The organism is Variovorax sp. 3319, assembly GCF_031456585.1.
GTDB classification, from domain to species: Bacteria; Pseudomonadota; Gammaproteobacteria; order Burkholderiales; family Burkholderiaceae_C; genus Variovorax; species Variovorax paradoxus_P.
Map to the genome: position 1 here is coordinate 164,913 of NZ_JAVDUZ010000012.1, position 50,281 is coordinate 215,193.

Below are 50,281 nucleotides of genomic sequence, written 5' to 3' on the forward strand. Positions count from 1 at the left end.
GCTCGACGAAAGCGGCTGGTCCGTGCAGGTCGAGTCGGTCGAACTGCTGGGCGCCGAGCGGCTGGTGTATGGCCGCATCGGCGACGAGCAGATCATCATGCGCACCGATGAAGGCGATCACCCGCCGGTCGCGGGCGACACGGTGAAGATTGCGGCCCGCGAAGACAAGCTGCACTGGTTCGACGCCGGCTCCGGCAAGCGGGCAGACTGAACGATGCCGGCATTGAAACCCTGGCCCTATCCCCGCTGGGTTGCGCACCGCGGCGCCGGCAAGCTGGCACCCGAGAACACGCTGGCCGCGTTCCGCCTTGGCGCGGCGCACGGCTACCGCATGTTCGAGTGCGACGCCAAGCTCAGCGCCGACGGCGTGGCCTTTCTCATGCACGACGCCAAGCTCGACCGCACCACCAGCGGACACGGCATTGGCGGCGAACAGCCCTGGAGCGTGCTCTCGCAGCTGGATGCGGGCGGCTGGCATTCGCGCGCATTTGCGGGCGAACCGCTCGCCACGCTCGAAAACCTGGCCCGCTTTTGCCTGGCCAGCAACCACCTGCTCAACATTGAGATCAAGCCCACCCCCGGTACCGAGCGAGAAACCGGCGAAGCCGTGGCGCGGCAAGCCGCCCGGCTGTGGAAGGGTGCAGCCGTTGCACCACTGCTCACGTCCTTCCAGGTCGAATCGCTCAAGGGCGCACAGGCGGTCGCGCCCGAACTGCCGCGCGGGCTCCTGCTCGACGAACTCTGGAGCGGCTGGCTGGCGGCGGCAACCGGGCTGGAATGCACTGCCGTCGTGTGCAACCACAAGCTCTGGGACGCCGCCACGGTGGCACAGGTGCACGATGCCGGCATGCGCGCGCTGAGCTACACCGTCAATGACGAACAGGCCGCGCAACGGCTGATCGACCTGGGCACCGACGGCATCATCACCGACCGCGTCGACCTGTTCAGCCCGGCGAGCTGACCGGCCCGCCCGCCCGCCGGGGCGGCTCGACACACGCTGTCACGAGCCGCGCCGCGGCCCCCAAATGGCGCCTTCTATGATGGCAGCCATGAGTTTTATCCCACGCCTGATGGCCTTTTGGCTGGCGGCCCTGCTGTCTTGCAGTGCCGCGGTGGCGCAGCCAGACGCCGGCACCGGCGCCAACAGCGCCGCCGCAGCCGCGGCGCTTGCGCCCGAACCCACCGTGGCCGAACTGCGCGAGCAGCTCTCCAGGATCACCGCCTCGGCCAATTCCGGCACCGACTCCGACGCCGACGTGCGCAAGCTCGTCGCGCAAATCAGCGAGATCGGCACCCAGGCCGACAAGTTCGTTACCGCGCGTACCGGCGAGTTGGCCGACCTGAACGCGCGGCTCGGCGAGCTTGGCAACCCGCCGGCCGCGGGCGCGACGGAAGACCCCGACATCACGCGGCAGCGTGCCCGCCTCACCAAGGAACGCAACGCGCTCGATGCGGACATCAGGCTCGCACGCCTGCTGGCCATCGACGTGCGGCAGCGCGGCGCCGAGCTGCTCACCCAGCGACGCGCGCTTTTCGAGGCGCAGATCACCGAGCGCGCGCCCTCGCCGCTTGGAGGCGAGTTCTGGCGCGACCTTCAGGAGGCATGGCCCAGCGATCTCGAACGCCTGAGCGCGCTTGCGGACGGCCTTCAAGACGGACTTGCGCAGGCCCTGCAGCAGGGCTCCCGAACGGCGGTGCTCGGGGCCCTGGTAATGGCGGTGCTGCTCGCCATACTCGGCAACTGGGTGGCCGAGCACCTGCTCACACGCATCGCCGCGCGGCTGCTGCCGGCGGGACGGCTCCGGCGCTCGCTGCTCGTCATTGCCATCGTGGCAAGCCATGTGGTGCTTGTTGCCGTGGCGGCGCACGGCTTTGTGTGGGTGCTTGAGCAATACGCCACCTGGCAGCCGCAGGCACGCAAGGCCATGCGGTCGATGGCGCAGGCGCTGGTGTTCATGGCCTTCGTGATCGGGCTGGGCCGTGCGCTGCTGGCCACCGCGCGCCCCAGCTGGCGGCTGCCGCCCATCCCCGACGCGATGGCAACGCGCCTGGCTGCGCTGCCGTGGCTGGTTGCCCTGGTGGCGGCCCTGGCCTGGACACCCGCAGAAATCAACCAGCTGGTGAATGCGAGCTTTGCGGCCGTGGTGGCCACGCATGTGCTCACTGCACTGGTCCTTACGGCGCTGGTCGGCGCGGTGCTCTATCGATTGAAGGCGCTGCGCGCCGACGCGCCCGAGGCCGGGCTGCCCGAGCGGCCCATGTGGGTGGGGCTGCTCGTGGCATGCATCGGCGTGCTCATCGTCGCCATCTGGGTGCTGGTGGCCGTGGGCTACGTGGCACTTGCGAGCTTCCTGGCTTCGCAGCTCACGTGGAGCGGCATCGTCGCAGCCGCGTTTTATGTGCTGTTCAAGTTTGCCGACGATGTTTTCATGGCCGGCGTGTCGTCGCGCAGTACCTTCGGCCAGCGCCTGCAAAAAAGCTTCGGCCTTGCGCCGCAAACGCTCGACCAGGTGGCCACCGTGCTCTCCGGCCTGAGCCGCGTGGCGCTGTTCTTCTACATGCTGATCGCGCTTGCGGCGCCATTGGGCACCGGGCCGGGCGAAGTGTTCCAGCGCAGCGGCAAGTTCGGCACCGGTGTGAAGGTGGGCGAGTTCCAGCTGGTGCCCGGCGCCATCTTCAGCGCCATTGCCGTGGCGCTGGTGGGCTTCATCGTGCTGCGGGTGTTCAAGCGGTGGCTGGCGCGCAGCTACCTGCCCAGCACCCAGTTCGAGCCGGGCATGCAAAGCTCGATCACCACGCTGCTGGGCTACGTCGGCGGCATCCTGGTGATCGCGTTCTCGCTCTCGGCGCTGGGCATTGGCATCGAGCGCATCGCGTGGGTGGCCAGCGCGCTGTCGGTGGGCATTGGCTTCGGCCTGCAGGCCATCGTGCAGAACTTCATCTCGGGCCTCATCCTGCTGGCCGAGCAGCCGGTGAAGGTGGGCGACTGGGTGGTGCTGGGTACCACCGAGGGCGACGTGCGCCGCATCAACGTGCGAGCGACGGAAATCCAGCTTGGCGACCGCTCCACGCTGATCGTGCCCAACTCCGAGTTCATCACCAAGACCGTGCGCAACATGACGCTGGCCAATGCGGAGGGCCGGGTGCTCATTCGCCTGCCGATGCCGATGACCACCGACGCCAACCGCGTTCGAGAACTCATCCTGGAAGCATGCCGCGCCCACGAGGGCGTGCTGGAAACCCCCGCGCCTTCGCTCACGCTCGAAGGCATAGAGGGCGGCCTGCTCATCTTCCAGGCCATTGCCTATGTGCCCAGCCCGCGCCTGGCGGGCAGCGTGCGCAGCGACCTGCTGTTCACCATTCTGGAGCGCCTGCGCACGGAACGGATAGAGCTGGTGCCCTATGCGGCCGTGCCGCCGCCGGTTGCCCCTGCAGGCGGCACCGCGCCAACCGCGGCCTAGCTGCCTGTTACATACCGATCACCCAAGCAGCGGGCAAATGCCCGTCCTGATCGATCAATTGTCCGGAGCCCTGAAAACGAACAATCTACAGCCATGAGCAGGCGATCTCTCGCCAAGGCTCGCCCGGAGCATGAATGGCTGAAGAAAGCGACCTCGAAAAAACGGAACCCGCCTCACCGCAGCGCCTTGAAAAGGCGCGCGAGGAAGGGGACGTTGCCCGATCGCGGGAGCTTGTCACCTTCGTGATGCTGGCCACGGCGGTTGCCGGCCTGTGGCTCACGGCGGGTTCGCTCGGCGGCACCTTGCGCGGCGCGCTGGCGCAGGGCATGCACTTCGACCGCTCTGCCGCATTCGACCCCACCTACATGATGGCGCGCGCCGGGCTCATGGCCTATGAGGCGCTGATCGCGCTGGCGCCGCTGTTCGGAATGATGATTGTTGCCGCGGTGGTCGCCCCCATGATGCTCGGCGGCTGGCTTTTTTCGACGAAGGCGATCGGCCCCAAGTTCAGCAAGCTCGACCCGATTGCCGGCATCGGCCGCATGTTCTCGACCCAGGCGCTGTCGGAGCTGATCAAGGCGCTGGCCAAGTCGCTGCTGATCGGCTGGGTGGCCTGGCTGGTGATCATGGGCAACATCGACGAGGTCAATGCGCTCATGGCGCAGTCGGAGCGCGCCGCGCTGCCGCAGATGATTGCGCTGGTGGCGCGCAACTGCGCGCTGATTGCTTCCGCACTGCTGCTGGTGGCCCTCATCGACGTTCCCTACCAGCTCTGGAGCTACTACCGCAAGCTGCGCATGTCGCGCGAAGACCTGCGCCAGGAGCACAAGGAGAGCGAGGGCGACCCGCACATCAAGGCGCAGATTCGCCGCCAGCAACAACAGATGGCGCGCCGCCGGATGATGGCCGAGGTACCCAAGGCCGACATCGTGGTGACCAACCCCACGCACTTTGCGGTGGCCCTCAAGTACGTGGACCATGACATGCGCGCGCCGCGCGTCGTGGCCAAGGGAAGCGACCTCATTGCCGCGCGCATCCGCGAGATTGCGCGCGAGAACAACGTCGCCATTCTCGAAGCGCCGCCGCTCACGCGCGCGCTGTTCAAGCACACCCGGCTGGGCGACGAAATCCCGGCCGGCCTGTACACGGCGGTGGCCGAGGTGCTGGCCTGGGTCTACCAGCTCAAGCGCTGGAAGAGCGAAGGCGGCGAAGCGCCGCGCACGCCTGTCGACCTGCCCATTCCCGAATCGCTCGAATACTCGCTGGACGCCGCATGAACGCCACGCTGACCCGCCTGCAGGCGCAACTGTTCTCCGGAGCCCAATGGAAGGGCCTTGCCGGCCCGGTGCTGATCGTGCTCATCCTGAGCATGATGGTGCTGCCCTTGCCGGCTTTCCTGCTCGACCTGCTGTTCACCTTCAACATCGCAATGTCGGTGATGGTGCTGCTGGTGAGCATGTACACCATGAAGGCGCTCGACTTTGCGGCCTTTCCCGCCGTGCTGCTGTTCTCCACGCTGCTGCGGCTGTCGCTCAACGTGGCCTCCACCCGCGTGGTGCTGATACACGGTCACACCGGGCCGGATGCGGCGGGCAAGGTGATCGAGGCCTTCGGCCACTTCCTGGTGGGCGGCAACTTTGCAGTCGGCGTGATGGTGTTCATCATCCTGGTGCTCATCAATTTCATGGTCATCACCAAGGGTGCCGGGCGCATTGCCGAGGTGGGCGCGCGCTTCATGCTCGACGCCATGCCCGGCAAGCAGATGGCCATCGACGCCGACCTGAACGCCGGCCTGATCGGCGAAGACGTGGCACGCAAGCGCCGCCAGGAAGTCGCGCAGGAAGCCGACTTCTACGGCTCGATGGACGGTGCCAGCAAGTTCGTGCGCGGCGACGCGGTGGCCGGCCTTCTGATCATGGTGATCAACATCATCGGCGGCCTGGTGGTCGGCATGGTGCAGCACGGGCTCGACTTCAGCAGCGCCGGCAAGACCTACACGCTGCTGGCCATCGGCGACGGCCTCGTGGCGCAGATTCCGGCGCTGGTGATCTCCACCGCAGCCGGTGTCATCGTGTCGCGCGTCACCACCGACGAAGACGTGGGCAGCCAACTCACCGGCCAGCTGTTCTCCAACCCGCAGGTGCTCTTTCTCACGGCCGGCATCATCGGCCTGATGGGCATGATCCCGGGCATGCCCAACCTGGCGTTCCTGCTGATCGCAGGCAGCCTGGTGTGGCTGGGCCGGCGCATTCTCAAGCGCGCTCCGCAAGTTGCGGCCGAGCAAGCCGCCGCTGCGCAGGCCGCAGCCGCACCGGTTGTGGAAGCACCCGAGGCAACCTGGGACGACGTGGCGCTGGTCGATCCGCTCGGCATGGAAGTCGGCTACCGCCTGATCCCGCTGGTCGACCAGACCCAGAACGGCGAACTGCTGGGCCGCATCAAGAGCATCCGCAAGAAGACCGCGCAGGAGATCGGCTTCCTGGCGCCGGTGGTGCACATTCGCGACAACCTCGAGATTGCGCCCAACACCTACGTCATCAGCCTGAAGGGTGTCGAGATCGGCCGCGGCGAAGCCTTCCCCAACCAGTGGATGGCCATCAACCCCGGCCAGGTGACCGGCACCCTGCCCGGCACGCCGACGCAAGACCCGGCCTTTCATTTGCCCGCGGTATGGATCGACGCCAGCCTTCGCCAGGAGGCGCAGGTGCTCGGCTACACGGTGGTCGATGCCTGCACCGTGATGGCCACGCACCTGAACCACCTCATCCAGACCCACGCAGCCGAGCTGCTGGGCCGCCAGGAAGTGCAGCAACTGCTCGACCAGATCGGCAAGACCGCACCCAAGCTCACCGAAGACCTGGTGCCCAAGGTCATCTCTCTGAGCACGCTGCACAAGGTGCTGCAGAACCTGCTCGACGAAGAGGTGCCGATCCGCGACATGCGCACCATTCTCGATGTGATGGCCGAGCACGCGCCCACCGTGAAGGACGCGGCCGAGCTCACCTCGCTCACGCGCCTGGCGCTTGGCCGTGCCATCACGCAACAGCTGTTCCCGGGCGATTCCGAACTGCAGGTCATCGGCCTGGACGGCGCGCTCGACAACGTGCTGCAGCAGGCGCTCGCCAACAACAACGGCATCGAGCCTGGCCTTGCCAACAGCCTGATGCAGCAGACCCGCGCCGCAATTGCGCGCCAGGAGCAGATGGGCCTTGCGCCGGTGCTGGTCGTCCAGCATTCGCTGCGCGTCCTGCTCTCGCGCTTCTTGCGCCGCAGCTTCCGTCAACTCAAGGTTCTCTCGCATGCCGAGATACCTGACACCCGCAACATCAAGATCACCGCCACCATTGGAGGAAGAGTTTGAACACCCAGACCGACGTGCGGACCAGCGCACGCAAGTTCGTCGCCCCCACCAGCCGGGAAGCCCTGCGCCTCGCGCGCGAAGCACTCGGCGCCGAAGCGATGGTGCTGACCAATCGCGTGGTTGCCGAAGGCGTCGAGATCGTCGCCATGGCGCCGGACGAAGTGGAAGAAGTGCGTGCAAGCGCACCTTCGGCGCAGGCCGCTGCGCAACCCATGCCCGCTCCCGCTCTTGCAGCAGCCCCCGCAGCAGCTACTTTTGCTGCACCTGCAGTCGCACCCGCGTCCCCCTTCATGCTCACTCCGGCGCCCGCCCCTGCGCCAGCGCCCGCCCCTCTTGCGGCCGAGAGCGTGCTCGGAGAGCTGCACTCCATGCGCTGCATGATCGAAGAACAGCTCGCCGGCGTGGTCTGGAACGACAAGCAGCGGCGCGACCCGATGCGTGGCCGCCTGCTGCGCACGCTGCTCGGCGCCGGTTTCAGCGCACGCCTTTCCAAGGCCATGCTGGAGCACCTGCCCACCGGCCAGAGCTACGCCCAGGGCATGGCTTTCGTGCGCTCCGAACTCATCCGGACCCTTCCGGTGCATGAAGACGAAGACGCCCTGCTCGCGCAAGGCGGTGTGTATGCGCTGATGGGCCCCACCGGCGTGGGCAAGACCACGACCACGGCCAAGCTTGCAGCACGCTGCGTCATGCGCTTCGGCGCCGAGAAGCTCGCACTGGTTACCACCGACAGCTACCGCATCGGCGCCTACGAGCAACTGCGCATCTACGGCCAGATCCTCAACGTGCCGGTGTACGCGGTAAAGGATGCAGCCGACCTGCACCTGGTGCTGCAAGACCTGCGCGAAAAGCACATGGTGCTCATCGACACGGTCGGCATGAGCCAGCGCGACCGCGCCGTTTCCGACCAGATCGCAATGTTCTGCAACAGCCAGCGGCCAGTGAAGCGGCTGCTGCTGCTCAACGCCGCAAGCCACGGCGACACACTCAACGAAGTGGTGCACGCCTACCGGCACGGCGGCGGCAACGAACTGGCCGGCTGCATCTTCACCAAGGTCGACGAGGCAACGCACCCCGGCGCACTGATCGACACCGTGATTCGCCACCGCCTGCCGGTGCACTACGTGTCCAGCGGACAGAAGGTGCCCGAGAACCTGATGCGCGCCGACCGCGCACAGCTGGTGGACAGCGTGTTCCAGGCCAACAGCCGCAGCGCGCTCTTCGTGCCCGGCGAAAGCGACATGCAGGACGGATCTGCCGCAAACGCCGATGCGTCCGCCGCGCAAGCCGAGGCCGAACGGCAGCGGCTTCGCTACCGCCAGTTGATTCGCGCCATGGCGCACGACGCGCAGGAAGTGGCCGCAGCCGCAGCCGCCCTCGCCAACGCTCCGCTCGGCTTCGAGCAATCGCGCGCGCTCTGGCGCCAGGCCGCCGACGAAAACGTCGGCCACAAGGCGGTGCTGCAGGCGCTGATGATGAACGCCACCAGCGACATCGCCACCGGCTGCGACACCCATCTGCTTGCGCTGTCGAGCCAGGTCGGACTCAAGTCCGACGAAGGCGGCGACGCCTATCAATGCCATGGCAGCCTGCTGCTGTCGGACCGCACCGGCATGCCCCTTGTCGCGCCCAACCAGTGGCTTTCCACGGGCACGGCCCGCAACCCGGCCGATCCGGCGCGCAGGCCCGGCGTGCGGCAGGTGCAGTGGCTGCGCCAGCAGGACTTCGGCAAGACCGTCGTGCACGTGCTGTCGCGGCTGCCCGCGGCCGAGCTCATGCTGCAATGGAAAGTGCAACGCCAGCAATGGCTCGCGCGCGCACCCGGCTCCACCGCGGTGATCGATCCGCGCACCGGCGAATACGCCACCCTTACCGGCCTGGACTTCTCGTTCGGCGAAGAGCGGCCCGTGACTTTCAAGGGCCGCCCCGCACTGCAAGCAGAAGCGCAGGCCAGCATCACGCTGCGTACCGACGGCGGCCCGCCCGGCCTTCGCTGCGTCGTCACCCGCATCGCCGATCCGCGCAGCCGCAAGGTGCTGGCGCAGACCTATGCGCTGTCCAACGTCGGCCACGAGGTTCCGGTGCGGCAGCTCGCGCAATGGCAGGCCTGGGCCGCAGAGGCGGAGCCCTGCTTCCGCCTGCTGCGCCAGGGCCTCTCGGTCATCGGCGGGCTCGGCGAAGCGGGCGATCCGCACATGATGAAGCGCCTGCTCATCGCGGGCCAGGTCACCACCACCGTGTGGCGGCTGCTGCAGGCCGACGGCGACTGGGCCGCTCGCACACGCGCGCTGCTCGGCCAGCTGACCGGCCGGCCGGTGCGCCCCGGACGTCCGCTCTCGGGCAACGTGTTGTATGCAGGCATGGGCAAGCTGTTCTTCCTGCTGGAGGCGCTGGACACGTGAGCAAGCTGGTGCCGGATCAAGCCGACGGACTGCGGCGGCTGCTCGCGCAGTCGTCCGTGCGGCTCATTGCCATCGCGGGCATGGAACGCCGCCAGGGCGCTACCACGGCAGCGATGAACCTGGGCGCGGCCCTGGCCCACATGGGCAAGGACGTGCTGCTGCTGGACGAGCACAAGGCCAGCGCCAATTCAACCCGTGGCGCGTGGGCCGTCGATCCGCTCGGAACGCTGGCCGACGTCGCCACCAGGCGGCTCACCTGCGAAGGCGCCGCCGCTCGCACCGAATGCGGCGTCAATGTGCTGCCGGCGCTCCCGGGCGCCCAGCCCGCCCATGTCGACCCGCGCCTTTTCTGGGACGGCGACGTGGTGCTGATCGACGCCGCACTCGACGGCGCCGGCCACTTGTCGCCACTCGCGCGGCTGGCGGACGACCTGGTGGTGGTGCTGCAGCCCAACCCCGCGTCTATCACCGCCACCTACTCGGGCATCAAGCGGCTGCACTACGCGCACGCGCTGCATCAGCTTCGGCTGCTGGTCAACGGCGTTGCCGATCCCGATGCGGCCCGGCGGCTCATGGCCAACCTGATCGACACCGGCAACCGCTACCTGGCGATCTCGATGCATGCCGCCGGCTGGGTGCGTGCCGATCCGCACCTGAACGATGCGAGGCGCCTGCGCCGGACCGTCGTCGAGGCGTTTCCGGCCAGCCCGGCGGCGGTGGACTTTCGCGTTATTGGCGCCGACGTTGCGCAGTGGCCGTGGCGCCCCGTGGCTCGCGCGCGAAACGCGGAACCGGCGCCGTGGCGGCCCGAGGCACTGGCGCCGCAACTAGCACATGAGGAAGGGGAAGGCTGTGTATACCGCCCAGGGCAACATTGAGAAATCTTCTCTGCTGAAGCAACACCAGCCCATGGTGCGCCGCATGGCGCTCCAGATGCTGGCCAAGCTACCCGCCAGCGTCGAACTCGACGACCTGATACAGGCCGGCATGATCGGGCTGCTGGACGCTTCCACCCGCTACCAGGACAACCGCGGCGCCCAGTTCGAAACCTTTGCAAGCCAGCGCATTCGCGGGGCCATGCTCGACGAACTGCGCGCCAGCGACTGGGGTTCGCGCAACCTTCGCCAGCAGGCCCGCAAGGTCGAGCAGGCAATCCAGACGCTGGAACACCGGCTGGGCCGGCCCGCCACCGAAGGGGAGATTGCCAAGGAGCTGAAGATGGACCTGGACGACTACCAGTCGCTGCTCCAGGAGATCCAGGGTTGCCAGCTGCTCTACGTCGAAGACTTTGCGCAAGAAGGCGAATCGGACAACCCCTGGCTCGACCGACAGGCGCGCGGCGCCCGCCCCGCAGCCGACGACGACCCGCTGGCACAGCTGCTCGAAGCAGGTTTTCGCCATGAGCTGGTCGACGCCATCGCCGCCCTGCCCGAGCGCGACCAGCTGCTGCTGAACCTGTACTACGAAGAAGAACTGAACCTGCGCGAGATCGGCGCCATCCTGGAAGTGACCCAGTCGCGCGTGTGCCAACTGCACAGCCAGGCCATCGCCCGCCTGCGCGCCAAGCTGAAGGATTTGCTCTGACGCCCCTTGACCCTCTCGTGACGGCAGGGTCTACGATGCCCTCAACTTGAGGGGGAAGGCATGTTCTTGAAGATCGGCGAACTCGCCCGGCGCACCGGGCTGACGGTTCGCGCATTGCGCCATTACGATGACATCGCACTGCTGGTGCCATCCGAAAGGTCCAGCGGGGGCTACCGCCTGTACGGCCGCAAGGACGTCGCCCGGCTCTATCGCATCCAGGCGCTAAGGCGTCTCGACCTGCCGCTTGCAGACATACAAGCCCTTCTCGACAACGACGCCGGTGGGCTTTCGGAGGTCGTCGCCCGGCAGGTGGCGCAACTCGATCGCGAAATCGTCCAGGCATCGGCGCTGCGCACCCACCTGCTGGCGGTGCAGGGCCAGTTGCAGGCCGACGAGGAGCCCGCCATCGACGACTGGCTGCTTGCGCTCGAGAGCATGGTGGCGGGCACCAGGTATTTCAGCGACGACGAGCAGCGCACGCTCGAGGCGCATCGCGGCGCCGCCGAGGCAGCAGCCCCCTCTCGCGCAAAACTGTCGGAGTTGCTGCACGGCCTTGTGGCCGCCGGCACGCCGCCCGAGAGCCCGCAAGCTCAGGCACTGGCGCAGCGCTGGATTGCGCTGCTGCTCGAAGAAGCCGGCGGCGACGAGGGCCTGCTGATGAAGCTCTACGCCATGCACTGGAATGAGCCGTCGCTGCATGCGCTCACCGGGGTCGACCGCGCGAGCATCCGGTACATCTCGCATGCCATGGCGTTTGCGCGCCTGCAGCTCTATGCGCCCTACTGCAGCAAGAAAGACATGGCCACGCTGCGCCGGCACTACGTTGCGCAGACCGATGCGTGGCCGCCGCTCATCGCGGAAGTCCGGCAACAGATGATGGCCAACGCCCCGCCCCAGGAGCAGGCCATGCGCGCGCTGGCGTTGCGCTGGCAGGCGCTGTCGCTCGCCAAGGCCGGCGGTGACGCGGCACTGCATGCAAAGCTGCAGCAGGCGTTTCGACAAGACGCGGCGCTGCGAGCCGGCTCGGGCATCGACGAGGCGCTGGCGGCCTACGTCGGGCAAGCCATTGCGCAGCTCGACGGCACACCGCCCCTCATGAACAAACCCGAAGGCACCCAGTGAACGCAGCAGCGCAGAGAGTTGGTCAGCTAGTGCAACCTCAACCGCGGGTCTTGGGAACGCCTGAACTGACTTGGAGCTTGATCGCCAGCTCACTTGCAATGCCCCCCGCAAGCGTTGGCGTCCGTGCAACAAAGTGACTTTAGACACTGGGGCCAATCGTTCCTTCCCCCTAAATTTGCGCGGGGCCTGATCTCGGCCCTTTCGCAACAAACGGGGAGGATCGAATGAAGAAGTCCAGGGGCAAGCCACGCCGGCTCGCGTTTTCAAGATCGGCCATGGCCACGGCGGCGGCGGCGCTCATGGCTCTGGCGGGCTGCCAGAACATGCCCGCTCTCGACATGCAGATGGGCAGCCCATCCGCCAAGACGGTGGCTACCGGCAGCGCCGCCGGTTCGGCAACCGCCGGCGAAAGCAGCCAGCTCGAGCGCTGCGAGTCGCCGCTTGGCACCGTCTCTCTCATCGAGAACGTCAACTCCGGCTGGTACACCATCCTTACCGGTGAATACCGCCTGCCCCCCACGGCCAACCTGCTGCGCCTGCTGGTGCAGCAATCGAACTGCTTCGTGGTGGTCGAGCGCGGCGCGGCCGGCATGAACGCCATGAACCGTGAACGCGCGCTGATGCAGTCGGGCGAAATGCGCGGCGGCAGCAACTTCGGACGCGGCCAGATGGTGGCCTCCGACTATGGCCTTTCGCCCGAGATCGTGTTCAGCAACAACGACGCGGGTGGCCTTGGCGGTGCGCTGGGCGGATTGGTGGGCGGCGGACGAGGCCTCGCCATCGCCAAGCTGGGCGCGAGCTTGCAAACCAAGGAAGCCAGCGCGCTGTTGACCCTTATCGACAACCGCTCGGGCGTGCAGGTGGCGGCGGCCGAAGGCAGCGCTTCCAAGACCGACTTCGCGGGCTTCGCCGGTCTGAGCGGCGTCTCCGCAGCAGGGGGCGTCGGCGGCTACACGCGCACTCCGCAGGGCAAGGTGATTGCCGCTGCGTTCATGGACTCCTTCAACCAGATGGTTCGCTCGCTGCGCAACTACAAGGCGCAGACGGTTCGCGGCCAGGGGCTCGGCGGCGGCGGGCGCCTGGGCGTGGATGGCGCAGCGGCGCCTTCGTCGACTTCGGCGCCATCTGCGTCAAATCGCAGGAGAAAGTAGGCCGCGGCCTTCGAACTGCCCTGGTTTCGGGGTCCGTGGCAAGCCTTTAGAACCCCAGGCTCTCCAGCAGGTCGTCCACCTGGGCTTGGCCGGTCACCGCATCCGGGTTGCCGGCCACCACCTGCGGGCCGTTCTGCAGGCTGTTGGCTTCCGCCTCGTGGCGCTTTTCAAGGTGCTTTTCGATGTGCGAGTTGTCGATCAGCACCTGGAGCAGTTGCGTCTCCACGTCGTTGACCACTTCCATCATCTTCTTGATGACCTGGCCGGTCAGGTCCTGGAAGTCTTGCGCCATCAGGATTTCGATCAGCTGCGTGTTGATGGCGCCGGCCTTCTGCGGCACTTCCTGAAGGTAGCCGCGCGTGTCCATGACCAGCTGGCGCGCGTGGTCCAGTTCGACCGGGTGCGCAAACCATTCGTCCCAGCGCTTGCTCAGCCCCTTGGCATTGCTTGCAAGGTCTTCCTGCAGCGGCTGCGCAAGGTCGATGGCGTTGAGCGCGCGGTGCGCCGCCCGCTCGGTCATCGATGCGATGTAGCCCAGCCGGTCGCGCGCGTCCGGAATGGCTTGCGCGGCCTTGGCCACCTGCTTGTCGAGCCCCAGCTCGCGCAGGCCTTCGCGCAATTGCCGGGTCAGCTGCCCGATGCGCCCGAGCAACTCTTCGGCCGTGTTCCCGTGCTCCGCGGGTTCGAGCGCAGCGTGTGTCATTTCAGGCCGCCTCTTTCTGGAGCTTCTCGAAGATCTTGTTGATCTTCTCTTCGAGCGTGGCCGCCGTGAAGGGCTTGACCACATAGCCGTTGGCACCGGCCTGCGCCGCCGCAATGATGTTTTCCTTCTTGGCCTCGGCCGTGACCATGAGCACCGGCAGCTTGCCGAGCTCGGGGTCGGCGCGGATGGTCTGCAGCATGGTCAGGCCGTCCATGTTGGGCATGTTCCAGTCCGACACCACAAAGCCGAAGTTTCCGCCGCGCAGCTTCTCGATGCCGGCAGCGCCGTCCTCGGCCTCGTCGACGTTCAGGAACTCGAGTTCCTTCAACAGGTTGCGCACGATGCGGCGCATGGTCGGGAAGTCGTCCACAACCAAAATTTTGATGCTCTTATCGATCACGATTTTTCCAACTCCAACAGTTCGTTTTCAAACCCGGTTCGCGCGTTCGCCGAAGGTGCGCAGATGGGCCAGCACGCGGCGCCCCATCTCGCCCAGCGGCGCCACGTCGTCAACGGCACCCAATGCAATGGCCTCGCGCGGCATGCCGAAGACCACGCAGCTGGCCTCGTCCTGCGCGAAGGTGTAGGCGCCCGCCTGCTTCATGCGCAGCAGCCCCTCGGCCCCGTCTTTTCCCATGCCCGTCAAGATCATTCCGATCGCGTTCTTGCCGGCATGCCGCGCGGCCGAATCGAAGAGCACGTCGATGGAAGGACGATGGCGATTGACCGGCGGCTCTTCGTTCAGCTGGGCCACGTAGTTGGCACCGCTGCGGTTGAGCGAAAGGTGAAAGCCGCCGGGCGCAATGTAGGCATAGCCCGGCAGCACGCGCTCGCCATGTTCGGCCTCCTTCACGGTAATGCGGCACAGGCCGTTCAGGCGCTGCGCAAAAGACCGCGTGAAGCCGGCCGGCATGTGCTGCGCAATGAGCACGGCCGGCGCGTCCGGCGGCAGGGGCAGCAGCACCTCGCGAATGGCTTCCGTTCCGCCAGTGGAGGCGCCGATGATGATGAGCTTTTCGGTACTCAGCAGCGGGCTGCGCAGCATCGGCTCCTGCGGGCTCTCGGGCGCGCCCTTTGCCGCGGCGCTGTGCCGGCTCGGCAGCAGCCGAGCCGCGGCAGCCGTGCGGATCTTGCCCGCGATGATTTCGGTGTACTGCATCAGCCCGTCGCGCACGCCCAGCCGCGGCTTGGTCACGAAGTCGATGGCGCCCAGCTCCAGTGCACGCAGCGCAATCTCCGAGCCGCGCTCGGTCAGCGACGACACCATGACCACCGGCATCGGGCGCAGACGCATGAGCTTTTCGAGAAACTCCAGCCCGTCCATGCGCGGCATCTCGACGTCGAGCGTGAGCACGTCGGGGTTGGTTACCTTGATGAGGTCGCGCGCCTGCAGCGGATCGGCCGCGGTGCCGACCACCGTCATGTCGGGCTGGCTGTTGATGATCTCCGTCATCACGCTGCGGATCAGCGCCGAATCGTCGACGCAAACTACCTTGATCTTCTTCATGCGACCCAACTCCCCTTGCCGTACGTGGCAGACCATTTGCGCAGCAGCTCGCCTTCGTCGTGCTGGACCGCCTGAATATCGACTTGGGCGCGCAGCTTGCGCACCACAGCCTTGCCCGTGGGCAAGAGGCACACGCGGCGCGCGTGCAGGCCGCGCAAATCTTGCGCGGCAATGGTGATGCGCTGCTTCTCGAGGTAGCGCAGCACGAAGTCGGCGTTGCGTCCGCCGATGTTCAGCATCGTCATGTTGGCGAGCACCGCGGCGCCGCCGAACACCTTGGCCCGCAGGCGTTCGCGCCTGGCGCCCGCACGCAGCATCTCGGCAATGAGCACGTCCATGGCATACGCGCCATAGCGCATCGACTCGACCTGGTCACGGGCATCGGCCTCGGCATCGTCCGGCAGCATGAAGTGGTTCATGCCCGCAACCCCTGCCTCCATGTCGGTAATGCAGGCCGCCACACAGGAGCCCAGCACCGTCGTCAGCAACAGGCTGGCATCGGTCACGTAGTACTCCGCCGGCAGCAGCTTGACCGCGGTGCAATCGAAGTCGCGGTCGAAGTAGTGGTGCGTGGCCACCGAGCCGGGCACGGCCGGCGGCCTGGAACCCCGCTCCTGAAGCAGGCTGGGGCTCATGCGCGCGCCTTGCCCAGCGTGTACACCGTCTGGCCCACCGTCTTGAAGGTCTGGTTGACCAGCGACGCGTTTTCGGAGTGCCCTGCAAACAGCAAGCCGCTCGGCTTGAGCAACGGCACGAAGCGATCGAGCAGCTTCTTCTGCGTGGGCTTGTCGAAGTAGATCATCACGTTGCGGCAGAAGATCGCATCCACGGGCTCCTTCACGGGCCACGAAGCGTCCAGCAGGTTGAGCCGCGAGAACTTGACCATGGCGGTCACTTCGGGGCGCACCCTCACCTTGCCCGCGTTCGCACCCGTGCCTTTGCTGAAGAAGCGCCGCAGGCGCTCCGGAGAGAGCCGGTTCACCTGCTCCATGGTGAACACGCCCGCCGAGGCCCTGGCCAGCACCGAGGTGTCGATATCGGTGGCAATCACCCGGGCGCTGCTTGCACGCTCGCCGAGTGCCTCCATCAGCGTGATGGCGATCGAATAGGGTTCCTCGCCGGTCGATGCGGCCGCGCACCACACCGTGACGGGCTGGGTTGCCTTGCGCGCCAGGTCCGCAAGCACCGGAAAGTGGTGCGCCTCGCGAAAGAACGACGTCAGGTTGGTCGTGAGCGAATTGATGAACAGCTGCCACTCGTCGCCGTCGCGGCTGTCTTCCAGCATGTTCAGGTAGGTGGCGAACTGGGGCAGCCCCAGGTCCCGCAGGCGGCGCGAAAGCCGGCTGTAAACCATCTGCCGCTTGTGCTCGCCCAGGGCGATGCCGGCGCGGCGATGGATGAGCGTGCGAATCCGTGAGAAGTCGCTGTCGGTAAAAAGAAATTCGGACGTCATGCTCAATGCCATCAATGGCCGTCGATGGGCACCGCGTCCTGCGACCAGGCGAGCGCGGAAAGGTGTGCGGCGTTGACCTGGTCGGCGCTCAGCAGCAGCGCTTCCGAAAGGCGCGCCGCTTCGCCGGTGTTCAGCTCGCAGGCCTCGGCCAGCGAAAGGAAGGGCCCATACACGCCGCCGCGCGTCAGGATGGCCTGCTGCACCGAATCGGAGAGCTGCACCTTGTTGAGCACCTCTTGCATCGGAACGCCGAGCAACTGGTCGATGAGCGAGAACATACCCACCACGAAGAGGTTGTCCGACTCGCCCCGGGGCAGCATGATTTCGCCCATCAGCTCGACGAAACGGCCGCGCATGATGGCCTTCTTCATCATGAAGGGCGGGCTGCCGGTCGGGTTGCTGGTGGCCAGCAGCATCGACAGCCAGCGGAACAGCGGCGAATAGCCCAGCATGGTCACCGCATGGTGCAGCGAGTGAATCTCGACACCCGCTCCCACGGCGGGTGAATTCATGTGGCGCAGCAGCCTGTAGGTGAGCGCCGCATCGCGCTTGAGGGCGGCCTCGATCTCGCGCAGGTCTTCGTTGCGCTGGATCATCTGCAGCAGCCGCATGATCAGGATCGATTCGGGCTCCAACGCGTCGCTGCCGGTTTTTGCCACGGGCGGCGGCAGGCCGCACTTGGGATCGGCGAACACGTCGATGCGGCGCGCGGCGCAAGCCTCGAACTCTTTCCACGAAGCCATGCGCGTTGCAATCGGCTGCACGGGCATGTGGTCGGGCTGCTCGCCGCGGCGCGCGGCCGCAACGAGCAAGGGGTCCCCGTCGCCCACATCGAAGTGGGTCACCATGCCAAGCAGTTCCTGGTCTTCGGGCAGCGCCGTGGCGCCGCGCAGCATGAAGCTGAAGCCCTGCTCGCGCAGGAACAGGAGCACCGGCCGCAACTCCTCATTGGCAAGATCGGCGAGCTCCACGCAAAAAACCGTGTATTCGGGCGGCAGCGATTGCAGCGCTCCGTGCGCGAGCGATTCGGCATTCACATCGAAGAACAGTTCGCTGCGCCCCAGCTGCCAGGGGGTGTCGGGCGGATTGAGGTGCTCGGTCACGCAGGCCACAAGGGCCTTGAACTGCGTGAGCGCGTCCGGCGCTTCTTCGGGCGCGGCCGCCGGGCACCAGCTGAGCTTGTAGCCTGCAACGCGCTTTTGCGCATCGAGCAGCAGGTTGTAGGCCACATAGCCGTCTGCATTGCGCAAGGCCGTCAGGTCTTTCGACTGCCCGGCCGCCGCGGTTTCTTCGGCGTTGGAGCGCCGGAAAAAATCAAAACGCATTGCATCGTCTCCGTATGGTCATCGTTGTCAGGCGGCAACCGGGTCCATCCGGGCCGCATGGGCCAGGGCGGTGGCGCGCGTTGCATGCGCGCGCTGGATGCGGGGCATGGCGTCCACGTCGATGATGAAAGCCACGCTGCCGTCGCCCAGGATCGTTGCGGCCGAAATGCCCGGAACCTTGCGGTAGTTGGTCTCCAGGTTCTTCACCACCACCTGGTGCTGGCCGAGCAGTTCGTCGACCAGGAGCGCAAAGCGCGACTCCCCGGCCTGCACGATCACCAGAATGCCCTGCGTCGGGTCGGTTTGTGCGCCCGACACGTCGAACACGCCGTGCAGCTCGATGAGCGGCAGGTATTCGCCGCGCACCTTGATCACGTGGCCGTCGCTGGTAATGGAGTGCAGGTGCTCGGGGCGCGGCTGCAGCGACTCGATCACATAGCTCAGCGGCAATATGTAGGCCTCTGTACCCACCTTGACGGACATGCCGTTCAGGATGGCCAGCGTGAGCGGAAGCACGATGCGGGTGGTGGTGCCCCAGCCCTCGCGCGAGCTGATCTCGACGTGCCCGCCCATCTCCTGGATGTTGCGCTTGACCACGTCCATGCCCACCCCGCGGCCCGAAATGTCGGTCACCTGCTCGGCCGTGGAGAAGCCCGGCGCAAAGATCAGCTGCCACACCTCGTCGTCGGGCATCGTCTCGGACACGGGCAGCCCTTGCTGCATGGCCTTGGCCAGGATCTTTTCGCGGTTGAGGCCGGCGCCGTCGTCGCTCACCTCGATCACGATGTTGCCGCCGTGGTGCTGCGCCGAAAGCAGCAGCTGCCCTTCGGCTTCCTTGCCCTTGGCAATGCGCTGCGGCGGCGTTTCAATGCCGTGGTCCAGGCTGTTGCGCACCAGGTGGGTGAGCGGATCGATGATGCGTTCGATCAAGCCCTTGTCGAGTTCGGTTTCCTTGCCGAAGGTATCCAGGCGCACCTCCTTGCCGAGCTTGGCGCTCACGTCGCGAATCACGCGCGGGAAGCGGCTGAACACGTAGTCCATCGGCATCATGCGGATCGACATGACCGACTCTTGCAGGTCGCGCGCGTTGCGCTCCAGATGCCCCAGGCCACTCAGGAAGCGCTCGCACTCCACCGGGTCGAGCATGGTGGCGGCTTGGGTCAGCATCGATTGCGTGATGACCAGTTCGCCGACCAGGTTGATGAGCTGGTCGACCTTTTCCACGTCCACCCGGATCGAGCTCGAATCCTTGGCGGCCGTTGCCGCGCCTGCGGCTGAAGGCTTGGCTGCCGCACCCGCGGGTGCCGCGGCGGGCCGGGCCGCTGCAGGGGCTGCAGGTGCGGTTGCCGCTGCGGCTGCGGGCACGGCGGCCGGCGCATCCGTTGTGCTCGCTGCGACATCAGCGCCTGCAGAGCCGGCGGATTCCGCGGTGATCTCGATCTGCGATTCGTCGATGACGAAGCAGCACACGGCAATGATGTCGTCCGGCGCGCAGGTGGTCTCGAGCACCACCGTCAGCTGGTCGTTGCTGCGCGTGCGCGAAAGGAGCTTGCCGAGGTTGCCGAGTTCGTCGGCAAGCAGGTCGCATTCGCTGTCGGAAAGGCGCGAGAACTTGATGCGCAGTGCGCCGTGCCCCGGTGCGGCCGCAGTTGCAGCAACAACGGGTGCGGCAACCACCACCGGCGCGGGGGCCGGGGCGGGCGCCGGAGCCGCGGCGGCGGCTGCACCGCCCTCGGTCTCGAGCGCGAGTTGCCGGAGCACTCCGCAGATGTGGGCGACCATTTCTGGATCGGGTTCGTTCTCGGCCTGATAGGCAATCAGTTGTTCTTGCAAGGCGTCCTTCGTTTCCAGAAATGCATCGATCATCGAGCGGCTCAGGTCCAGTTGGCCGTGGCGCGCGCGGTCGAGCAGGGTTTCAAGCAAATGCGTCGTATCGGTCAGCGCAACAAAGCCGAACGTGGCCGCACCGCCCTTGATGGAGTGCGCCGCACGAAAAATGGCGTTGAGCTGCTCGCTGTCGGGCGCATCGGCGTCCAGCTCGAGAAGCAGTTGCTCCATCTGCGCCAGAAGCTCGACGGCTTCGACAAAAAATGCCTGTGTGAACTGACTGAGATCCATCGTTGCTCCGAACCGGCTTGTTGTAGGTGCCGGCATCAATGTCTATGGGTGCACTGCAGAAGCGCCGCCGCCGGCGCTCCCCCTGGCCGTTACCTTGACGCCCTGGGCGGGAAGCGGCGACGAAGGTGACGGCTGTAACTTGGCGGGCCAGCTCGCGGCCTTGCCGCCTCCGCTGTTCTCGCGCTCTATCTGGTTCTGGGTGCGGTGGTTGAGCAAAATGATGCTGATGCGCCGGTTGATCGGGTTGCGTGGATTGCTCCTGTCCAGGTGCATGCTGTCGGCCAGCCCAACCACGCGCAGCACCTTGTTTTCTGCCATGCCGCCCACCACAAGTTCGCGCCGCGAGGCGTTGGCCCGGTCGGCGGACAGCTCCCAATTGCCGTAGGAGCGGTCTCCGTTGGAATAGACGATGGCGTCCGTGTGGCCCGACAAGGTGATCTTGTTGGGCAGTTCGTTGAGCGTGGGCCCGATCTCGCGCAGGATGGCGCGCATGTGCGGCACCAGCTGCGCACTCGCCAGGTCGAACATCGGGCGGTTCTCGCTGTCGACAATCTGCAGGCGCAGCCCCTCGGTGGTGATGTCGATCAATATCTGCGAGCGGAACTGCTTGAAGACCGGGCTGTTCTCGATGAGCTTGTCCAGCCGGTCCTTCATGCTGGCCAGGCGCTCGGCATCGGCGTCTTCTTCGGCATCGGCGCGCTGCACCTCGCCGTCGAACCGGGTGCTCGGGTCCATGCCGCCGCCCGGCACCACGCTTTCGCTGGTGCTGCTTTTTTCGCCGCCATTGATGGCCACCTTCAGCGGCATGCGAAAGTGCTCGGCAATGCCTTCGCGTTGCTTGGGAGAGGCATTGGACAGGAGCCACATCACAAGAAAGAACGCCATCATTGCCGTCATGAAGTCGGCATAGGCGATCTTCCAGCCGCCGCCGTGCCCGCCGCCTCCGTGCGAGGCAACGCGCTTGACGACGACCCTGTGTTTTTCCGCGCTCATGGCAATGTTCCAGGCCGGGGATCAGCGGGCCTTGACCTCGCGCACGTGGGTGTCCAGTTCGGTGAAGCTGGGCCGCTCGGTAGAGAACAGCACCTTGCGGCCGAATTCCACCGCCAGCTGCGGCGCGTATCCGTTCAGGCTTGCGAGCAGCGTTACCTTGGTGCACTGGTACAGCTTCATGCCCTCGGCCACCTTCTGCTCGATGAGCGAAGCCAGCGGCGATACAAAGCCGTAGGCCATCAGCACGCCCAGGAAGGTGCCCACCATGGCGTGCGCAATGAGCGCGCCCATTTCCGAAGGCGGCAGGTCGGCCGATGCCAGCGCGTGCACAACGCCCATCACGGCCGCCACAATGCCCAGCGCGGGCAGCGCGTCGCCCACGCGCGAAAGGCTGTGCATGGGCACTTCGGCTTCGTGCTTGATGGTCTCGATCTCGTGGTCCATCAGCGCTTCGATCTCGAATGCGTCCGTATTCCCGCTGATCACCAGCCGCAGGTAGTCGCACAAAAATTCCATCACCGGCGCATCGGCCAGGATGTTGGGATAGCGGGCGAAGATTTCGCTCTTGGCCGGGTCCTCCACGTCGGACTCCAGCTTCATCATTCCTTCCTTGCGCGCCTTGGCCAGCAATTCATAGAGCAGCGCAAGCAGGTCCAGGTAAAGCTGCCGGTTGTGCTTGGACGAGCGCAGCAGGAGCGGCAACTCCTTGAGGGTCGACTTGATCGTCTTGCCGTTGTTGCCCGCAATGAAGGCGCCCAGCGCGGAGCCGCCGATCATCAGCAGCTCGACCGGCTGGAACAGCACGCCAAAGTGCCCGCCCATGAGCGCATAGCCGCCGAACACGGCGCCTATCACCACCAGATAACCAACCAAAAGGAGCACGCGCTTCCCCTACTGCCCTTGAGGCGTCGATTCAAAAGCCTTGCCCGCGGGGGCAAGGTCCGCTTTTTTCAATGAAGTCCGCCACCGTCGAGTGCCGATTCCACGGCCATGCCGATGCTTTCCATGCCCGGCACCGCGATTTCGCCGCCAGCCGCGCGCTTCGATCCGCGCGCCTTGCCCGCACGAGAGGGAGGACGGCACAGCACGCAGACGTAGCCGCTCTTGTGGTCGTGCGCATGCGCCACGAACTGGCCCGCGCAGCGGCAGCAGGTGCTCAGTTGCAGCATGTCGCTGTCGAAGAAGCGAACCATCGTGTATGCACGCGTGAAATCGAGAATTGGCTCGCTTTCTTGCGCTTCAATTTGCTGCAAATACAACTTGTAACTCTTAATCAATACCCAAACCTTTTCTTCATCGGAATGGGTTTTCATGAATTGATACATGTTGTAAAACATTGATGAGTGGATATTCGCCAGCCACGTCATATACCAATCGGTCGAAAAAGGGAGCAACCCTTTGGGCGGAGAGACGCCCTTGATTTCCTTGTAGAGCCGGATCAGCCGTTCGCGGCTCAAGCCCACTTCGGACTCCAGGAACTGCAGGCGGGCGCCAAGGTGGATCAGCTGAATGGCCAGCTGCACTTCGCGCACTTCGCCAAGGACGCTCTTGGTGCTCATACCGATGCGGTCTCTTTATTCGACTGCAGGCTTCGTGCCGACATCAGTATGGACATGTGCGCTTGTTGCAGCATCGTGTCCTTACCTTCACCAACTACCGCCGACATCGAGGCGTGCTCGTCCAGGCGGAAACTGCACAGCAGGAAGTTCGAAGCCGCCAGCTTCAGGATCTGCGCGAGCGACATATTGGCCAGCATGTCGGCCAGTTCCCGGCTCACGCCAAGGCGGAACATCGCAGCCACGCGGTCCTGCTTGACCAGCTTCTGCGCCAGCAACATGTAGGCGAGATTGATGTCGCCGATCTCCCGGGAGATCTCGCCGTTGGCCACGTTCATCACAATATCCGTTTCCAAAATGCACTCCGTTCAGTCATGTCTTGAGTGAATTATTCCAACTATTTAACACTTTGTAACTTTCCATCCCAGGCAAACTGTAAAGCGAGCTACAAGTACATGTAAGCTTTTGTTGCAGCCGCACGACTTGGTTTGCACCGATGAAATTAGTTCTCATTTCTTCCTGGAAGTTAATGACAAAGCATTAACTTTTTCGAGCCCTGTAGCGCCCTCGCCGGCCTCGATGCCATGGATCCACGCCATGACCTCCGCCACTGCCAAATAAAGCTGCGGCGGGATCTGCCGGTCGAGGTCTATCTGCATCAACAACCTGATCAGGTCTGCCGAGGCGTGCACATACACGCCGTTCTCCCGCGCCTGCCGCAAGATCGATTCCGCGGTGACGCCGTAACCCTTGGCCACGACCACCGGCGCCCTTCCCTGGTCGGCATAAGACAGGGCCACCGCGCTCGGGCGCGTGTCCGGCAAAGCAGTCATTCGGCATGCTCCAGCGGGCTCATCGCGGTAATTTGCAAGTCTTGCAAGCGCAATCCGGCGGCCTCGAGGCGCGGGGCAAGCTCTCCGCTGTCGCTGCGCAGGCGCGCGAGCGTTGCGGTTTCGCTGGCAGCCAGGCGCGCCTGAACGAGTTCGCCCGTCAGGCTGAGCCGAAGATCGACGGCGCCCAGCTTCGGCAAAGCCAGCGACACGGTGGTCGACCAGCGGCGCGGGCGCTCATTTCGCTCGTCGCTGCGCTGGTCTCCGGATGCATCGGTGCCTTCATCGGCCTCTTCGTGGATCGACCACTCCATCGGAACGTTCGGCCAAGCCTGGCCGCTCCAGCGGAAAACCGATGTCGCCAAAAGATCGAGCTGCTGATGCACCAGCGCCACGGTTTGTGGATGAATCATTTCAGCCGGTGCGGCAACCGGAGCCGCCGTGCGCGCCGAAGAAGCAGCCGTGCCGCTTTCGCCAACCTCGCGGCCAAGGGTGCGTTCGTTGGAAACCATGGCCAGGTCAACCGGGAACGCCGGTGCCGAAACCACCGGAACGCCCTGGCTGGTGTACACGGATGCTTGCGGCACCTGCGCTGGCGCCGCTTGGGGAACAGCAGTCTGTTGCCCTTGTGCAGGCGCACCAGGCAGGGGTTGGCCCACGGCCGAAACAGACGGGCCCGCAGCGGCTGCAGCAGCAACCGGTTGGGCAGCGGCCGCAACCGGCAGGACCGCATCCGCCGCAAGAGGCCGGCCCGCGGCCGGCTGGCCGGCCTGCTGCGGCTGGGCCACTGCTGCAGGGCCGGGCGTGGCTGGCGTTGCGGCCGTGGTGCCCTGCGTCAGGCGCACTTGCGGCTCCTCGGCCAACTGCTGCAAGGTACGAAGCCCGTTGGCAAATTCGACCAGATGCGATTCGTAGAACATGCCGCTGCCGCTCAATGTTTGCGCCAGCGCGCCGGCGAGCAGGGGCGCCGCGGGCGTCTGCGCCGACGGCCACAGGGGTGCCGTGCCGCGCACCGGCTCGGGTTCGGCATGAAGATCTGCCAGCACCGCGCTGATGGCGCGAGCCGCGGCAGACCACTGCGTGGCAACCGAAGCCGGCGCATCGGCGGCGCCGCGCGGCGCGCCAGCCGGCAGCCGGGCCGGCAACACGGCCTCGAGCAGCGAGTGGGAGGGCAGCCGGACATCATTCTTGACCTGCTGGACCTCGACGACAGGCCCGGCCGGCAAGCTGGTGCCAACCTCGGTCTGCAGTGCCGCGAGCTCCGGCCGCAGGGAAGCGAGCTTCGTTGCGAGCGGTGCATCGGAGGGTCCGATCGGTCTGTTCATTGCGTGGGCCGTGCTGTCTTATTGCAGGTCAGTACGGCGTGCCGTATGCCCTGCCGAGCTCGCCGCGCTTTTGCAGCTGGGCCATCTTGGCCATCAGGCTTTCGAGCTGCGGCTTGACCAGCTCGCACACCTCTTCCTGGTCGGAGTGAATGCAGTCGATCAGGTTGCGCACCTGCTCCAGTTGCACGGCATCCAGCGACACGGTGCCGATGGCCTTGAGCCGGTCGACCACTGCGGCGCAGCGCGCTTCCAGCTCCGGCAGGCGCTCCCACTCCCTGGCACGCGCGAGCGAAGCCATGAGCGACATGGTCGAGGCCAGCTCGCCGTAGCAACGAACAACTTCGTGACGAACCGGCACGGCCTGCGAATCCGGTGTTTCAGTTGTCGACACTTGCACCACCGACTTCGCGCCATGCGGACGCAATGTTTTCGAGAATTGCCTCGGCCTCGTCGAGCGCCTTCGTGTCCTGGTGCAGGTTTGCGTACAGGAGCCGGCGAATCACGAAGTCGTACAAAGCCGACAGGTTGGCCACCAGCTCGGCACCCGCGGCGCCTGCCGCCTTCGCGTCCAGGCTGGCCTTCAGCCCGTTGTCCACGATGCTGATGGCCTTGGAAATTGCGTTGCCCTTGGCCACGGTGTCGCCGCTTGCCATATGGTGGCGCGCCATGCCAATGGTGGTAATGACGCCGTCGAACAGCATCACGATGAGCTGGTGCGCAGACGCACTCATTGCCTGCGTTTCCACGCCGACGCGGGCATACGCGTTGGCACCGGCTCTGAAGTTGTGGGAGGTGTACATGGATTGCTCCGCTGGAATTACTTGCTGCTGTTCTGCATGCTTGCGAACTGCTGCGTCAGATAGTTGCTGGTGCTGCTCATCTGGCTCATCATCAGGTCGAGTTGGGTGAACTGGGCGCGATAGCGCTCTACCTTGGCATCCACGCGCATCTTCATGTCGGTGAACTGCTGGTCGAGCTGCTTGAGCGAGGCCGTCATGCCGTCCGAAGCCACCTTGAGCGCGCCGCCCGTCGAGGTGAGGTTGTCGACCACGGCGCTGATCTGCTTGCCGTAGCCGGCGGTGCTTCCGGTTGCGCTCGAGAAAAGCCCGGCAACGCCCGACAGGTTGGTGCTGATGGCCGCCTTGAGCTTGGTCGAATCGGCCAACATGGTGCCGTCCTTCTGGAACGTGACGCCAATTTCCGACAGCACCTTCAGGTCGGTCGGCCCGCCGGCCTGCGGCGTGGTGAGCGCCTGGCGAATGCGCGTCTGCAGGTTGCGAAGCGTCGAGTCGCCGACCAGCGCGGCGCCGGTCTTCGAATCCTTGTCGTAGGTGGTCAACGTGTTGGCCGTGGCCTGCAGGCTGTTGTAGGCCTTGACGAAATCGTTGATCGCCGCCTCTACCGTGGCCGTGTCGGGCTGCGTCGCGAGGTTGCTGGAGCCCGTCTTCAACAGGTTGAGCGTGGTGCCCTGGATGGCTTCCTTCACGGCGTTGCTTGCGCTGGTTACGGCAATGCCGTTGACCGTGAGCTTGGCGTTCTGCCCGACCACTGTCTGGCGCAGGTTCTGCGTGCCGGCGGGATCGTTGTTCAAGAGGTTTTGCAGCGATGCGTCGCCCGTCACCGAGACGCGCATGCTCGAGGCTTCGCCGGTCTGCAAAGAAGTCAGAACCAGCCGGTTGGGCGTGCCGCTGCCGTCGTTCACGATGCTGGCCGAAACACCGGCCTTTGCCGCATTGATTGCGTCGCGAATACCTTCGAGCGTGTTGTTGGTGCCATCGACGGTGATCGGCACGGCGGTGCGCGCGGTGTCCTTGTTGAAGCTCGCGCCGCTGTACGTTCCGGTTGCGGCATCGAGCGTGCCGCCGGCCACGGTGCCGAAGTCGATGGTGATGGTGCCGCTGCCGATGGCCGTCTTGGCGCTTGCCTGCCCCGCCGCCACCAGCGACTGCGACTGCGCAAGCTGCGACACGTCCACCGTGTAGGTACCGGCCGTTGCCTTGCTTCCGGCCGAAGCGGTCAGCACCTCGGGCACGCTCGACGTCACCTTTGCGCCCTGGAACAGCGCGGGGTCGGCCAGCTTCTTGGCGGCCGCCTGCAGCGTGCTGAGCGAGTTCTGCAGCGTGCCGTAGGCCGACAGCTTGCTCGTGTAGCTCACCTGCCGTTGCTGCAACAGCACGAGCGGCTGGCTCTCGGCCGTCTCGAGCTGGGTGAGCAAGGTGCTCAGGTCGAGTTTGGAGCCAACGCCAAGGCTGCTGATCGATGCCATATTGAGATGTCCTGAAAACTGCGAATAGGAAGACGAAGAAGAAAGCGGGAAACCTGTCAGGCCCCGTGGCTCACCAGCAGGCCGGGCGCCTTGCCCAGCACCTTGGCGATGCGCACCACTTCCTCCGAAGGAATCTGGCGGATGACTTCGCCGCTCGTGCGGTCGACCACCCTGACGATCATCTTGTCGGTGTCCTCGTCCAGCTCGAACTGCAGGCCGACCGAACGGCTTTGCAGCGACGTGTTGATCTCGCGCACCGCGTCTGCAACCTGGGTGGGCGCTGCTTCCTCGACCACGGCCGCCGGCACTGCCGCCGACTCCGCAGAAGCGGGCGCGGCTGCGCCGGCTGTCCGTTCGGAGAGCATCTGCATCCACCACTGGCCTTCCGCTGCCGGGGCTACGGGAATCGACATGATTTCCACCTTCTTGATTGCTTTCGCTGTCGTCTGCAGCCTGGCCGAAGCCAAGCCGCAGGGAACAGCGCAGGCGGCACCGGGCTCTCACCCGGGCGCCTGCGCAATGCCTTCTCCTAGATCAACGCAGGAGCGAGAGCACGCCTTGCGTGGTCTGGTTCGCTTGGGCCAGCACCGAGGTACCAGCTTGTTGCAGGATCTGGGCGCGCGTCATGTTCGACACTTCAACCGCGTAGTCGGCGTCTTCGATGCGCGAACGCGAAGAAGACAGGTTGGTCACCGTGGTGCCGAGGTTGGCGATCGTGGAGTCGAAACGGTTCTGCACCGCACCCAGCGAGCTGCGCAGGTCGTCGACCATCTTCAGCGCTGCGTCGAGCTTCTTCATCGGGTCGACCGAAGCTGCACCGGCGAACTCGGCCGTCTTGCCAGCACCGCTCAGGACGATGTCCGTGGCGGTGTTGTCGAAGTCGGTGGGCGTTGCGCCGCCGTTGGCCAGTGCGCCAGCGCCGACCGAGAAGTTCTTGCCTTGCACGGCAACGTAAGCGGTAGCGGCGCCAGCAGCGTCCACACCCACCTTCACCAGCTGGTCGGCCAGTCCAACAGCGGTCGTAACGCCGTTGTCGGTGTCGGTGAACTCGACGTCGGCCACGTTCAGAACCACGGCGCCGGTCGTGTCGTCAACCGAAGCAGCGTAGAAGTCGTCACCCGACTTGACCACGAAGTTGGCGGTTGCGGCGCCGTTGGCGTCCTTCACGTTGTGCAGGCTCAGCGAAGAAGCATCAACGCCCAGGGCCGTAGCAGCCGACGAGAGGTCGACGTCCGCCGGCGTGCCGCCGAGGTTGGTCTGCGTGATCGGAGCGCTGACAGGCAGGGCGTTGCTGCTGACAGAGAAGCCAGCCAGGCCGAGCGTCGTCGAGTCGATCTGCTTGAGGTCGATCTTGATCGTTTCGCCGTCGTTGGCACCGACTTGCACGGTCAGCGGCTTGGCGCCGGCCGACAGAACCTTCACGCCGTTGAAATCGGTCTGTGCCGAGACACGGTCGATTTCGCTCATGCGCTGGGTGATTTCGTCCTGGATGGACTTCAGGTCGCTGGCCGAGTTGCTGCCGTTGGCGGCTTGCACTGCCAATTCACGAACGCGCTGCAGGTTGTTGTTCACTTCCTTCAGTGCGCCTTCAGTCGTTTGCGCCAGCGAGATGCCGTCGTTGGCGTTACGCTGGGCTTGCGACAGGCCCTTGATGTTGGCGGTGAAGCGGTTGGCAATGGCCTGGCCCGCTGCGTCGTCCTTGGCACCGTTGATGCGCAGGCCCGAAGACAGGCGCTGGATCGCGGTGTTCAGCGACGATTGCGACGCGTTGAGGTTGTTCTGCGTGAGCAGCGAGAGACTGTTGGTGTTGATGACTTGCGCCATTTTCGACTCCTGATAGACAAAGGTTGTGGACTCCGGCCGTCCGGCCGCAACGCTGGACCCGCTCCCACTGTGAGACTCAAGCCATCGTTGGTTTAGTTATCGGCAGGGGTTCCCAAACATTTAGAGTCCGGCGCAAAAAAGTTGCGCGGCCCACAACCCACAGGGCTCAGGCGGGCAGGTTCATCACTTCCTGGTAAGCGGCAACCAGGCGGTTGCGCACCTGCACGCCGGTCTGGAAAGCCACGTTGGCTTTCTGCAGGTCGACCATCACGTCGTTCAGCGCAATGCCCGGCTTGCCGAGTTCGAAATCTTCAGCCTGGCCGTAGGCCTTGGTCTGCGCCGTGCTGATGTTGTCCAGCGAGCGGCGGAGTTCGGCGGCAAAACCTCCCGGCTCGGCCGCTTCAGCGGCGGGCTGGGCAATGCCCGTCTGTAGCGAGGTGACCCGCATCTGCTGCAAAACGGACTCGATGGCGGAAATCGACATGGAATGCTTCTCTCTGTGTGTGTGAATTCGGGGGTGGACAAGGGAGGCACCGGGGCACCTCCGCGTGTTTTCAGCGTATCAGGGGTAGCCCTTGGGACATGCCCCCAACTGACGGCAAAAACCCCGGTTGTTCGACCAATCGAATCTGGCGCGGCTGCTGAGAATCAACGCCGAACCCAAAGCCCGCTGACGACACAACAGCCCACCGGCATGACTCCAGAACATCGAAGCCTCCAGCCCCTCAGCATGAACCCGCGCCGCCCGGTGCTCCTGGCCGTGACCGGGGTACTCGCATGAGCCGCCGGGCCGCTCCCAAGGCGAATACCGCAGCCCGCAGGGCGGAGGTTTTCCAATGAGTTCGGCGGCGCCCGCGGGCGCCATGCCGTCGCCCGGCTCCGCATTTGCGGACCGCCTGCGCGCCCAGCCCAAACTGCCCCTGATCGTCGGCGCCGCCGCGATCGTTGCCGCTGCAGCCGCGTTCCTGCTCTGGAGCCGCGGGCCCGACTACGGCGTGCTCTATACCAATGTGTCCGACCGCGACGGCGGCGCCATCATTGCTTCGCTGCAACAGATGAACGTGCCGTACAAGTTCGCCGAAGGCGGCGGCGCGATCCTGATCGCGAGCGACAAGGTGCCCGAAACGCGCCTGAAGCTCGCCGCCCAGGGGCTGCCCAAGGGCGGCGGTGTCGGCTTCGAACTGCTGGACAACCAGAAGTTCGGCACCAGCCACTTCGCCGAGCAGGTCAATTACCAGCGCGGGCTCGAAGGCGAGCTTGCGCGCTCCATCGAATCGATCGGCTCGGTCGAATCGGCGCGCATCCACCTGGCGCTGCCCAAGCCGTCGCTCTTCGTGCGCGACCAGAAGAAGCCTTCGGCCTCGGTGGTGCTCACGCTGCACCGCGGCCGCAGCATCGACGAAGGCCAGGTGAGCGCCATCGTGCACATGGTTTCGAGCAGCGTGCCCGAACTGAATGCCAAGAGCGTGACCGTGGTCGACCAGCATGGCAACCTGCTGTCGGCCGCCAACGCCGGCGCGCGCGGGCTGGATGTGAGCCAGCTCAAATATGCACAGGAAATCGAGCAGGGCTACATCCGCCGCATCGAAGCCATCCTGCAGCCCATTCTGGGCGCCACCAACGTGCGGGCGCAGGTTGCGGCAGACATCGACTTCTCCGTGGTCGAGCGCACCGAAGAAAGCTACAAGCCCAACCAGGACCCCCGCAACGCGGCCGTCCGCAGCCAACAGTCGAGCGAATCGACCCAGCAGGGCGCCACGCCGCCGGGCGGCGTACCGGGCGCGCTGTCGAACCAGCCGCCGCAAACGCCCAGCGCGCCGATCACGGCCCCGGGGGCGTCCAATGCCGCGGGCGCTCCGGGTGCCACGGGCGCAGCCGCCGCATCGACAACGGCAACAGCGGCCGGCTCGGCGCCGGGCAGCGCACGCAAGGACGTGACGACCAACTACGAGCTCGACCGCTCGATCCGCCATGTGCAGCAGGGCGCTGGCGGCGTCAAGCGGCTGTCGGTGGCTGTGGTGGTCAACCACCGCAGCGCACCGGACGCGAACGGCAAGCTGGTGCAGCGTGCGCTCACGCCGGCCGAGATCGAGCAGATCCGCAACCTGGCCAAGGAAGCGATGGGCTTCAGCCAGGAGCGCGGCGACTCGCTCAACGTGGTCAACAGCGCCTTCACCCACGACGGCGAAGACGTCAAGACCGGCCCCGAGCTGCCCTTCTGGCGCGACCCGGCCAACCTGGGCCTCGCCAAGACGATCGGACAGTACGTGCTGCTCGCCTTCCTGGCCCTGTTCGTCTGGTTTGCAGTGCTGCGGCCCCTGCTGCGCAAGCACCTTGCGCCGCCGGCGGCTCCGGCAGCCGCCGCGTCAGCCGGCACCGGCACCGGCGCTGCCGCACAGACGGACGGCATGAGCGATGAAGACGAAGCGAACGCATCGCGCGTCAGCGCAAGGGCACGCGAGATCGAACGCCAGAAGGCCGACCTTGCCTACGCACACGAAACCGCCGACCAGGACCCGCGCCTGGTGGCCACGCTGATCAAGCATTGGATGAACACATGAGCGACGCCGGCACACGTAAGAGCGCGATCCTGCTGATGTCCCTCGGCGAGGACCGCGCGGCGGCCACGCTGGCCCACCTGCCCGCCACCGAAGTGCAGGCCCTGGGCGCGGCAATGGCCAAGCTGAGCCAGGTTTCCAAGGACGAGCTGGCCGCGGTGCTGGCCGAGTTCCGCATGGAGACCGAGCAGCTGTCCGCACTGCACCTGGGCTCGGGCAGCTATATACGCGCCGTGCTGCGCAAGGCGCTTGGCGACGACCGCGCAAGCAACCTGCTCGAAGACATTCTCCAGCCCGAGCAGCCGCACGGCGGCATCGAGCGGCTCAACGATCTGGAAGCCGGCGAAGTGGTGGAACTCATCCGCGACGAGCATCCGCAGATCCTTGCGACGCTGCTGATCCACCTGGACCGCAAGAAGGCGTCGGAAGTGCTCGAGAAGCTGCCGGAGCGCCTGCGCCACGACGTCATTCTGCGTGTGGCCACCTTCGGCGGCGTGCAGCCCGCGGCGCTGGCCGAGCTGACCGACGTGCTCACCGAAATGCTGTCGGGCGAAGGCCTCAAGCGCAGCCGCCTGGGCGGCGTGCGCACGGCCGCGGAAATCGTCAACCTGATGAACAGCGCGCAGGAAGAAGGCGCCATTGCCCACGTGCGCGAGCACGACGATGCGCTGGCCCAGCGCATTCTCGAAGAGATGTTCGTGTTCGAGAACCTGCTCGACCTGGAAGACCGTTTCATCCAGCGCCTGCTCAAGGACATCGAATCCGATTCGCTCATCGTCGCGCTCAAGGGCTCGGCGCCCGAGCTGCGAGAGAAGTTCCTCAAGAACATGTCGCAGCGCGCCGCCGAAACGCTGCGCGAAGACATCGAGCTGCGCGGCCCGGTGCGCGTGTCGCAGGTCGAGACCGAACAGAAGGCCATCCTGCAGGTGGTGCGCCGCCTGGCCGATGCCGGCGAAATTGTCATCTCCACGCCCGGAACCGATGACTTCGTCTGAAACCATGTTGCAAATCCCATTCCGCGGCAAGCGCGGCAGCGCAGGGAGTCGATGAAATGACGTTGGCCAATCAATCGTTTGCGTCCCGCGCGCGGCAAAGCACGCCGCCCGCACCCGCGAGGCCCCGCCTTTCGGCCTGGCAACGCTGGGAGATGAGCTCACTCGACCAGGACACGCTCGCAGCGGGCGCCCCTGCTGAACAGGCAGCGGCTCCGCGCGTGGACCCTGCGGCACTCGCTCGCGAAGCCGAGCTCAAGCGCCTGCGGCTGGAGGCACGCGCCACCGGAGAGGCCGAAGGCCGCCGCGACGGCTGGGCCCAGGGCCATGCCGAAGGGCACGCCGCCGGCCTGGCTGCGGGCCTTGCCGGCGCGAGCGCGCATGCGGAGCAGCTGCGCGCGCTTGCCGCGTCATTGCCCGCAGCACTGCGCAGCGCTGAAAGCGAACTGGCCGATGCCGTGATGGCGCTCGCGTTCGACGTGGCGCGCCAGGTGATTCACCGCACGCTGCGCACCGAGCCCGAGTGGGTTCTAGCACTGGTGCAAGACCTGCTGCACGCCGAGCCCGCCCTGCAAGGCGAGCCGCGCCTGCTGCTGCACCCCGAAGACGTGGCGCTGGTAAAGAACAGCCTCGGCAACGAACTGCAGGCCGCCGGCTGGCAAGTGCGCGCCGACGACACCCTGGCCCGCGGCGGCTGCCGCGTGCGCTCCGCGAGCGGAGAAGTGGACGCAAGCCTGCAAACCCGCTGGAAGCGCGTGATCGAAGCCTTCTCGCCCAGCGGCAGCGAAGTGCCTGGGGGTTGAACACGATGTCCGCTACAGCACAAGCAGCAACACCTTCCGCGTCTGCCGCCAATCCGCACCTCAAGTCCTGGCTAGGCACGCTGGCGCAAGCCCGGCACGACGTCGGCCTTTGCTCGACCATTGCCACCTCTGGCCGGCTCACCCGCGCCGTGGGCCTGGTGCTGGAGGCCGTGGGCCTGCAGTTGCCGGTCGGCAGCGACTGCCTGATCGAACTGCCACCGGGCTACCCGCAGCGCCATGCAGAAGCCGAAGTGGTCGGCTTTGCCGGCGACCGCCTGTTTCTCATGCCGCAGAGCGAAGTGGCCGGCCTGCTGCCCGGCGCCCGCGTGTTCGCACGGCCCGGCCCGGCGCAAGCCAGCGCGGGCGGCAGCTCCGGCGATGCACATACCAAGCGGCTGCCAGTGGGCGAAGGCATGCTCGGCCGCGTGGTCGATGCGGCCGGGCGTCCGCTCGACGGACTCGGCCCGCTCGACGTGAGCCGCCGCGTGCCGCTGAGCTCGCCGCCGATGAACCCGCTTGCGCGCGCGCCGATCGATTCGGTGCTCGACGTCGGCGTGCGCGCCATCAACGCCATGCTCACCGTGGGCCGCGGCCAGCGCATGGGCCTGTTTGCAGGCTCCGGCGTTGGCAAGAGCGTGCTGCTGGGCATGATGGCGCGCTACACCAGCGCCGAGGTCATCGTGGTCGGCCTGATCGGCGAACGCGGCCGCGAGGTGAAGGACTTCATCGAGAACACGCTCGGCGAAGAAGGCCTGGCCCGCGCCGTGGTGGTGGCTGCACCTGCCGACAATTCGCCGCTGCTGCGCCTGCAAGGTGCGGCGTATGCCACCTGCCTGGCCGAGTACTTTCGCGACCAGGGCCGCGACGTGCTGCTCATCATGGATTCGCTCACCCGCTATGCCATGGCGCAGCGCGAAATCGCGCTGGCCGTCGGCGAGCCGCCGGCTACCAAGGGTTATCCGCCTTCGGTGTTCGCCAAGCTGCCGGCTCTGGTCGAGCGGGCCGGCAACGGTTCGCGCGATGCCAATGGGCGCGGCGGCTCGATCACGGCCTTCTACACCGTGCTGTCCGAAGGCGACGACCAGCAAGACCCTATTGCCGATTCGGCACGCGCCATTCTGGACGGCCACGTGGTGCTGTCGCGCACGCTGGCCGAGGCCGGCCACTACCCGGCCATCGATATCGAGGCGTCCATCAGCCGCGCGATGACGGCGCTGATCGAGCCTTCGCAGTTCGACACCGTGCGCCGCTTCAAGCAGGCGCTTTCGCGCTACCAGCGCAACCGCGACCTGATCAGCGTTGGCGCGTATGCGGCCGGCCACGACCCGCAGCTCGACCAGGCCATTGCGCTGTACCCGCGCATCGAGGCCTTCCTGCAGCAATCGATGGAAGAACGCTGCGACTACGCCACCTCGATCGCCCGCATGGGCAGCCTGTTCGAACCCGCCTGAGCCCTGACCCTATTGGAGCCGCCATGCCGCACAAACTTCCGCTCGACACGCTCACCGACCTCGCCCGCAACAAGACCGACGATGCCGCGCGGCAGCTCGGCCTGCTGCAGAACGCGCAGGTCAGCGCCGCGCAAAAGCTGGAGCTGCTGCTGCAATACCGCCAGGATTACAGCGACCAGCTGCACGTGCTGATGCAGAACGGGCTGCCCTCGGCGCAGTGGCACAACTACCGCAACTTTCTAGGCACGCTCGACGGCGCCATCCGGCAGCAGCAGGCCATCGTGGCGCAGGCCGCCACGCGGCTGGACATTGGCCGCAACGAATGGCAGCACCACAAGCGCCGCCTCAACTCCTTCGACGCACTGGCTGAACGGATGCGGCGGCAAGAGCTCGTGGTCGGCGCCCGACGCGAGCAACGCGACAGCGACGAACGCGCAGCGCGCAAGTTCTTCGACCGCGCTTCCCAACCGACACCCTGACGTCTTTCTGAAGAACCGCCATGCCCACCTTCATCGCTCCTTCCTTCGCGCCGAACGCAGCCGCCTCTTCGGCCTCTTCGACGGCTTCCGGCCCCCGCGGCCGCAACGCGGACGAAGCCGACGGCCGCAGCTTCAATGCGGTGCTGACCCGCTCGCGCGGCGCCGGCCAGTCGCAGCAGTCTCAGCAGGCGCAGGAAGAAGGTGCCTCTACCGCGCTTGAAGCCAAGGGACGGCACAGATCCTCACGCGCCGGCGACCGCAAGGACGAACTGCCCGCGGAACTGCTGCCTCTCGCATTTTTTACGCCGACCATGCCTGCGTTGGCCTCAACGCCTGCGGCGGCATCGGCGCTTGCGGCCGGCACGACCGCCGCGGCCGCCATGCCCGAAAGCGGCCAGGGCCTGTTGGTGAACGATGCGGCCTCGGCGGCCCTGCCTGCCGACGTTGCCACGGATGCAGCACCCGTCGAAACGGCCGAGGCCAAGGATGTTGAAGGCGAAGGCCCGGCACCCGCGGCGCTGTCGCGCGACGTGCAGGCCCTGGCGTCGGAGACCGCACAACCAAAGAACAAGGGCGGCGCAGAAACCGCCATTGCACTCCCGGCAGCCCCTTCGGCACAACCGGCCACGGCAGGCGTGGCTGCAGGCCCTGCCGGCGCGCCGGTTGCCGGTGCGGTTTCGGCCAGCGATGCGGCCGCCGCTACCGTGGCATCTGTTGCCGGCGGACAGGCAAAGGGCGCGGGCGCTTCCGTAATGGTTGGCCAAGCCCAATCTGCACCGGCGGCCTCCACGGCCGCGGCCGCAGGCGACAAGCTCGACTTTGCTGCGGCTGCATCGGATGCGGCAGAACCGTCCCTGGTGCCGCAGGCAGCGACTTTTGCAATGGCCGCGACAGACCGCGCGAACCAGCCTGCCACTCCCAGCCAGGTGCCCGTCCTTAACGTGGCGCCACCCGTCGGCTCCGAAGAGTGGGCCCCGGCGGTGGGCCACCAGATGCTGCGCATGAACGCGGCGGGCGCGCAGGTTGCCGAACTCAACCTGAACCCCGCCGGCCTCGGCCCGCTGAAGGTCACGCTCTCCATGGGCGACAACCAGGCACAGGCGATGTTCGTATCGGCCCACGAGAGCGTGCGCAAGGCCGTGGAGGCCGCGCTGCCGCAATTGCGCGCAAGCCTTGCCGAACAAGGCATCAGCCTGGGCCAGGCTTCGGTGGGTGCGGAAGCACATCGTTTTGCCGGCCAGGGCGGCGCCTTCGGCCAGCAGCCGCAGCAGCAGGGATCGGCCCGCCAGCCGGAGTACCCGGCCCCCGGCCGCGCCGAGACTGCCGCCCTTGCCGAACCGCTGCACGGCGGCCTGCCGCGCGCCACGCCGCGCACGTCCAGCGCTGGCGTGGACACCTTCGCATAAGAGATGAACGCGGGATCTGAGGCCTTTTTCCGCGCTTGATCAGCCCTTCGTTTGCCGGGCACCTGGCAAAGAATAGTCCCAACCAGACATCGTTTTCGCAGTTCCAAATATGGCTACCAGTCCTTCTGTCGCACTCGCTCCTCCTGCAGCCGAGCCTCGCTCCTCGAAGCTGAAGATCGTGATCCCGGTCGCCGTGCTGGCCTGCGCTATTGCTGGCGGCGGCGGCTACTACTTCATCAGCAATCGCTCGTCCGCCGCATCTGCGGCACCGGCCACGCCGGCGCCCGCACCCGAGAAGCCCATCTTCGTGCCGCTCGAGGCCCTCACCGTGAACGTGCAATCCGAAGGCCGCTCGCGCTTCCTGCATGTGGGCATGGCCCTGAAGGTGCGCGACGAGCAGGCCAAGGCGCACGTCGTCGAATACATGCCGGAGGTGCGCAGCCGCCTCCTGCTGCTGCTGTCGAACCGCCCGCCCGAGTCGCTGGTAACCACCGAGGACAAGGCGCGCCTGGCGGAAGAAATCCGCCTCGAGCTGAGCCGTCCCCTGGGCGCGGGCCTGCCTGCGCAGGAGATCAGCAGCGTTTCCTTCAACACCTTCGTGGTGCAGTAATTTTTTCCGGACCTGCGATTCATGGCCTATGAACAGGTGCTTTCCCAAGACGAGGTCGACGCGCTTCTACAGGGCGTTACCGGCGGCAGCCCCGAGCAGACCGAGGGCGCTGCCCCCCGGTCCGACGGCCTTCCAGTGTACGACCTTGGCGCGCCCGACCGGGTCGTGCGCAGCCGCATGCACACGCTGGAGGTCATCAACGAGCGCTTTGCCCGCCACCTGCGCAGTTCGCTCCTGAACTTCATGCGCCGCAGCCCCGACATTTCCGTCGGGCCGGTTCACATCCAGCAGTACGGCGAGTTTGTGCGGCACCTGCCGGTGCCCGCCAACATCAACATGCTGCACATGAAGCCGCTGCGCGGAACGGCCCTCTTCGTGTTCGATCCGAAGCTGGTGTTCCTGGTGGTCGACAACCTCTTTGGCAGCGACGGGCGCTATCACGTGCGTGTCGAGGGGCGCGACTTCACGCGCACCGAGCAGCGCATCATCAAGCGGCTGCTGAACCTCACGCTGCAGTGCTATGCGGATGCATGGCAGCCGGTGTTCCCGCTGAGCTTCGACTACGTGCGCGCCGAAATGCACGGCAAGCTGGCCAACATCGTCGCGCCCAACGAGGTGGTGATCAACACCACGCTGCAGATCGAGTTCGGCCCCGTGGGCGGCTTTTTGCACGTGTGCATTCCCTATTCGATGATCGAGCCGATCCGCGACCTGCTCTCCAACCCGGTGCAGGACGAGATCGAGGTCGACAAGCGCTGGGTGCGTCAGATGTCGCAGCAGATGCAGAGCGCCGACGTGGAGCTCAGCGCCGAATTCATTACCTTGCCCTCGACCATCGGCGAGGTGCTCAAGCTGCAGGCCGGCGACGTGCTGCCCATTGAACTTCCCGAGTCGATCACCGCACGCGTCGACGGCATTCCGGTAATGGAGTGCGGCTACGGGGTCTCGAACGAACGCTATGCCCTGCGCGTGCTGCAGATGATCTCCCACCAAGACAGCGATCTGAAGAACGAACATGACTGACAACACCCCATCCAACAGCGATGCGGACGACTGGGCCAGCGCGCTGGCCGAGCAGACCGCTGCTTCCGCTCCCGCACCCGCCCCTGCGCCTGCCCCGGCCCCTGCCTTTGCACCCGCACCTGCCGCCGCCCCGGCAGGCAGCCGCGTCTTCCAGCCGCTGCAACCGGCGCCGTCCGCTTCCGGTTCGCCGGTGGACGTGGAGCGCATCCTCGACGTGCCGGTGCAACTCACGGCCGAACTCGGCCGCACCCGCATCACCATCAAGAGCCTGCTGCAACTGTCGCAAGGTTCGGTGGTGGAGCTGGACGGCCTGGCCGGCCAGCCGCTGGACGTGCTGATCAACGGCTACCTGATTGCGCAAGGCGAAGTGGTCGTCGTGAACGAGAAGTACGGCATTCGCCTGACCGACATCGTGACGCCCTCCGAGCGCATGCAGAAGCTCGGCCGGTCATGAGCTTGCTTGCCAGCCGGTTGCGGCGTGTTGCCGTGTCGATTGCGGCTGTGGCAAGCAGCCTGGGCGCGCACGTTGCCCACGCGGCACTGCCCACGGTGCCCTCGCCCGTGGAAGCGGCCCCGGCAGTGGGCGCATCGGGCCTTCTGCAGGCGGGCTTCGGCATGTTCGTGGTGCTGGGCCTCATCTTCCTGTGCGCCTGGGCGGCGCGCCGTTTCGGACTGCAGCGCCTGGGGGGCGGCCAGTTTGTGAAAGTGGTTTCGAGTGCCATGGTCGGCCAGCGCGAACGCGTGGTGGTGGTCGAGGTTGGCGCCACCTGGCTGGTGCTGGGCGTTACATCGAGCCAGGTGAACACGCTGCACTCGATGCCCGCACAGGCGGTGTCCGCAAACCCGGCTCCGGGCGAAGCCACCGCCACGCCAGACCCGCGCTTTGCTGGCGCGGCCGGACTCTTCGCTCAAAAACTGCGCGACTCCCTCGGACTCAGGCAGCGGCCCAACCCATGATTCGTCTTGCTTCCCATCGGCGCTTTCGCAGCGTCGTGCTGACCCTGCTCGCCCTGGTTCTGCCGATGACGGCATGGACGCAGGGCCTGCCCGGGCTCACCAGCTCGCCCGGCCCCGCCGGCAGCCAGACCTGGTCGCTCAGCGTGCAGACGCTGGTGCTGCTTACCTCGATCACGTTCTTGCCGGCACTGTTGCTGAGCATGACGAGCTTCACGCGCATTCTCATTGTGCTGGGCCTGCTGCGCACGGCCATCGGCACGCAGTCTTCGCCGCCCAACCAGATTCTTGTGGGCCTCTCGCTGTTTCTCACCTTCTTCGTGATGTCGCCCGTGTTCGACAAGGTCTACGACGAAGCCTACAAGCCGTTCTCCGAAAACAAGATCACGGCAGAGAAGGCGCTTGAAAAAGGCATTGCGCCCTTCAAGTCTTTCATGCTCAAGCAGACCCGCGAAAACGACCTGGCCCTGTTCGCCCGTCTCGCGAAGGTTCCGGACATGCAGGGGCCCGAAGAAGTGCCGCTGCGCATTCTGCTGCCCTCCTTCGTGATCAGCGAACTGAAAACGGCGTTCCAGATCGGCTTCACCATCTTCATACCGTTTCTCATCATCGACCTGGTGGTCGCCAGCGTGCTGATGTCGATGGGCATGATGATGGTGCCGCCCGCTTCCATTGCATTGCCCTTCAAGCTGATGCTGTTCGTCATGGCCGATGGCTGGCAATTGCTGATCGGCGCATTGGCCCAGAGCTTTTATCTTTAGAGGACCGGAATGACCCCCGAATCCGTCATGTCCCTGGGCAGCCAGGCGATTCACGTCTCGCTGCTGCTTGGCGCGCCGATGCTGCTGGTGGCCCTGGTGGTTGGCCTGATCATCAGCATCTTCCAGGCGGCCACGCAAATCAACGAGGCCACGCTGTCGTTCATTCCCAAGCTGCTGGCCGTGTGCGCGGTGCTGGTAATTGCCGGCCCGTGGATGCTGGCGCAGATGCTCGACTACATCCGCACACTGTTCTCGAGCATTCCGCAACTCGTGGCCTGAGGGCACGCGCGCGATGCCCGCCATTTTCTCCGTCACCTCGGCGGAGCTGACCGCCTGGCTGACGGCTTTTCTCTGGCCGTTCATCCGCATGCTGGCGCTGGTAAGCACCGCGCCGGTGTTCGGCGAGCCCGGCGTTTCGCGGCAGATCAAGGTGGCCATTGCGGCCCTGCTGACCATTGCCATTGCACCGACGCTCGGGCCGATGCCGCCGGTGCCGGTGGTTTCGGCCGGCGGTATCTGGATCATCGTGCAGCAGGTGCTCATCGGCGGGGCCATCGGCTTCACGATGCGCATGGTGTTTGCCGCCGTGCTGGCCGCGGGCGAATACATCGGCCTGCAGATGGGCCTTTCGTTCGCATCGTTTTTCGACCCGATGGCCGGCGGTGCCACGATGGTGATTGCACGGCTGATGCACATGCTGGCCATACTGCTTTTTCTGGCGGTGGACGGCCACTTGCTGATGGTGGCCGGGCTGGCCGAGAGCTTCAGCACGCTGCCGATTGCCGATGCGCCGCTGGCCGCGCAAGGCTGGATGTTTTTGGTGCTGGGCGGCGGGCAGATCTTCATCAATGGCTTCATGCTTGCGCTGCCGCTGGTTACCGCGCTGCTCACGCTCAACCTGGCCATGGGCATTCTTAACCGGGCTTCGCCGCAGTTCAGCATTTTTGCAATCGGCTTTCCGCTCACGCTCCTGGCGGGCATCGGCATGATGCAGCTGCTCTTGCCGCAGTTCGGCGCCTTTCTGGAGCCGCGCTTTGCAGCGGCGCTTTCTTCGGTGCTGCAGCTCACGCAAACCTTGCGGCCCTGAGGGGCGGCCCGGGCCGCCCCGCCTTTCATTACAGGTAGTTGAACAGCGCAATGCTGTGCAACCGTGCAAAGGTCTGCTGCGTTGCCTTGAGCGAGGTTTCGCGCTGCAAGTATTCCGAAATGGCGCTGGCGGGGTCCAGGTCCACCAGTTCCGAAAGATAGCTCTTGTCGATCAGGAAGCGCGAGGCGCCGCCGGTGTTGAGCGCGTCGAGCTCGTTCATGCGCGCACCGATCGACGACGTGACCGTGAGCACGTTGTCGTGCGCATTGGTGATCTTCACATTGAAGGTGCTGAGCGCGTTGAGCAGCTCGGCCTGCGCCGCGTCGCCGCCGCCGGCCAGCGGCTTCTTCAGCGCGGAGATCATGTCTCCAATGGCGGCGAACACGTCGGTACCGGCGTTGCGGGCCGTGGCCACCTGGAAGGTATCGCCATCGGCGGGGGTGCCGCTCATCTTGATCTGCAGGCCACCGAACGAAATGGGTGTGTCGGCCACGTAGGGGCCCGATGCGGCCACCACGGGAGGCGTGTCCTGCGTGGTCACGGTGTAGTTGCCACCCGCAAAGCTGATGACGAAGTCCTTGCCGTAGTTGGCGGCGGTTGCGTCGGTCAGGCCGACGGGGCCGAACACGCCCGAGCCGGTGTTGGCCGCGCCGGCCGAGCTCACGTAGCCCGCCCCGCCCTGCACCGACTGGAACACGCTGCGGCCATCGTCGGTGGTCGACATCTGGCGCGACACGTCGATCTGCATGAGCCGCTGGCCCTGGTCGCCCATGTACTGGATGCCGCCTGCGGCGTCGGCCACGAAAGGCGGGCTGGCGCTCTTGAAGCCGGCAAACAGGAACTGGCCGTTGCCGTCGTCGGCGTTGGCCACGTTCACCAGCTGGTCCAGGTTGCTCTGCAGCGTGGTGGCGAGCGAGGCGCGGTCGGCGTCCGAGAGGGTGCCGTTGCCGGCCTGCACGGCCAGCGTCTTCATGTTCTGCATGATCGAGGTGGCCGACTTCAATGCGGTTTCCTCTTGCGACAGCGAGAGCATCGCGCGGCTGCGGCTGCTGGCGTACTGGGCCGACTCCGCCATCGACTGGTTGACGCCCAGCGCGCGCGCAGCCGCTACCGGATCGTCGGCCGGCGTCAGGAACTTGGTGCCGGCGGCAAGCTGCTGCTGGATTCGAAACAGCTGCTGCTGCTGCGAACCCAGGGCGCTCATGCTCTGGGCGTAGAAGGATTGGGTGCTGATGCGCATCTCGACTCCTGAAATCTGTTCTGTAAAAACGAGGGCCGGATCAGTTGCGGATGCCCAGAATCGCGTCGAACATGCTCGATGCGGTCTGGATCACCTTGGCATTGGCCTGGTACATCTGCTGGTACATCAGCAGGTTGGCGGTTTCCTCGTCCTGGTTCACGCCCGAGATCGAATCGCGGCTGGCGCGAATCTGGCCCGTGACGCTCTCTTGCGTCTGCGACGCCACGCGGATCTCCATGGCGCGGTTGCCCACCTCGCTCACCAGCTTGGCAAAGGCGCCGTTGAAGGTGGAGGTGCCGCCGTCCATGGCGTTCTTGCGCTGCAGCGCGCCCAGCTTCAGCGCGTTGCTGCCGTCCGACACGCCGGCCACGTTCTTGCCGATGGTGAAGGTGTCGCCCTGCGCCGGGGCGCCTGTGAGCTTGACCTCGATGCCGCCGAAGCTGATGGCAGCACCTGCGGTGTACGGCACGGGCGTGCCGGCCGGGTAGTTGGTGGCAGTGCCGTCGGCCAGGGTCACGGTAACCGGGGAGCCCGCCGGAAAACCCGACAGCGTGTTGCCGCCGGCGTCGTATGCGAGCGTGACCGTGGCCGCAAGCGGCGAGGCCAGGTAGCTCTGGTCGACCACCGCTGGGCTCAGAGCGCCCGTGCCCTTGTTGCCGACGGTCTTGCCGGTAACCAGCGGCGATGCGGCGGCCACCTTGGCCGTTTCGCGCACCAGCACGTCCACGTCGCGCGCACCGGTGCGCGTGGGCTGCACCAGGAACGAGTCGCCCGCTTGCGCAGTGCCGCTGGCCACCGAGAGGCTCACGCCGTCGAAGCTGGCCGGGAACGAGGTGTAGTCGCCCATCACCTGCTTGTCGGACAACCGTGTGACTGTGTAGGTCAGCGTTCCGGCCACGTCTTTCACCTGCACCGAGTAGTCGCTGGTCGAAAGCTGCGAGGTGTCGGTCACGCTGGCGCCGAGCACCATGTTGCCGGCATTCTTTGCATGCGAGAACACGCCGGGAACGGCCTCCGAGAAGAAGTTGCCGCCCAGCGCGCCGTTCAGGTCCACGCCAAGCTTGTGCTGGTCGTTGAACTCGCTGGCAAGTGCCATCGCAAGGCGGCCCACGGCGTTCTGCGTAGTGGTGAGCGTTTCGGCGCGGAAGGCCAGAAGCCCGCCCAGCGATCCGCCGGTGAGCACGTTGTCGTTGAGCTCGGAAACCGTGCCCGTCAGGCCGACCAGCGCCATCGACTGGCGCGTGGGATCGGCAGCGGACTGCACCGACTGCATCTTCGCAGCGCGGTCGCCCAGCACCAGCGTCTGGCCGTTGCCGATGAAGACGTTGTACTGGCCGCTGTCCTGTTCCATTACCTTCACATCGACGATCTTGCCGAGGTCGCTCACCAGCTGGTCGCGCTGGTCCATGAGGTCGTTGGGCGGCTGGCCGCCGGCCATGGCGCTGAGCTGGCTGATCTGCTGGTTCAGGCTTGCGATCTGCGTGGCATAGGTGTTGATCTTTGCGGCGCTGCCTTCGATCTGTTCGTTGACCGAGCTGTTCAGGTCGGTGAGGTACTGGTCGGTGGAGCGGAACTTGTTGGCCAGCGACTGCGCGGCGCTGATGAGCTGCTGGCGTGCGGCCGGGTCGGCCGGCGTGTTGGCCACGTCCTGCACGCTGGCAAAGAAGCTCTGCATCAGCGGCGTGAGGCCAGCGGTCTTGTCGGCCAGCAGGGAGTCGATGCGGTTGATCTGCGAACCATAGCTCGCAAGCGCTGCGCCCGCGGCTTCGGCGCCATTGAGCTGGGCCGTGAGGTAGCGGTCGTAGCTGCGCTGCACCGAGGTTACACGCGCACCGTTGCCGATGAAGCCCGCGCCATTCACGGTGCCGCCGAGCGTGGAGACCAGCGCGGTCTGGCGGCTGTAGCCGGTGGTGTACACGTTGGCCGTGTTGTGGGCCGTGGTCATGAGCGCGGTTCGCGCCACGCTCAGGCCGGACAGGCCCGTATAAAACATGGACATGAGGCTTTACCTGTAAAACGTTTCTTTTGTCAGACGGAAGGCGCCGGTGGGAGCGCCTGTTGCTTTGTTTATCGGCAGGATGCGCAAAAGTTGAAGGCCCTTCGCGCTCCGCGTTCAGGCGACGCGCCGGAACACGCTGACCGACTCGACCAGGCTCGAGGCCTGCTCCTGCATCGATTGCGCGGCTGCGGCAGCTTCTTCAACCAGGGCCGCGTTCTGTTGCGTTACCTGGTCCATCTGCGCGATGGCCTGGTTCACCTGCTCGATGCCGGTGCTCTGCTCCTGGCTGGCCGCGGTGATCTCTCCGATGATGTCGGTCACGCGCTTCACGCTGCCTACGATCTCGGCCATGGTCTTGCCGGCCTCGCCCACCAGGGCGCTGCCCTCGTCGACCTTGCCCACCGAGTCGTCGATCAGGCCCTTGATTTCCTTGGCGGCCGCGCCGGAGCGCTGTGCCAAGCCTCTCACCTCGGACGCGACGACCGCGAACCCGCGGCCTTGTTCGCCCGCGCGTGCGGCTTCGACGGCCGCATTGAGGGCGAGGATGTTGGTCTGGAACGCAATGCCGTCGATCACGCCGATGATGTCCACGATCTTCTTGGACGAGGCATTGATCGAGGCCATGGTGTCGACGACCTGGCCGACGACATTGCCGCCCTTCACCGCAACTTCGGAGGCCGAAAGCGCGAGTTGGTTGGCTTGCTTTGCGTTGTCGGCGTTCTGCTTGACGGTGGAGGTAAGCTGCTCGATGGAAGCGGCGGTCTGTTCAAGCGAACTCGCCTGTTGCTCGGTGCGCGAAGACAAGTCCTGGTTGCCTGCGGCGATTTGCGTCGAGGCCGTCATCACGTGCGAAACGTTGGTGTCCACGTCCACCACGATCGCCGAGAAGTTTGCGCTCATCTGGTTCAGCGCGCGCAGCAGGTGGCGCATCTCGTCCCCGGGGCGGACCTGGAACTTCGCAATGCCGCCCGACGCAATGGCCTGTGCCACCCGCACGGCCTGGTCCATTGGCCGGAACACCGTGCAGTCGAGAAAGTAGCCGAAGCCGGCCCAGGCAAGCGCGCAGATTGCAGCGCCGATGGCCCATGCCTGCGGACCGACAAGGCCCAGCCAGCCCGCCACGCCAAGCCCGAGCATCAGGACGGCGGCGGCGGCGGCGGAACCAAACACCCGCATCCGCACCGGAAAGCGGCGCACGCGTGCCAGGATGCTCGTCCAACCGCGCTTGACCACTTCGCCCTGCTCGATGGCGAGGCCCTTGGCCTGGCCTTCGCGGAACCGGCGGTAGATCTGTTCGGCCTGCTCCACCTCGGCACGGTCGGGCTTGCTGCGCACCGACATGTAGCCTTCGATCTGGCCGTTGCGGCGCACCGGCGTCACATTCGCGAGCACCCAATAGAAGTCGCCGTTCTCGCGTCGGTTCTTGACCATGCCGGTCCAGGGCAGGCCGCTCTTCAGCGTCGCCCACATGTCGGCAAAGGCCTCGGGGGGCATGTCCGGATGCCGGATCATGTTGTGCGCCTTGCCGACGAGCTGCTGCACCGTGTAGCCGCTGGCGGCTACGAAGGCCGGGTTGACGTAGGTGATGCGCCCCTTGAGATCGGTGCGCGACACCAGTGCCGCGTTGTCGTCGAGCAGATATTCGTTGCTTGTGACGGGTAGGTTGAGTCTCATGGTGCTGTCTGGATACTGTTTTGTCTTGGGGCTCAGGCGGCAGGCTCCAGCCTGAACACGCTCACAGCGCTCACCAGGCTGGCGGCCTGCTCCTGCATCGATTGCGCCGCGGCAGCGGCTTCTTCGACCAGCGCCGCGTTCTGCTGCGTCACCTGGTCCATCTGCGCGATGGCCTGGTTCACCTGCTCGATGCCGGTGCTCTGCTCCTGGCTCGCAGCCGTGATCTCGCCGATGATGTCCGCGACGCGCTTGACGCCGCTCACGATCTCTTCCATCGTCTTGCCGGCTTCGCCCACGAGGGCGCTGCCCACATCGACCTTGCCCACGGAGTCGTCGATGAGGCCCTTGATTTCCTTGGCGGCCGCGGCCGAGCGCTGCGCAAGGCTGCGCACTTCGGAGGCGACAACGGCAAAGCCCCTGCCCTGCTCGCCTGCCCGGGCGGCTTCGACGGCGGCATTGAGCGCCAGGATGTTGGTCTGGAACGCAATGCCGTCGATCACGCCGATGATGTCGACGATCTTCCTGGACGACGCATTGATCGAGGCCATGGTGTCGACGACCTGGCCGACGACGTTGCCGCCCTTGATTGCGACTTCGGAGGCGGACAGGGCCAGCTGGTTGGCCTGGCGGGCGTTGTCCGCGTTCTGCTTGACGGTAGAGGTGAGCTCTTCCATCGAAGCGGCGGTTTCTTCGAGCGAGCTGGCCTGCTCTTCGGTGCGCGAAGACAGGTCCTGGTTGCCTGCGGCAATCTGGCCCGAGGCGGTGGCAATGGCATCGGTGCCGGTGCGCACGCCGCCGACCACCGTGGCCAGCCCTGCCCGCATCGATTCGACGGCGCGCGTGATCACGCCCATCTCGTCGCGGCGGTCCGAAGTCAGCTGGCGCGAGAGATCGCCCTGGCCGATGGTCTGCACGTGGTCGCTCAGCACGCTGAGGGGCCGCACGATGCGGCGGATGAAGACGATCAGCGTTGCCCCCAGCACCAGGGCGGCCACTGCGATGATGCCGCCGAGCACGGTCATCTCGCGGTAGAGATCGGCCAGGACCTCGGCAGCAGGAATTTCTGCCACCACGAGCCAGCCGGTTGCTTCGCTCTTGCTCACCGACGCGTAGCGCTGCTCGTTCTTCGCAGGCAGGAGCACCGCGGGCGCGTTGTCGAGCCACGCGGCGTCTTCGCTCTTCAGGCGGCCGAGCCAATCGGTGGACTCCGCATCCTTGAGCACCTCGGAGAGCTTCTTGCCGGCCGCGGTCGGATGAAAGACGATGGTTGCCGCCTCAGGCACGGCGCCCGGGTCGACGATGTAGAGCCCGCCGGTGTCGAAGATGCGCGTCTTGCCCACCGCTTCGCCCAACGAGGCCTGCTGCTGCGAGATGTCCAGGCCGATGTAGAGCACCGCGACCACGTTGCCGGCGGCATCGCGCACGGGGTCGTAAACGGTGATGTAGGGCCGTCCGAACAGCATCACGCGGCCGACGAACCTCTTGCCCGAGCGCAGCACCGGATATGCGGCGCTCTTGCGGTCGAGCAGCGTGCCGATTGCACGCTCGCCGTTTTCCTTCTTGACCGACGTGGTGATGCGGCGGAAGTCTTCGCCCTGGGCCACGAAAACCGTGGCGTTGGCGCCGGGGAAGTCGCGCGCAAACGCGTCCACCTCGGCCGTGCTGCCTCCGTTGATGGCCACGCCGAAGCTGCTGACGACACCCTGCGCCGCATCTTCGAGCACGAAGGTGCCCGCAAACTGGCGCCGGAAAACCCCATAGGCGTTTTCGGCGGTCACCTGCATGGTGCGGTCGAAGATGTCCAGCGACCGTGCAATGGCCTCCGCCTTGGCGTTCGCGTACTGCGAGGCACTGTGCTGCTGCTGCGCCGAGCCGATGGCATAGAACACGCCGAGAAGAAGCACGGTGACCACAAGAATGGCCAGCGTGGCCCTGATGGTCAGCGTACGCGCCAACGAAACGAAGGGGTGCTGTGGCTGGGACGAATCCGTGGCTGCGGCGTTCATCAGGGTGTTCTTGCTGCGGTCGATTTTTTAAAACTCGGTCCAGTCGCCTGCGGTGCCGCGGGCGAGGGCCAAGGGAGGGGTAGAGGCAATCGCCTCCTTCTTCTTGCGCAGGTTTGCGAGCGGCCGCTCGGTCGGCTCGGCCGCATGCATGGGTTCGACGCGCGTGGCATGGCCTGCGTGCGCCCCGGCCTCGAGCCTGAAAACGCTCACTGCGTCGACGAGGCTGGCGGCCTGCTCCTGCATCGATTGCGCGGCCGCGGCTGCTTCTTCGACCAGGGCCGCGTTCTGCTGCGTGACCTGATCCATCTGCGCGATGGCCTGGTTCACCTGCTCGATGCCGGTGCTCTGCTCCTGGCTCGCGGCCGTGATTTCGCCAATGATGTCGGTCACGCGCTTCACGCTGCCCACGATCTCGGCCATGGTCTTGCCGGCTTCACCGACCAACGCACTACCCACGTCGACCTTGCCGACGGAGTCGTCGATCAGGCCCTTGATTTCCTTGGCGGCTGCGCCAGAGCGCTGTGCGAGGCTGCGCACTTCCGCGGCGACGACCGCGAAGCCGCGGCCCTGCTCGCCAGCGCGTGCGGCTTCCACCGCAGCATTCAGCGCCAGGATGTTGGTCTGGAACGCAATGCCGTCGATCACGCCGATGATGTCGACGATCTTTTTCGACGAGGCATTGATAGACGCCATGGTGTCGACGACCTGGCCCACCACGTTGCCGCCCTTCACCGCCACTTCAGAGGCCGAAAGCGCCAGTTGGTTGGCTTGCCGCGCGTTGTCAGCGTTCTGCTTGACGGTAGAGGTGAGCTCTTCCATCGAAGCAGCCGTTTCTTCGAGCGAACTGGCTTGCTCTTCGGTGCGCGAAGACAAGTCCTGGTTGCCCGCGGCAATCTGGCCCGAGGCCGTAGCGATGGCGTCGCTCGATGTCTTGATGCGAACGACGACGTCGGTCAACTGGTCTTGCATGCGCTTGATGGAGAACAGCAGGCTGCCACTGCGGGCCGTGCGCGCCTGCACGCGTTCCGTCAGGTCGCCGCTTGCAATGCGGCCGACCACATCGGCTGCATAGGCCGGCTCGCCGCCCAACTGGCCGGCCAGGAGCCGCGCCACTGCCACGCCGAGCCCAAGGCTGATGACCACGCCGGCCAGTGCCAGCAGCAGCATCAGGAGGCGCGACTGCTTGAAAGTGCCGGCGGCGTCTTCCATGCTGCTGCGAGCCTGCTGGTCGTTGTAGGCCACCATGCTCTGCAGCACCTTTTCAAGCGCGCGGGATTCCTTCAGCAGCAACGCGCTTTCTTCGGGCACGTTGCCTTCGAACTGCGAACTGTCCAGCGTCTGCCTCGCGATGAGATCCGCAAAGTCGGCCAGGTGCTTCTTGAGCGGCGGCATCAGCTTCTGGTACTGCTCATGCAGCTCGCGCCCCTCGGTGGTCTCCTCGAGCAGCGGCTTCGCGTCGGCCACGTTCGATTCGAGTGCGGCCACGGCCTCCTTCAGTTCCTTGAAGCCAAGGTTGCGCTCGCCCTTGGTGCCGGCCGACAGCAGGCCCATCTGGGCGCGGCTGGCATCCAGCAGATGGATGTTTGCCGCCTGCACCGACTTGATGGCACGCAGATCGTTGTTGTAGAGGCTCTCGGTCGACGCGTTGATACGACCCATGTGAAAAATACCGAGGCCGCTGACACCCGCGCCCACCGCCGCGACGACGAGAAAGCTGAGCACCAGCTTCACGGCGACGGGAAGCCCTTGGAACCATTTCATGTTTTTCCTCCTGAGAGACGTTGAAAGTCGCTAGAACTCTTGTGCCTTGGAACGCGGTTCAGAACTCGGTCCAATCGCCGGAACCGGCATGGGCTGCGGCAAGCCTCGGAGGAGACTTGGCTTCTGCCCCGGCCCGCGCCGGCGCCTTCAGCGCAGGCATGGCCTTGCGCGATGGCAGCGCCGGTTGCAGCTTGGCGTGCACTTGCGCAAGCGGGCGCAAGGCGGCGTGGCTGTCCAGCTTGAACACGCTCACTGCTTCCACCAGGCTGGCGGCCTGCTCCTGCATCGACTGCGCTGCGGCGGCGGCTTCTTCCACCAGGGCCGCGTTCTGCTGCGTCACCTGGTCCATCTGCGCAATGGCCTGGTTCACCTGCTCGATGCCGGTGCTCTGTTCCTGGCTCGCAGCCGTGATCTCGCCCATGATGTCGGTCACGCGCTTGACGCTGTCCACGATCTCGTCCATCGTGCGGCCCGCTTCGGCCACCTGGCGGCTGCC

48 protein-coding genes (1 of these 48 running past the window's edge) are annotated in these 50,281 nt (G+C 65.9%); 23 read left to right on the forward strand and 25 right to left on the reverse strand.

Going from position 1 to position 50,281, the window contains the following annotated elements; translation table 11 throughout:
* The 10 genes from ugpC to J2X67_RS23280 all read left to right on the forward strand — a co-directional run.
* Window positions 1-211, forward strand: partial view of a sn-glycerol-3-phosphate ABC transporter ATP-binding protein UgpC gene (gene ugpC, locus J2X67_RS23235; RefSeq protein ID WP_281151363.1) — the final stretch only. The gene continues 797 nt to the left of window position 1, outside the view; the window shows 211 of its 1,008 coding nt (coding positions 798-1,008); its start codon lies beyond the left edge, outside the window; the stop codon is at window positions 209-211.
* 3 nt (window positions 212-214) lie between these two features.
* Window positions 215-961 carry a glycerophosphodiester phosphodiesterase gene (gene ugpQ / locus J2X67_RS23240; RefSeq protein WP_309956915.1) on the forward strand — a complete coding sequence of 249 codons (747 nt, stop codon included), beginning with the start codon at window positions 215-217 and terminating at the stop codon, window positions 959-961.
* A 76-nt stretch (window positions 962-1,037) separates the two neighbouring features.
* The gene (locus J2X67_RS23245) at window positions 1,038-3,461 is read left to right on the forward strand and encodes a DUF3772 domain-containing protein (protein WP_409050539.1); all 2,424 of its coding nucleotides are present in this window, start codon (window positions 1,038-1,040) and stop codon (window positions 3,459-3,461) included.
* Window positions 3,462-3,595: 134 nt separating this feature from the next.
* Window positions 3,596-4,738 (forward strand): flagellar biosynthesis protein FlhB, encoded by a 1,143-nt coding sequence (flhB, locus tag J2X67_RS23250; protein ID WP_309956919.1) that lies wholly within the window; start codon window positions 3,596-3,598, stop codon window positions 4,736-4,738.
* Window positions 4,735-6,822 carry a flagellar biosynthesis protein FlhA gene (gene flhA, locus J2X67_RS23255; protein ID WP_309956921.1) on the forward strand — a complete coding sequence of 696 codons (2,088 nt, stop codon included), beginning with the start codon at window positions 4,735-4,737 and terminating at the stop codon, window positions 6,820-6,822. The genes flhB and flhA overlap by 4 nt, the downstream gene beginning before the upstream one ends.
* Entirely contained in the window at window positions 6,819-9,224 is a 2,406-nt protein-coding gene (flhF, locus tag J2X67_RS23260) for a flagellar biosynthesis protein FlhF (protein WP_309956923.1), read from the forward strand. Before flhA ends, flhF begins: the two co-directional genes overlap by 4 nt.
* Window positions 9,221-10,102, forward strand: a complete 882-nt coding sequence (locus J2X67_RS23265; RefSeq protein ID WP_309956925.1) for a flagellar biosynthesis protein FlhG — start codon at window positions 9,221-9,223, stop codon at window positions 10,100-10,102. The genes flhF and J2X67_RS23265 overlap by 4 nt, the downstream gene beginning before the upstream one ends.
* A complete protein-coding gene (locus J2X67_RS23270) occupies window positions 10,059-10,808 on the forward strand; it encodes an RNA polymerase sigma factor FliA (RefSeq protein ID WP_309956927.1) in 750 nt (249 codons plus the stop codon). The genes J2X67_RS23265 and J2X67_RS23270 overlap by 44 nt, the downstream gene beginning before the upstream one ends.
* A gap of 60 nt (window positions 10,809-10,868) precedes the next feature.
* Entirely contained in the window at window positions 10,869-11,930 is a 1,062-nt protein-coding gene (locus J2X67_RS23275) for a MerR family transcriptional regulator (protein WP_309956929.1), read from the forward strand.
* 224 nt (window positions 11,931-12,154) lie between these two features.
* Window positions 12,155-13,081 carry a CsgG/HfaB family protein gene (locus J2X67_RS23280; protein ID WP_309956931.1) on the forward strand — a complete coding sequence of 309 codons (927 nt, stop codon included), beginning with the start codon at window positions 12,155-12,157 and terminating at the stop codon, window positions 13,079-13,081.
* A gap of 46 nt (window positions 13,082-13,127) precedes the next feature.
* On the opposite strand, the gene cheZ is transcribed toward J2X67_RS23280, so the two are convergent.
* From cheZ to fliE, 19 genes are all read right to left on the reverse strand, one after another.
* The gene (gene cheZ / locus J2X67_RS23285; RefSeq protein ID WP_281151351.1) at window positions 13,128-13,784 is read right to left on the reverse strand and encodes a protein phosphatase CheZ; all 657 of its coding nucleotides are present in this window, start codon (window positions 13,782-13,784) and stop codon (window positions 13,128-13,130) included.
* Window position 13,785: 1 nt separating this feature from the next.
* Window positions 13,786-14,181 carry a chemotaxis response regulator CheY gene (cheY, locus tag J2X67_RS23290; RefSeq protein ID WP_185868148.1) on the reverse strand — a complete coding sequence of 132 codons (396 nt, stop codon included), beginning with the start codon at window positions 14,179-14,181 and terminating at the stop codon, window positions 13,786-13,788.
* Between the two features lie 30 nt (window positions 14,182-14,211).
* Entirely contained in the window at window positions 14,212-15,291 is a 1,080-nt protein-coding gene (locus J2X67_RS23295) for a chemotaxis response regulator protein-glutamate methylesterase (RefSeq protein ID WP_309956934.1), read from the reverse strand.
* Window positions 15,288-15,926, reverse strand: a complete 639-nt coding sequence (gene cheD / locus J2X67_RS23300; RefSeq protein ID WP_309956936.1) for a chemoreceptor glutamine deamidase CheD — start codon at window positions 15,924-15,926, stop codon at window positions 15,288-15,290. The genes J2X67_RS23295 and cheD overlap by 4 nt, the downstream gene beginning before the upstream one ends.
* Window positions 15,923-16,744 (reverse strand): CheR family methyltransferase, encoded by an 822-nt coding sequence (locus tag J2X67_RS23305; RefSeq protein WP_309956938.1) that lies wholly within the window; start codon window positions 16,742-16,744, stop codon window positions 15,923-15,925. The genes cheD and J2X67_RS23305 overlap by 4 nt, the downstream gene beginning before the upstream one ends.
* Before the next feature lie 11 nt (window positions 16,745-16,755).
* Window positions 16,756-18,069, reverse strand: coding sequence for an HDOD domain-containing protein (locus J2X67_RS23310; protein WP_309956939.1), 1,314 nt, complete (start codon window positions 18,067-18,069; stop codon window positions 16,756-16,758).
* 27 nt (window positions 18,070-18,096) lie between these two features.
* Window positions 18,097-20,187, reverse strand: coding sequence for a chemotaxis protein CheA (cheA, locus tag J2X67_RS23315; RefSeq protein ID WP_309956942.1), 2,091 nt, complete (start codon window positions 20,185-20,187; stop codon window positions 18,097-18,099).
* A 42-nt stretch (window positions 20,188-20,229) separates the two neighbouring features.
* Window positions 20,230-21,180, reverse strand: coding sequence for a flagellar motor protein MotB (gene motB, locus J2X67_RS23320; RefSeq protein ID WP_309956944.1), 951 nt, complete (start codon window positions 21,178-21,180; stop codon window positions 20,230-20,232).
* 21 nt (window positions 21,181-21,201) lie between these two features.
* Window positions 21,202-22,062 (reverse strand): flagellar motor stator protein MotA, encoded by an 861-nt coding sequence (gene motA / locus J2X67_RS23325; RefSeq protein WP_281151343.1) that lies wholly within the window; start codon window positions 22,060-22,062, stop codon window positions 21,202-21,204.
* Between the two features lie 68 nt (window positions 22,063-22,130).
* Complete coding sequence (gene flhC / locus J2X67_RS23330) at window positions 22,131-22,739, reverse strand: flagellar transcriptional regulator FlhC (RefSeq protein ID WP_309956947.1); 609 nt, start codon at window positions 22,737-22,739, stop codon at window positions 22,131-22,133.
* Window positions 22,736-23,074: a flagellar transcriptional regulator FlhD gene (gene flhD / locus J2X67_RS23335; protein ID WP_309956948.1), complete on the reverse strand. Its 339-nt coding sequence runs from the start codon at window positions 23,072-23,074 to the stop codon at window positions 22,736-22,738. The genes flhC and flhD overlap by 4 nt, the downstream gene beginning before the upstream one ends.
* Before the next feature lie 171 nt (window positions 23,075-23,245).
* Window positions 23,246-23,569 carry an EscU/YscU/HrcU family type III secretion system export apparatus switch protein gene (locus tag J2X67_RS23340; protein ID WP_309956951.1) on the reverse strand — a complete coding sequence of 108 codons (324 nt, stop codon included), beginning with the start codon at window positions 23,567-23,569 and terminating at the stop codon, window positions 23,246-23,248.
* A complete protein-coding gene (locus J2X67_RS23345; RefSeq protein WP_309956953.1) occupies window positions 23,566-24,891 on the reverse strand; it encodes a flagellar hook-length control protein FliK in 1,326 nt (441 codons plus the stop codon). The genes J2X67_RS23340 and J2X67_RS23345 overlap by 4 nt, the downstream gene beginning before the upstream one ends.
* A 28-nt stretch (window positions 24,892-24,919) precedes the next feature.
* The gene (locus tag J2X67_RS23350; protein WP_309956955.1) at window positions 24,920-25,249 is read right to left on the reverse strand and encodes a flagellar protein FliT; all 330 of its coding nucleotides are present in this window, start codon (window positions 25,247-25,249) and stop codon (window positions 24,920-24,922) included.
* Window positions 25,250-25,268: 19 nt separating this feature from the next.
* On the reverse strand, window positions 25,269-25,691 hold the full coding sequence (gene fliS, locus J2X67_RS23355; RefSeq protein WP_309956957.1) for a flagellar export chaperone FliS: 423 nt from the start codon (window positions 25,689-25,691) through the stop codon (window positions 25,269-25,271).
* Between the two features lie 17 nt (window positions 25,692-25,708).
* Window positions 25,709-27,157: a flagellar filament capping protein FliD gene (fliD, locus tag J2X67_RS23360; RefSeq protein WP_309956959.1), complete on the reverse strand. Its 1,449-nt coding sequence runs from the start codon at window positions 27,155-27,157 to the stop codon at window positions 25,709-25,711.
* A gap of 56 nt (window positions 27,158-27,213) precedes the next feature.
* Complete coding sequence (locus tag J2X67_RS23365) at window positions 27,214-27,570, reverse strand: flagellar protein FlaG (protein ID WP_309956961.1); 357 nt, start codon at window positions 27,568-27,570, stop codon at window positions 27,214-27,216.
* 121 nt (window positions 27,571-27,691) lie between these two features.
* Window positions 27,692-28,981 carry a FliC/FljB family flagellin gene (locus J2X67_RS23370; protein WP_309956963.1) on the reverse strand — a complete coding sequence of 430 codons (1,290 nt, stop codon included), beginning with the start codon at window positions 28,979-28,981 and terminating at the stop codon, window positions 27,692-27,694.
* 166 nt (window positions 28,982-29,147) lie between these two features.
* Complete coding sequence (gene fliE / locus J2X67_RS23375; protein ID WP_309956965.1) at window positions 29,148-29,465, reverse strand: flagellar hook-basal body complex protein FliE; 318 nt, start codon at window positions 29,463-29,465, stop codon at window positions 29,148-29,150.
* A 352-nt stretch (window positions 29,466-29,817) separates the two neighbouring features.
* Here fliE and fliF point away from each other — a divergent pair, with 352 nt between their 5' ends.
* The 13 genes from fliF (at window position 29,818) to fliR (ending at window position 41,105) form a co-directional block, all read left to right on the forward strand.
* Entirely contained in the window at window positions 29,818-31,542 is a 1,725-nt protein-coding gene (fliF, locus tag J2X67_RS23380) for a flagellar basal-body MS-ring/collar protein FliF (protein WP_309956967.1), read from the forward strand.
* Complete coding sequence (fliG, locus tag J2X67_RS23385; RefSeq protein WP_157615469.1) at window positions 31,539-32,534, forward strand: flagellar motor switch protein FliG; 996 nt, start codon at window positions 31,539-31,541, stop codon at window positions 32,532-32,534. Before fliF ends, fliG begins: the two co-directional genes overlap by 4 nt.
* Window positions 32,535-32,686: 152 nt before the next feature.
* Window positions 32,687-33,334: a flagellar assembly protein FliH gene (fliH, locus tag J2X67_RS23390; RefSeq protein WP_409050540.1), complete on the forward strand. Its 648-nt coding sequence runs from the start codon at window positions 32,687-32,689 to the stop codon at window positions 33,332-33,334.
* A gap of 5 nt (window positions 33,335-33,339) precedes the next feature.
* A complete protein-coding gene (fliI, locus tag J2X67_RS23395) occupies window positions 33,340-34,785 on the forward strand; it encodes a flagellar protein export ATPase FliI (protein WP_309956970.1) in 1,446 nt (481 codons plus the stop codon).
* A 23-nt stretch (window positions 34,786-34,808) separates the two neighbouring features.
* Window positions 34,809-35,264: a flagellar export protein FliJ gene (gene fliJ / locus J2X67_RS23400; RefSeq protein ID WP_309956972.1), complete on the forward strand. Its 456-nt coding sequence runs from the start codon at window positions 34,809-34,811 to the stop codon at window positions 35,262-35,264.
* A 20-nt stretch (window positions 35,265-35,284) separates the two neighbouring features.
* Entirely contained in the window at window positions 35,285-36,670 is a 1,386-nt protein-coding gene (locus J2X67_RS23405; protein WP_309956975.1) for a flagellar hook-length control protein FliK, read from the forward strand.
* Between the two features lie 109 nt (window positions 36,671-36,779).
* Window positions 36,780-37,280 (forward strand): flagellar basal body-associated protein FliL, encoded by a 501-nt coding sequence (gene fliL, locus J2X67_RS23410; protein WP_309956977.1) that lies wholly within the window; start codon window positions 36,780-36,782, stop codon window positions 37,278-37,280.
* A gap of 21 nt (window positions 37,281-37,301) precedes the next feature.
* Window positions 37,302-38,303: a flagellar motor switch protein FliM gene (gene fliM, locus J2X67_RS23415; protein ID WP_281151323.1), complete on the forward strand. Its 1,002-nt coding sequence runs from the start codon at window positions 37,302-37,304 to the stop codon at window positions 38,301-38,303.
* A complete protein-coding gene (gene fliN / locus J2X67_RS23420; protein ID WP_309956979.1) occupies window positions 38,296-38,757 on the forward strand; it encodes a flagellar motor switch protein FliN in 462 nt (153 codons plus the stop codon). The genes fliM and fliN overlap by 8 nt, the downstream gene beginning before the upstream one ends.
* Window positions 38,754-39,260 (forward strand): flagellar biosynthetic protein FliO, encoded by a 507-nt coding sequence (gene fliO, locus J2X67_RS23425; protein WP_309956981.1) that lies wholly within the window; start codon window positions 38,754-38,756, stop codon window positions 39,258-39,260. The genes fliN and fliO overlap by 4 nt, the downstream gene beginning before the upstream one ends.
* Window positions 39,257-40,018: a flagellar type III secretion system pore protein FliP gene (fliP, locus tag J2X67_RS23430; protein ID WP_409050541.1), complete on the forward strand. Its 762-nt coding sequence runs from the start codon at window positions 39,257-39,259 to the stop codon at window positions 40,016-40,018. Before fliO ends, fliP begins: the two co-directional genes overlap by 4 nt.
* A gap of 9 nt (window positions 40,019-40,027) precedes the next feature.
* A complete protein-coding gene (gene fliQ / locus J2X67_RS23435; protein ID WP_157615484.1) occupies window positions 40,028-40,297 on the forward strand; it encodes a flagellar biosynthesis protein FliQ in 270 nt (89 codons plus the stop codon).
* A 13-nt stretch (window positions 40,298-40,310) separates the two neighbouring features.
* Complete coding sequence (gene fliR / locus J2X67_RS23440; protein ID WP_309956984.1) at window positions 40,311-41,105, forward strand: flagellar biosynthetic protein FliR; 795 nt, start codon at window positions 40,311-40,313, stop codon at window positions 41,103-41,105.
* Window positions 41,106-41,133: 28 nt separating this feature from the next.
* Here the strand turns inward: fliR and flgL are convergent, their stop codons facing one another.
* From flgL to J2X67_RS23470, 6 genes are all read right to left on the reverse strand, one after another.
* Window positions 41,134-42,345, reverse strand: a complete 1,212-nt coding sequence (flgL, locus tag J2X67_RS23445) for a flagellar hook-associated protein FlgL (protein ID WP_309956986.1) — start codon at window positions 42,343-42,345, stop codon at window positions 41,134-41,136.
* Between the two features lie 40 nt (window positions 42,346-42,385).
* Entirely contained in the window at window positions 42,386-44,344 is a 1,959-nt protein-coding gene (flgK, locus tag J2X67_RS23450; protein WP_309956988.1) for a flagellar hook-associated protein FlgK, read from the reverse strand.
* A gap of 114 nt (window positions 44,345-44,458) precedes the next feature.
* Complete coding sequence (locus tag J2X67_RS23455) at window positions 44,459-46,018, reverse strand: methyl-accepting chemotaxis protein (protein ID WP_309956990.1); 1,560 nt, start codon at window positions 46,016-46,018, stop codon at window positions 44,459-44,461.
* Between the two features lie 32 nt (window positions 46,019-46,050).
* On the reverse strand, window positions 46,051-48,024 hold the full coding sequence (locus tag J2X67_RS23460; RefSeq protein WP_309956992.1) for a methyl-accepting chemotaxis protein: 1,974 nt from the start codon (window positions 48,022-48,024) through the stop codon (window positions 46,051-46,053).
* Between the two features lie 27 nt (window positions 48,025-48,051).
* On the reverse strand, window positions 48,052-49,785 hold the full coding sequence (locus J2X67_RS23465; RefSeq protein ID WP_309956994.1) for a methyl-accepting chemotaxis protein: 1,734 nt from the start codon (window positions 49,783-49,785) through the stop codon (window positions 48,052-48,054).
* Between the two features lie 58 nt (window positions 49,786-49,843).
* Window positions 49,844-50,281, reverse strand: a 438-nt coding sequence (locus J2X67_RS23470; protein ID WP_309956996.1) for a methyl-accepting chemotaxis protein, incomplete at its 5' end; no start/stop codon positions are given.

Excerpts from the sequence above, each read along its gene's own strand:
- ugpQ (WP_309956915.1), top strand. The coding sequence starts at position 215 with ATGCCGGCATTGAAACCCTGGCCCTATCCCCGCTGGGTTGCGCACCGC.
- J2X67_RS23245 (WP_409050539.1), top strand. The coding sequence starts at position 1,038 with ATGATGGCAGCCATGAGTTTTATCCCACGCCTGATGGCCTTTTGGCTG.
- flhB (WP_309956919.1), top strand. The coding sequence starts at position 3,596 with ATGGCTGAAGAAAGCGACCTCGAAAAAACGGAACCCGCCTCACCGCAG.
- flhA (WP_309956921.1), top strand. The coding sequence starts at position 4,735 with ATGAACGCCACGCTGACCCGCCTGCAGGCGCAACTGTTCTCCGGAGCC.
- J2X67_RS23270 (WP_309956927.1), top strand. The coding sequence starts at position 10,059 with ATGAGGAAGGGGAAGGCTGTGTATACCGCCCAGGGCAACATTGAGAAA.
- J2X67_RS23275 (WP_309956929.1), top strand. The coding sequence starts at position 10,869 with ATGTTCTTGAAGATCGGCGAACTCGCCCGGCGCACCGGGCTGACGGTT.
- J2X67_RS23280 (WP_309956931.1), top strand. The coding sequence starts at position 12,155 with ATGAAGAAGTCCAGGGGCAAGCCACGCCGGCTCGCGTTTTCAAGATCG.
- cheZ (WP_281151351.1), bottom strand. The coding sequence starts at position 13,784 with ATGACACACGCTGCGCTCGAACCCGCGGAGCACGGGAACACGGCCGAA.
- J2X67_RS23295 (WP_309956934.1), bottom strand. The coding sequence starts at position 15,291 with ATGAAGAAGATCAAGGTAGTTTGCGTCGACGATTCGGCGCTGATCCGC.
- cheD (WP_309956936.1), bottom strand. The coding sequence starts at position 15,926 with ATGAGCCCCAGCCTGCTTCAGGAGCGGGGTTCCAGGCCGCCGGCCGTG.
- J2X67_RS23305 (WP_309956938.1), bottom strand. The coding sequence starts at position 16,744 with ATGACGTCCGAATTTCTTTTTACCGACAGCGACTTCTCACGGATTCGC.
- J2X67_RS23310 (WP_309956939.1), bottom strand. The coding sequence starts at position 18,069 with ATGCGTTTTGATTTTTTCCGGCGCTCCAACGCCGAAGAAACCGCGGCG.
- cheA (WP_309956942.1), bottom strand. The coding sequence starts at position 20,187 with ATGGATCTCAGTCAGTTCACACAGGCATTTTTTGTCGAAGCCGTCGAG.
- motB (WP_309956944.1), bottom strand. The coding sequence starts at position 21,180 with ATGAGCGCGGAAAAACACAGGGTCGTCGTCAAGCGCGTTGCCTCGCAC.
- flhC (WP_309956947.1), bottom strand. The coding sequence starts at position 22,739 with ATGAGCACCAAGAGCGTCCTTGGCGAAGTGCGCGAAGTGCAGCTGGCC.
- flhD (WP_309956948.1), bottom strand. The coding sequence starts at position 23,074 with ATGAACGTGGCCAACGGCGAGATCTCCCGGGAGATCGGCGACATCAAT.
- J2X67_RS23340 (WP_309956951.1), bottom strand. The coding sequence starts at position 23,569 with ATGACTGCTTTGCCGGACACGCGCCCGAGCGCGGTGGCCCTGTCTTAT.
- J2X67_RS23345 (WP_309956953.1), bottom strand. The coding sequence starts at position 24,891 with ATGAACAGACCGATCGGACCCTCCGATGCACCGCTCGCAACGAAGCTC.
- fliS (WP_309956957.1), bottom strand. The coding sequence starts at position 25,691 with ATGTACACCTCCCACAACTTCAGAGCCGGTGCCAACGCGTATGCCCGC.
- fliD (WP_309956959.1), bottom strand. The coding sequence starts at position 27,157 with ATGGCATCGATCAGCAGCCTTGGCGTTGGCTCCAAACTCGACCTGAGC.
- J2X67_RS23365 (WP_309956961.1), bottom strand. The coding sequence starts at position 27,570 with ATGTCGATTCCCGTAGCCCCGGCAGCGGAAGGCCAGTGGTGGATGCAG.
- J2X67_RS23370 (WP_309956963.1), bottom strand. The coding sequence starts at position 28,981 with ATGGCGCAAGTCATCAACACCAACAGTCTCTCGCTGCTCACGCAGAAC.
- fliE (WP_309956965.1), bottom strand. The coding sequence starts at position 29,465 with ATGTCGATTTCCGCCATCGAGTCCGTTTTGCAGCAGATGCGGGTCACC.
- fliF (WP_309956967.1), top strand. The coding sequence starts at position 29,818 with ATGAGTTCGGCGGCGCCCGCGGGCGCCATGCCGTCGCCCGGCTCCGCA.
- fliG (WP_157615469.1), top strand. The coding sequence starts at position 31,539 with ATGAGCGACGCCGGCACACGTAAGAGCGCGATCCTGCTGATGTCCCTC.
- fliH (WP_409050540.1), top strand. The coding sequence starts at position 32,687 with ATGAGCTCACTCGACCAGGACACGCTCGCAGCGGGCGCCCCTGCTGAA.
- fliI (WP_309956970.1), top strand. The coding sequence starts at position 33,340 with ATGTCCGCTACAGCACAAGCAGCAACACCTTCCGCGTCTGCCGCCAAT.
- fliJ (WP_309956972.1), top strand. The coding sequence starts at position 34,809 with ATGCCGCACAAACTTCCGCTCGACACGCTCACCGACCTCGCCCGCAAC.
- J2X67_RS23405 (WP_309956975.1), top strand. The coding sequence starts at position 35,285 with ATGCCCACCTTCATCGCTCCTTCCTTCGCGCCGAACGCAGCCGCCTCT.
- fliL (WP_309956977.1), top strand. The coding sequence starts at position 36,780 with ATGGCTACCAGTCCTTCTGTCGCACTCGCTCCTCCTGCAGCCGAGCCT.
- fliM (WP_281151323.1), top strand. The coding sequence starts at position 37,302 with ATGGCCTATGAACAGGTGCTTTCCCAAGACGAGGTCGACGCGCTTCTA.
- fliN (WP_309956979.1), top strand. The coding sequence starts at position 38,296 with ATGACTGACAACACCCCATCCAACAGCGATGCGGACGACTGGGCCAGC.
- fliO (WP_309956981.1), top strand. The coding sequence starts at position 38,754 with ATGAGCTTGCTTGCCAGCCGGTTGCGGCGTGTTGCCGTGTCGATTGCG.
- fliP (WP_409050541.1), top strand. The coding sequence starts at position 39,257 with ATGATTCGTCTTGCTTCCCATCGGCGCTTTCGCAGCGTCGTGCTGACC.
- fliQ (WP_157615484.1), top strand. The coding sequence starts at position 40,028 with ATGACCCCCGAATCCGTCATGTCCCTGGGCAGCCAGGCGATTCACGTC.
- fliR (WP_309956984.1), top strand. The coding sequence starts at position 40,311 with ATGCCCGCCATTTTCTCCGTCACCTCGGCGGAGCTGACCGCCTGGCTG.
- flgL (WP_309956986.1), bottom strand. The coding sequence starts at position 42,345 with ATGCGCATCAGCACCCAATCCTTCTACGCCCAGAGCATGAGCGCCCTG.
- flgK (WP_309956988.1), bottom strand. The coding sequence starts at position 44,344 with ATGTCCATGTTTTATACGGGCCTGTCCGGCCTGAGCGTGGCGCGAACC.
- J2X67_RS23455 (WP_309956990.1), bottom strand. The coding sequence starts at position 46,018 with ATGAGACTCAACCTACCCGTCACAAGCAACGAATATCTGCTCGACGAC.
- J2X67_RS23460 (WP_309956992.1), bottom strand. The coding sequence starts at position 48,024 with ATGAACGCCGCAGCCACGGATTCGTCCCAGCCACAGCACCCCTTCGTT.
- J2X67_RS23465 (WP_309956994.1), bottom strand. The coding sequence starts at position 49,785 with ATGAAATGGTTCCAAGGGCTTCCCGTCGCCGTGAAGCTGGTGCTCAGC.